The organism is Pseudosulfitobacter sp. SM2401, assembly GCF_042932805.1.
GTDB lineage: Bacteria > Pseudomonadota > Alphaproteobacteria > Rhodobacterales > Rhodobacteraceae > Ascidiaceihabitans.
Genome location: NZ_CP170633.1, coordinates 3,133,786 through 3,177,500 on the forward strand (window position 1 = coordinate 3,133,786; position 43,715 = coordinate 3,177,500).

Below are 43,715 nucleotides of genomic sequence, written 5' to 3' on the forward strand. Positions count from 1 at the left end.
GCTCCAACCTTCTTGTGTCAGGTGATACAGCGTCGAACACCCTGCAATCCCGCCACCAATCACCACTGCTTTTGTCCGCGTCTTCATTTCGATACCCTAAATTTCGTTGCTTGCCTTAAAGGCGCAAAGGTCGGTCACATCGTCAATTCGGAAACTATAGATTTCGCATTTGCAAATAGACGATTTGGCTTTGCTTGGATCAAACACGGGGGCTGGCGCGAAAATTCACGATGGGCCTATGGTCAAGCGAACGTCGAAAAGGGCCGCGAATGACCGATACTCCGAAACGTGCAGGACGGCGTGCGCGCCACGCATCACGTGCGGCCGGGCCTGATGTGAACCCCTGTCCGCCGGGGGCTGCGGGTGGTCAGTACAAGCCGCTGCGCGAGGGCGAAATTCAGGCGATCTACGACACCGCATTGCGGCTACTGGCCGAATTGGGCATGGGCGAAGTGCCCGAAAGGCTGACAAAGATTTTCCTGCAAAACGGCGCGGGTTTGCGTGACGACGGGCGTATCACATTTCCGAACGCATTGGTCGAAGACGCCATTGCGCGCGCCCCCAAGACCTTTGTTTTGCACGGGCGGGATGAGGATCGTTCGATCGAAGTGGGCGGCGACAAAGTCTATTTCGGAACCGGCGGTGCTGCGGTCCAGACGCTGGACATCGACAGCGGTTTGTACCGATCCTCTACCTTGCAAGACCTGCATGATTTCACCCGATTGCAGGACCGGTTGGACAACGTCAGCTGGTTCACACGCTGCTGCATCGCCACAGATTTGCCGGACGTTTTGGATCTGGATGTGAACACCTCCTACGCCTTGATGCGCAACACCACGAAACCCGTCGCGACGGCGTTTACCGTGCCTGAAAACGTGGCACCCATCGTAAAAATGTTCGACATCGCGGCAGGTGGTGACGGTGAATTTGCCAAGCGCCCCTTCGTTAAGGCGCACATCAGCCCGGTGATTTCACCCCTGCGCTACGGCGAAGACGCGGTGGACACCGTGTTCGAATGTCTGGCCCACAACATACCCGTGTCGTGCATCACGGCGGCGCAATCGGGGGCCACGGCCCCTGCGACTTTGGCCGGTTTCCTTGCCCAATCGCTGGCTGAAACGCTGGCCAGTCTGGTGATGGTGCACGTGATCAAACCGGGGCATCCGATGGTGTTTTCGAACTGGCCTTTGGTGATCGATTTGCGCACCGGCGCTTTTGCCGGTGGTGGCGGTGAAATTGCCGTTTTGAATGCAGCGTCGGCGCAGGTGTCAAACTGGCTTGGCCTGCCCTCGGGGGTGGCGGCGTCGATGACCGATGCCAAGGCGTTGGATGCCCAGTACGGCGCGGAAAAAGCAATGACATCACTGGCGGCAGCACTGGGCGGCGGCAATCTGATTTACGAAAGTTCAGGCATGACGGCGGCCCTGTTGGGCGCAAGTTTCGAAGGCTTTGTGTTGGACAATGAAATGCACGGCCACACCTACCGCATCCTGCGCGGCATCGAGGTAAACGAGGCCAACTTGGGCTTTGATGCGATCTGCGAAGCGGTGCTGGGCGACGGTCATTTCTTGGGCGGTGCGCACACGATGGCCGCAATGGAGCGCGACTATTTTTACCCGCCAATTGCCGACCGCGAAAACCCGAAAACCTGGGAAGACGCGGGCGGATTGGATGCGTGGGCGCGTGCAAAAATCACAGCCAAATCGATACTGGCAGAGCATCATCCGACCTATTTGACGGACGATCAAGATGCCGCGATCAGGCAACAATTTAGCATTCTCAGCTAATTGCCTACTGCTTGTCTTTGGCGGCGGCGTCCTCTGGCATGACATCTTGAACCGCTTGCGTTGCGGCGGCAGAGATCGCTGATTTGTCATCCTCCGTCAGGTTGGACGTGTCCATGGACGGCAGTGCAACGCGGACTTCGCGGCGGGCAAATTCCAGACCGTTGGTTGCGAATTCTGCGTTCACGCGGTTAAAAATTTCCTTGCGCAGCGTGAATTGCGTGCCCGGTTTGGCCATGAATTTTCCGCGAAACACCATGCCCACATCATCGATTTCCAGCATGCCTTGGGATTTGAACGGTTGCAGAAAATCATCCGCGAATTCAGGGACTGCCAGCATGTCCTGCCCGATCTTTTTAAAGATCTTTTTCACCTTGTTCGGGTCGGTTCCGAACGGCACGGTAAAGCGCAGTTTCATGATCACCCAGTCGCGCGAAAAGTTGGTGATTTTCGGGATTTCACCGTAGGGGATCGTGTGCACCGGCCCCTTGTGGTGGCGCAATTGCATCGAGCGGATCGAGATGTTTTCGACCGTGCCCATGGTCCCGTCTACTGTGACATATTCACCGGTGCGAAAGGCATCATCGATCAGGAAAAAGATGCCGGACACGACGTCTGTCACCAGCTTTTGCGCGCCAAAGCCGATGGCCAAACCGACGATACCGGCACCGGCCAACAGCGGGGTCGTATCAACGCCGACATTGCCCAGACCCAGCAGGATAAACACCACCACAATCGCCGCGCGGCTGACCCCCAGAATGAGCGGCAGGACTGTCGACAGGCGTGACCCACCTGCACCACCGCCGTCGCCACCGACCTCTTGGGCATCAGGGTCGTAACCTGCAGCGGTTTGTTCGGCCGCCAGTTTGCGGTTGATGTACAGCGACACCAATTCGTACAGCAGATAGCCGATCGACATGATCACGAGAAATTCGATCATCGATGCGGCAAGCCGTGGGCCAACGCCAGCGGATGCGATGTTAGACGGGCTCATGCCCCAAAAACCTGCGATGCCGATAATGACCATTCCGAAAACAACGACGCGGCCGATGCGGATGTAGGACCGTTTTGCCGACAGATAGGCGCGCTCTGCGACCGGGCCTTCGCCGGTCATCGGGGGTGACAAATGGCGCACCAAACCGCGGATCAATGTGTCTAGTGCCGGTGCGAACAACATCAGCGTCATGGTTTTGTAATGCGGGTACGTGCCCAGCAATTCAAAGTTGCCATAGCTGACGACGATGTTGACCACCCACCACACGGCGATGATCACGAAGATCGCAAAATAGGGGTAAACGCGCGCGATGCGGTCCTCCATCACGCTGACGTCAGGGTGGCTGCCGCGCATCATGCTGACCGCGCCCGCACGGTACGTCCACATCAGCCACACCAGATAGACATGCATCGCCACGTTCAGCCAAAACGCCAGTCGCGTTTCAATTGATGGCACCCCGTAGATGTTGTGGAACTGGATGAACGCGCCTGAAAACCCCAGCAACATCGCGATCCAGAACTGGTGTTTGCAAAACGCGCGGGCGGTTGGTGAATCGACGTTCAATAAGCGGAATTCCGGGTTCAGCGGCGCGAAAAAGAAGAATGCAATGGCCAGTGCAAGCCTTGGGAAGCCGATCAGATAGGGGCCGATCAACGCGACAAGTGCGAAAACATTGTCAGGCAGGATGATCCGCCCGACAGTCTGGGCGACGATCACAAAGACGATCACCGACGCCACTTGAGTGGTTAGCCGCTGCACCAACAACTGAATGACTTCGCGCAGTTGCAAATTTTCAGGGTCGGCTGGAGGCAGGACGCGCCAGTCTCTGGTAAAGCGGCGAAAGGCGATTTCGGCAAGCGCGCCGGCCCCAAAAACGATGACCATATAGCCCAGCGCCGTCAAAAGACCGATGCCGCCACCGATGCGTTCAAAGAACGTGGAAAACGCGGTGAATTGACTGTTGTAAAGCACTGGCAGGCGATCGACCGGCAGCATGACGGATTTCGCTGCACCCGTTGTCGCGTGATAAAGGAACTCGGAAAAACCGGCGCTTTCTTGGGAACTGGATGCGACGGCCTGAGCGTTCAGTTGGTCCAGCAAAAGCGTGCGCACCTCGCTGTCAGACAGGCGCGACATCAGCGCATTTGCAGTCTCGGTCGTTAGTGGATCCGGCAGCGTTGGCGTGGTGTCCACCGCCCCGCCAGTGCCAAGCATGATCTGGGCCTCGGCCGCAGCGCCCCACGTCAGAACAATCAAACAAAACGCCATAAGGGTACGTAAAAACATCGGGCTGGCTCCTAAAGCTCGTTGTTTTCACTTTGATTGGGAAACCTGCAAAACTTCAAGTGTGAATGTTTTTTTGCCGTAGCCGCGGGTGCAAAGTGGATGGCCAATCGCGGGTGTCTACGTGTCGACCCGATACCGCGTCAGAAAGCTAAGCCGACCCTCGGATAGTTGTGGCATCGGTTCGTTGGCCCCGTGCCAACTGTCATTGCCGATTTGAAACGCGTAGGCCAAGTTCGGTTTGTAGTTCATCTTTTTGACGGTCTCGAACTGGTCGCCGTGTTTTTCAAACAACTCGGTGCCAGTGTCGAAGTTGCTTTTGTCCAAGGGAAAGTACATCTGGAATGTCACAAGCCCGCCGTTTTCACCATCAAGGTGGGGGCGAATGCGTGTGCCCGCGCGGTCCAGTTGAATGCGGGTGTGGGCCTTGCATTTGTCAGGCGGTGTCATCCCCAATTTGCTGAACAGCAGCGCAATGATCTGCGGCGATTGCATGACGCGGTCCATAGTCAGCCACACAAAACCGACGCGACGGTGCGCTGTGTCAAACGCGTTTGGCGAAATGGTTGTCTGGTATCTTTGATACCTGCCGTTCTGAAAATATTCGGGGCTGGGTATCGGTTTCAAATGGGTGATGTGCGGGGATGACAGCAGCAGACAAATGTACGTTTGTGCATCAAATACCGGATCAATCACAAAATGTGCGTAGGGCGTATGTTCAACGTGCGCGCGGTTCAAGGCATCAAGCATGAACTTAAGGAGATGCGCGTAAAAATCATCCGCCGACAGCTGAAGCAAATCCAGCGCGCCGGCTTGGTCTTCGATTTCTTTGTTCCAGCGTCGGTGTATCCATTCATCGGATCGTCGATCAACAGCATCCAAGAGCCCAACCAGAACGCTTTGCGCACCGTCCGTATCCGCCGTTTTCAGCTTGGCCAAAGCGCTTTGCAATTCGGTCTTCAGCTCTAAACTTCTGTTTTCTTCGAGCACGCGAAGGGCACTGTCTACAGACGAGACCGGCTCGGGTTTGCGTGGCCCCAGCGCCGTAAAAAAATCAAAAAGCCTCTCGAAGGCGGCCCGTGGTGAATTGAATGCAATGCGGGCGTAGCGTTTGAGAAGCACAATTTTAACCTATACAAAAACCAATGGCTTTCAGTGTCGTACGCACAGCCCCTAGGTTAAAGGGTTGGCGATAATACAATTATAAAGTGTGCTAAGTTTGTGCCACCAAAGAGGTGCGATGACCGCCCCTGAATTTCAATTTCGAAGTTCAGGGGCGGTCAAGTCTGTCGTAATTTAGGCCGCAACGAACGCGATGTCTGCTTGCGTAATCGTTTCTGGCGCGGTGTTGTCGACGACAGCCAGATGCGTGCCCGTATCGGCAGCCCCCAGCCAAACGTCTGTTCCGCCATCGCTGTTGGCGACGATTGTCAGATCCTCGAACTCTGGCAAAGATGCAGATCCGCTTTGAATGACAAGCATGTCAGAAACTTCGAAATCGCGGATCACAACAGCGTCGGTGACCAGATCAGAGAACGTAAAGCTGTCGCTTCCGAGGCCCCCATACATGAAGTCGCCGCCGTCACCCAGCAACACGTCGTCGCCGATGCCGCCGTCCATGACGTCAACTTCGCCATCCTGACCGTCCAGAGTGTCGTTGCCCTGCTCGCCTTCCAACACGTCATTGCCAGACCCGCCGGAAATGTAGTCGTCATCGATGCCACCGAACAAATCATCGTCGCCGGCTTGGCCATAGATTTCGTCGTTGTCGTCGGCGCCAAAGACTGTGTCGTTGCCAGCACCGGCGTAGACAGTGTCGTCGCCATTGTCAGGCAACAGGTCTGCGCCACCGACGCCTGTTCCGTCATCTTCGATGTTCAGATTGTCCGGAAAGCTGGGATCAAGGCCTGCGTAAATCAGGTCATCGCCGTCTTTGCCGCGCAGCAGGTCATTGCCTTCGCCGCCGATGATCGTGTCATCGCCCGGGCCTGCATCAACAAAGTCGTCATCGAAACCGGCATCGATAAAATCTGCCTGTCCGCCTGCGCGAATAACGTCGTCGTCGTCGCCAGTGATAATTGTATCGGACCCAGCGCCGCCGACAACCGTGTCAGCATCGTTGCTCACGTCATCGTCGCCCTCAAACAAGAACGGATATCCTTGATCTGGCAAGCCACCGTTGTCGGATGAGGTGTCGATCATGTCATCACCGCGTCCACCAACCGCAAGGTCGGATCCGTCAGAGCCGATGATCGTGTCATCGCCGATGTTGCCGTGCAAAATGTCATCACCGATGTCGCCTTGGACAAGGTCGTTGCCCGGTCCGCCCATGACGCGATCGTTGCCAGCGTTTCCGCGGACGTCATCGTCGCCTTTGTTGCCTTGGACGACGTCATCATCGGTAAAGCCGCGCACCTCGTCGTTGCCATCGTTGCCGAACAACAAGTCGGCGCCTTCGTAGCCATCAACAGTATCGTCGCCCGTGCCGCCACGGATTGTGTCGTCGCCTGCGTCGCCATCTAGGATGTCATTGCCCGCGAACCCTTGCAAAAGATCGTCACCGTCATTTGCAGAAACGCGATCATCTTGATCCGTTCCTTGAATGTCGTCGTCCTCGGTCGAGCCGACGTAAAGTGTGCCAACCGCCAAAGCGCCCAGCATGGATAAAAGTACCAGCATTTTCGTTCCCCCTCAGGTAGTGGTGTTACCCTCAGCGCATTTCCCCAAACGCACTGAACACCGAAATCGTTTACGTAAATTTATTATTCAAAAGCGTAGAATGGCGGACAATGTGAACTGTTTGATGACGGCTGCGCAAAAATGTCAGCGTCTGGGTTCGTCAAATGGCCGCTATTTTGTATGTCTAAAATGCTCTTAAATTTTACCGTGTGCAGGCAGGGTGGCTGGAAATATTCGGCAAGTAAAGCGGTCAAATCGGTGTTTGGTAAACAACTGCACGGCACTTTTCCACCATGTCGAGAATTTCTACTTTAGCGTACATCCTGATTGGCCGAAGACATCCAAAACCCGCGCAGGAAACCTGTTTCCCAGTGGGGATTCGCCCACGAACATTGGCCGGTCTCGCAGCATTTTCGCGATCACCACAAACAGATGGTAATTTCAAGATGTCCGGTGCAGGCTTGCGGCGTCAAATGTGGGGTGCACGCTGTGGAACTGACTGTCTTTGTCGCCGTGATACTGGCCGCCATGCTTCATGCCACTTGGAATGCGATGGTAAAGGGCGACGGTGACAAGCACCTTGCCATGGCAGCCGTGGTGATCGGCCAAGGCGTTTTTGCAGCACCTGTTCTAGCGTTCGTGCCGGTGCCAGATGCGTCCAGCTATCCGATGCTCGTCGCTGGCATTGTACTGCATCTGGGCTATCAATTCTTTCTGCTCGCGGCCTACCGCGTCGGTGATCTTACCCAAGTTTATCCGCTGGCCCGTGGCAGCGCGCCGCTGATTGTTGCGGGCGTTTCCGTCCTGTTTCTTGGCGTCGTTTTGGAACCGGTCCAGATCGGAGCCATCGTGCTGATCGGGTTGGGGATCATTTCGTTGGCGCTGGTGCGTCGTGTCGATGGCGGTGCCAATCGCAACGCCGCTGGCTTTGCTCTGGCGACGGGGTGTTTCATCGCATCCTATTCGCTGGTGGACGGATTGGGTGCGCGACAGGCGGGGACGGCCCTTGGGTTTTACGGGTGGCTGGCGATTGGCAATGCCATTGTATTCATCGCTATCACTGCGCTGACCCGGCCAGAAACCCTGCGAAATGTGCGGCGCAAAGGCATGCGGGTGCTGTTGATTGGCGGGGGTGCATCCTACGCCGCATACGCCTTGGTTGTCTGGTCATTCACCCAAGCCCCCATCGCGCTGGTCACCGCGTTGCGCGAAACATCGATCGTCTTTGCCCTGCTGATTGGCGTGTTTGTCCTGCGCGAAAAGCTGGACCTGGCAAAGGTTTTATCCACGCTGCTAACCCTGATCGGCGCAGTGCTTTTGCGTTTTGGGCGGTCTTCGTGAGGGAATGCAAAACGACGAGGTCATGTGCGGCAAACATTGAAAATCGTCGCCTTGTCGGCGAGGCTGGCCAGAGTTTTGTCTTTTGGGCCCAGCTACATCTGGCCCCGCAATACCGCCCTAGAACCGGCACCAATTCATCAAAGCGCGTTCACCATCGGCTTCAAACGAAAGGGTTCGACTGGTTCCGTCGCGACTGACCCATCCCGAATTCAAGGCGTGGCTCAAAACGGCTGCGCCGACAGCACCCCCTAGATGATGTCGCCGTTCCGACCAGTCAATGCATGAGCGACAAAGAGGGCGTTTGTTCTTTTCCAGATTGTCCAAATCAATGCCGCGCGCCTTCAAAAACACCCGCCCACGCCCACTGAGCGTGATCACGTCGTTTTCCCACGCGAGCACACCATTCTTCAACCAGGTTTCAAACAACGTCACCGCAGACTTTCCGGCAAGATGATCGTAACAAGACCGCGCCGTCCGCATTGCTTCGTTCTTTGGGCCCGGCTTGGTGCGCATATGACCCGCACGCGACGCCACGATGACCAAAGCTTCGATTGCATGCGCGACATCCGCGTCCGCGATGCAGAAATACTTGTGGCGACCTTGTTTTGTTGCGGTGATCAAACCGCTTGCGGACAATTTGGCCAAGTGAACGCTCGCTGTTGCTGGAGTCACGCCTGCTTCGTTAGCTAATTCGGTTGCAGTCAAATGCATGCCCGACATCAAAGCCATCAGCATATTTGCACGCGCGGGGTCGCCCATCAGGGCCGCGGGTAACGATATATCAGGGCCTTCTTTCATAGTTAGATCAGAGACGAAGTATATCTCGCGGTCAACCTGTTAGTGTCCTGTAAGCACCTTCAGGAGATGACGCATGACCGACTTTACCCTCTACCTTCCCGGTATCCTTTTGGCCTACGCCGCGTTCTTGCTGGCCATCGCCAGTCCCGGCCCCAATATCCTGGCCGTCATCGGCACGTCGATGAGTGTCGGGCGCACGTCAGGGATCGCACTGGCCCTCGGCATTGCAACAGGGTCATTTACCTGGGCTGTCATGACGGTCATCGGGTTGTCGGCACTGTTGTCTCAGTACGCCGTCGCACTGGTTGTCATCAAGATATTCGGTGGGCTGTATCTGTTATGGCTGGCCTATAAATCCTTCAAATCCGCGGCCTCGAATCACGATATCGAAGCCAACGAATTGGCAGGAGGCACGAGAACGCCGTTGGGATACGCCAAGCGCGGATACATCATTCAGATGACCAACCCAAAGGCTGCCCTTGCATGGATCGCGATCATCTCGCTTGGGCTAACGGACGGTGCGCCGCATTGGGTTGGCATGGTGATCGTGCTTGGCACATTCATGCTCTCGATCATCATCCATGTGCTTTATGCCGTGGCCTTTTCCACACCGATAATGGTGCGCCTTTACGGCAAGGCACGCCGCGGAATCCAGGGCGTTCTGGGTGCCTTCTTTGCCTACGCAGGTCTGCGTTTGCTGATCAGTCGGAATTGATGGTTTCCCCTAATTTACCGAAAAAGGACGCAACATGCTGATGAATTATCTCTACGCTAACTTCCTCGAAGAAGAGGCATTTGTGGCGATCAAGGAGACAACCCGTGATGCACTGACGGCATTGACCCAAGCGCGTGTTTTCCCAGCCCCGTCGTATGTCTATGCCTGCAAAGGATCATCAGTGTCCTTTGTCAGCAGCGTTCATGACGATGCCACCTACCGCTTTCATTTAAAAGGCCATTCTGCGTGGTTCGAAAGCGTCGTACAGCTTGAACTCGCAACCGAAGATCACGCCCGACAGCATTTCGCCAGCCGTTACGATGACGCAAAACGGATGTTCTTTGCGAACGGCCTCGGGCAGGAATTGTCAAAGGTCGCTCCGGACATTCGACAGCAATTTGACACTGATCATGCAAAAGCAACATGGGACCATTTTTTGAACGGGGTTTATGGCGTCTGCACCCGTGATGGTCAGCCCGAGTCTGTTTTCAAAAAGCAGGCCCTCGTCATGTTCATTGATCATTCCGTGGCCAATGGGCCAATGCATTCGTCACAGGTGCAACTTCAACGCCTTGAGAGAGCAGTCGCAGCGTTGGACGAGGTCGAATCTGATTTTGCCCCCCATGAAGTATCTCAAACGTCACGGCAACGCTGCATCATTGATGTCAGAACCAACATTCTTGGCAAGATCGCTGCATAAAAGGGCGTGTGCGCCACGCCCCGAATACAAAGCTATCAAGTGTCGACCAAACAGGGGCCAAACACCAATCCGACCACGGCGCACGCAATGGACGCCATGCTTGGCGACAATTCTGGCGCGGTCTTGCCCCGCGAGAGTTCATCCCGCAAGGCATGGACCAACGCCAAGTGCCGTTCAACAGCTGCTGTGATCAGCGGATGCGCTTGAGAAAGCCGTCATGCGCCACTGTGATCAGCAGTTTTGCCGGGATGGATTTGTCGATCTCGAATTCATCGTGAGATTTCAGATAGTCCCAAACCGCCGTTTTCGGGTTGTTGCCAGGCCCCCACGATCTGTTGGGATATTCATCGGCAGGCATGTCTTCGATAAGCGTGTCAAAGACGACGCAGTAGCTGCCCACCGAGGTCAGTGGCGCGTATAATTCCAGCTCGCTGCGGACGTGGTCATGGGTGTGGTTTGAATCGAGACACACCAAAACGCGTTTGTATCCTTCGGCGGCTTTTTGAACCTGCGCAAAGATATCTTGATCGATGCTTGAACCCTCAATCATCTCGATGCGCGAAGCCATTGGATGCTGTTTGATCGCCTCAAGGTTATGGGCGCGAATGTCGATATCGATGCCCAGAACTTTCCGGTCGGACTTTGACGGATCCATCGTCGTTCCCGCTTCGATCGCGTCGCACATGTCGAGCAGGGCAAGCATTGAGGCGCTGAAAATCAACGACCCGCCATGGGCAATGCCGGTTTCGATGATCAAGTCGGGTTTCACACTCCAGATCAGTTCCTGCATCGCCACAATGTCTTGTGGGTACTGGATGATTGGGCGATCCTGCCAATGGAAATTATAGGAATATTGCGGCTGGGTCGTGGCCTGAAGAAACGTCAAAGCCATATCGTTCAGCGGCGTATTGCCCATCATCTCTGAAATGCGCGCGGCACTTTCTTTTTTAAATTCAGTCATTTCCCACCTCAACATATGTGAATGCATTGTTCGACATTTTGCGAATTTCATCGCTGTAATTTGGATTCATAATCATGATCTGCGCGGTCGCAGGCAAGTTCGCAAGCACCTCTTGTGGTGCAGATACACGCAACCCGGTTCCGGCCAGATAGCGGCCCTGTTTGCCGGGGTTGATGTCAATCACGGCCTCAACCGGCGCACCTGCCCGTCCTTGCAACAATGCGTAGATCACGCCTTTTGACGCGCCACCCCAAAGGATGCTGCCTGCGGTGCCACCCTGCAGGCTGGCTGTGAAATCGTCAGGGAAATCAATCGCATTTTCGGGGTCAAACCGGGGTGCTCGCAAGCTCGCTAGATCGCCGATCACATACAAATACTGACCGCCGAAACAGCGCCCGCTGGCGACGACATTGCCAAACATCTTGTCGAAATCGGACAGGCGGAAATAGTTGACGTGTTCATAGAAAATGTCGAACCAGCAGCGGCCCTCACAGATCCAGTCAAAGCAAGGCACTTCGATGTAGATCAATCCGCCGCCGCCATTTGCATCGCGCAACTGGCACAAAAACGCATAGGGGTCGGGGATGTGTTCCAGCACGTGGCGCAGCACCATGCCATCCGCCGCAAGACCCAATTCCGGCCCAAAGTAGTGCTTTTGAATCAGGGGGTTGGTGCCCTCATAGGTCGGATCAAAGCCCGTAATCGCAGCGCCGCGCGCATCGAGCATTTCCAGGAAAGTGCCCTTGCCACATCCGACCTCAACCAGGTTTTCGGTGCCCATGTGATCAAGGATCAGATCCGCGGCCCATTCCAGATGTTCGCGAAAGGGCGTACTGTTGGCCTGCTCGTTTTGATAGTTCGCATCGTAGTCCACCAGCGCGGGGTCAAAGGCGTCATTGCGCACAAGGCCCGACGTCTGATCCTCGACAATGCGGATATTGCCGCGCGGGCAATTTTGGGCCTCGTCCGCGCTGTCGTACATGCGGTTCTGGAACACCGGAAAATTGTCTTGCTCATACAGCAAGCGGGGTGCGGGGTACTGCGTCATGATGAAACCTCTGTTCTTTGCCCGATCACAACTGGCGGGTCTGTCAGATTGTCTGGTCGTGCGCCAAACTGCAACAAATCACGGCGGCCATATTGATCGGCGATCGTTTCTGCGAGTGCGCGAATTGTAACGCCTTGGCCGCTGCAAATGTTCGTCGCACCGACGCGCGCGCTCAGGGTGTCTTGGACCAGCAATTCGGCTGCAACATCAACATCGAGATAGTCGCGCATTGCGGTTCCGCTGGTCAATTTGGCCGGTTCTTCGTTTTGCATCTGCGCGTGCAAATACGGGACCAAACGGCGTGCATCCTCGCGTGCGCCGAACAGATAAAACAGACGCGCCCACAAAAATTCGACCTGTGTTGTGGCGAACCACGCTTTGAGCATTGTAAAGGTCGCGACTTTTGCGGCGGCGTAGGGTGTGTCCGGCGCAAGCGGTGTGTCGACGGACAGATGTCCGGCAGACAGATCGTATTCAAAGCAGGTTCCGACGCCGACAAACCGGCGCAGATCAGCTGCCGCAGCACCCTTGGCCATCGACAACGTTCCGGTCAGACACTCAAGGTTTCGCTCAGACGTCAGGTACTTTCCGGGCTCGGCGTACCACGCCAGATGGACCAGCGTATCAACCCCCGTCAGCGTCGATTTCCACCAATCGGCGGTTTGCGCAAACACGTCGTCGCAATGGACAATCTTGGCGTCCAATCCCTCTAGTTTTTCATCGCTACCGGGGCGAATAACGCACGTCACGGAGTGCCCAGCCGCAACCAGTTGTCGCGCAACAGGCAGGCCCACAAAACCTGTGGCACCGGTGATTAAAATCCGGCTCATTGGTTTACGGTAAGCTTGGGCACGGCGGTGACGAACCGCGTGCCCAGCGCGGCAAGATCGGCGCATTGGGTTTTCACTTCTGCCGCGATGTTCCACGGCAGGATGACCAGATAATCGGGGCGACGTGCGCGCAATTCTGCTGGGGCAAAGATCGGGATATGGCTTCCGGGCATCAGCTTGCCAATCTTGGCGGCCGCGGCATCACAAACGTACGGGATAAGATCAGGACGCACGCCTGCGTAGTTCATGATCGTGTTGCCCTTTGCCGCCGCGCCATAGGCCGCAACGGATTTGCCTTCGGCCTTGGCACTCAGCAGAAACTTTAGAAAGTCGTCTTTGACCGCATCGGCTTGGGACTGGAACGATTGGTAAAACCCGTCCTCGTCCATGCCGCGTGCTTGTTCTTGGGCCAACACGGTTGCGACAGCTGCGGATTGCACATGATCTGCCGCTTCTTGGCATCCGAAAATGCGCAGGCTGCCGCCGTGGGTTGGCAGCTGTTCGACATCGAAAATCCGCAAGCCGGCGGCTTTGAAAATCCGCTCGACTGTCAGCAGGGAAAGATAGGAAAAATGCTCGTGATAGACGGTGTCGAATTGGCGATGTTCGACCAGTTCCATCAGGTGCGGAAATTCGAGCGTGATGACACCACCGGGTTTAAGCGCGGTCTTGAGGCCCGCTGTGAAATCGTTGATGTCAGGCACGTGGGCGTAGACGTTGTTGCCGATGATCAAATCCGCCTCGGCAAGCGACGGCGCAAGATCCGTACCAAAGAATTCCTGAACCACCGGAATGCCCAATGCGCGCGCGGCGTCGGCTGTGCTTTTGGTTGGTTCGATGCCAACGCAAGGAATGCCCTTGGCCACAAAATTCTTGAGCAAATAGCCATCATTCGATGCGACTTCCATCACCTGGCTGTCCGGGCCTAGCGCGAACCGGTCTGTGACCATGTTCGCGTACCGCTCTGCATGATCCAGCCAACCCTTTGAGGTTGATGAAAAATAGGCATACGTGTCCGTGAACAATTCGTCGGAGGCGGCGTAATCTTCGGTTTGCACCAGACGGCACTGACCACACGCAAGCAGGCGCAATGGGTATGTTACTTCGGGCTTTTGCAGGTCTTCGGGGTTCAGATATGCGTTTGACGGCGGCGCAAAACCCAGATTGAGAAACCTGATGCTAAGCGGCGTGGCACAGTGGCGGCAAAGCTGCGTCATAGGGCCGAAATCTCCGAAAATGCAGGAAGGGTTTTGTCGCGCTCGGACAGTTGAGCAGGCGGCAGCGGCCAGTTAATTGCGAGATCAGGATCCATCACATTCACCCCTCCCTCATGTCCGGCTGTATACGGTTCCGAATGGAGATACTGCAGTTCAACCTCTGATTCAAGCGTTTGAAACCCGTGCGCAAACCCCTTGGGGATGTAGATCGAATTCCGGCGATCCGCATCCAGTTCGACGCTGACATGTTGGCCGTAACTGGGTGATCCTGCCCGAAGATCGACGATGACATCATAGGCCCGCCCGCGCAGGCAGCGCACCAATTTAACCTCTGCCGCGTCGCCCTTTTGAAAGTGCAGACCGCGCAAGCTGCCGGTGTGTCGCGTGACCGAAATGTTCATCTGCGTCCACGTGGTGTTCAGCCCATGTTTGGAAAATTCATCATCGCAGTAAAAGCGCGAAAAGAACCCGCGCGCGTCCTCACGAGGTTCCAACAACACTTCGAAAGCGCCCTCAAGGGGCAGTGGTTCAAAAATCATACGGCACCGAATTGATCGAGTTGCGCAGTCGTAATTTCAACTGCAGAACGTCCGTCATTGACCGCACGATACCAGCCGATTGTCTGCTCGATTGTTTGTTCAAATGCCCAACGGGGTTTGACGCCCAGAAGGGTCGCGCTTTTTGATGAATCGAGGCTAAGAAGGTTGGCTTCGTGTGGGGCCGCGTTAGACGACGCATCCTGCCAATGACCCGGCCAATGGCGCAACGCCTCGCTGAGCAGATCAGCCACCGGTCGGGCGGCTGTCTGGTCCGGTCCGAAATTAAACGCCGATTGATAGGCCGGTTCATCCGAGGACCAAATCCGTTCAGCCAGCACAAGGTATCCCGCCAGCGGTTCCAGAACATGCTGCCATGGACGCACGGCGGACGGGTTGCGCACCACGATGTCTTGTTCGCTTTGCAGCGCTCTGATGATGTCGGGCACGATGCGGTTGTCGGCCCAATCGCCACCCCCGATAACGTTGCCAGCACGCGCGGACGCCATCCGTAAATCCGTGCCTGCCAGAAAGGATTTTCGCCAGCTGGAAATCGCAATCTCCATCGCGGCTTTGCTGGCGCTGTAGGGGTCGTGACCGCCCAACGGATGGTCTTCGCCGTATGCGCGCCCGTCCTCAAGATTGTCATACACCTTGTCGGTTGTGACCATCACAACAGCGCAGCGCTTGGTTAATGCGCGCAACGCTTGCATGACATGCAGCGACCCCATGACGTTGGTCTGCCAGGTTTCCAGCGGTGTTTCATACGATTGCAGCACAAGCGGTTGCGCCGCCAGATGGAACACAACATCGGGCTGTACCGTGTTGATCCGCTGGGCGACCAGATCGGGGTCCCGAATGTCACCAACCATGTGATCAATCAGCCCGTCCAGCTGTAGCTGGTCAAACAGGGCGGGCGTCGTGTCAGGTGCCAACGCCAGACCCGAAACATCAGCGCCCATCCGGTGCAGCCAATAGGACAGCCAACTGCCCTTGAACCCGGTGTGTCCGGTGACAAGAACCCGCCTACCTGCCCAAAAGCTGCTCATTCCCACGTTTTCCAAGGCGCTTTGCCACTGGACCACAGGTCTTCTAACGTGTTGCGATCGCGCAATGTGTCCATCGCCTGCCAGTAGCCGCTGTGCTTCCAGACTGACAACTGCCTATCCGCAGCGAGCGTTTCCAGTGGGCCTTTTTCGAACACCGTGTAATCATCTGCGATCCGGTCCATGACCGCAGGTTCGCAAACGAAAAAGCCACCGTTGATCCAGCGTCCGTCGCCTTCGGGCTTTTCCTGAAACTTGGTGACGAGCCCGTCGTTGATCACAATGCCACCAAAACGCCCGGCAGGCTGGATGGCTGTTACCGTCGCTTCGACGTTTTGCGCACGGTGGTGCGCGATCAAAGCCGTGACATCGACGTCGCTGACCCCGTCGCCATACGTCAGGCAAAAAGGCCCGTCCAAGTGTTCGGCAATCCGTTTGATGCGCCCGCCTGTCTGGGTGGCCTCGCCCGTGTCGACCAAGGTGATTTTCCAGTTCTCGGCCCTTTGAGAATGGGTCTCGATGCTGTTGTTTGCCAGATTGATCGTAACGTCGGACATGTGCAGAAAGTAATTCGCAAAGTACTCCTTGATCATGTAGCCCTTGTAGCCGCAGCAGATCACAAATTCGTTGATCCCGTGTTCGCTGTAATGCTTCATGATGTGCCAAATGATCGGGCGTCCACCGATTTCGATCATGGGTTTAGGTTTCAGATGCGACTCTTCGCTGATGCGTGTTCCGAACCCGCCTGCAAGAATTACCAATTTCATTCGCCGCTTACCTGTATCAATTGTTTCAAATCGCCCGATCACGGGATCGTACCCGTTGACCGAAATATCACGTATTTAGGGGTGTTTGGGAAGGGAACCTAGACAAATAAAACTGGGCGCTCGAAAATTGAACTTGAGGCGGCGTTTTGTATCCGAGGCCATCGCGCAGGCTGGAACCGAAGCGATGGCAAATCGACCGCAAACGTCGTTTTGGCAATTGCTGTCGTGTCGCTGCAATCAGGCCATCTCAAACCATCACCGGCACCAAAGACGCGCGATTTCCACCGCAGTAATTCCGCACAATAGACGGAAACGAAAAAAGCCTCCCGAAGGTGGTTTGTAACGTGCTGACATTAAATCAGAAATATTGGTTGCGGGAGGGCGCTCAAATCTCAACTTGCTATTTCACGCGGCTGCATAGCACACCTACTGCGATGCACTTGATAGATGCTGGTTATCCGGTTTAACAAGAACATTGCTGTCTAGGCCTCCAGCAAATCTTGTATCCACGGATGCGCTTCGTCGAAGATCATTCTGCACTGTTGGAGGAGAGGCTGGCCAAGGTGCAAGCCCGCTATCGTTTGGCCGATTAGAAGGGCGGAAAGCGGTAGTTCGCTGCGACCGCAAAAACTTGCCGCCCCGACACAAGAGGCGACTTCTTGATCGCTCATTTGTGCTTAAGAGGTATGTGGAATACGGTTGGCGGAATTCCACATCATATGCGCCTGCACGCGGCCAAGAGCGTCTTGTTCATCTCTCGCGAAAAAGAGCTTTTCAGTTGTGTCATAACCAAGACGCAACGCAGTACTCATGCACTCAGTCATCTGCTGATCTAGGTCGTCTTGAGCCTCAAAAGGATCAACTTGCTTAACAACGTGAGCAATCAGACCAAGAACGAAAGAGTTTCAAACGGCAGCTTGATGATCCCATTCAGTCCAGAATTTGGGCTGATCAACGGCTACTTTAGATCATAGTTCACCTTTGTGCGAATTTGACTAATTGGTAAAATTACCATCAACCTCATAAAAGACCACTCCCCTGCTAACTCAAAGCCGCCGCTGGATTTGTCGAAACCTATGTCGGCTCTGCGGTCATTGAAGACTGTTCCAAGCTGTCAAATCCAACCCTTCATTCGCTGCCTGGCTGAGCAACAATCGAGACGCGGACATAGCGCCACTTCGCTGCGGTTGCGCCAATGTCCGGTTCAGGAATTCTCAACTTCTTTGATCTTGCCAATAACCCTGCGCATGTAGTCCAGAAACGCTTGAGTTTCATCTTCGGAAAGGTCGGCGAGCACTGCTTCGTTGATTTGCATTGCTGTCTGATACGCAGAGTCACGGATTGAACGCCCTTGGTCGGTAAGGTGGATCGTGCGGGCCCGCGCATCCGCTGGATGTTCTCTACGGGTGATTAGCCCATCCCGTTCCATCCTTGTCAGCGTGTTTGCAAGTGTAGCTTGCTCGATATCGAGCATGGCCAATAGCTCCTTTTGGGTCAGTCCGTCCTTTTCCCAAAGAGCCAATAGTGCCGGAAACTGCCCGGGGACTATGCCAAGAGGTGCAATGCGCTTGCGAAGCACCTCGACAAGCAGGCGGGCCATGTTGTTCACAAGATATCCCGCGGAGTTCATACGATCAAATTCCATGGCACCTAATAGCATTGCATAGCTAACTATGTAATAGTATATAGCTTGCTATACAATACGAATCAGAATGGATAGAGAGATGAGAATTTTGACAGCAACTTGCGCACTGCTTCTGGCTCTCCCGAGCGCTGGATTGGCTCAATCAGACGCGCCGACACCCGGCCGTGAACTGGCGGAACTGATTTACGGATCGATAGAGGACAACCCAACTGGTGCAGCCGATATGGGCGAGTTTGTCAATTTCGGTCAGGACATCTTCGTGTCCATGGACTCTGACGAAAGCGGATCAGTCGATCCCATCGAATTCACAGAATGGGACTTTGGCTTCAACTTCATCGCCGAGGATGAGGGCCAAGAACGGGCCTATCAAACAGCGCAAAAGGTACTTTTTGCGATTTGGGATCACGACGGTGACGGCGAGATCGCGCGGCGAGAGTATCACAAGTCGATGGTTTGGGATTTCCGCCGTGCCGACACCGACGACAATGCCTTCCTGACCCGCGACGAGTTTCTCAGCGGCTATGTGGTCAACCTCGCCTACCGCGCCGCGCTCACCGGTCTGTAAGCCTGATCTTTCGGAACTAGGAGGCACGTCTTATGAAAAGCACCCCAACTCAATATGGATCGGTTGCAGTCACTATTCATTGGCTGAGCGCCCTGTTCATTCTCGCGATGCTTGGCTCAGGCTTTAGGGCGTCATCCATGACGCAAAGCGCCGCCAAAGAAGCAATCCTGATGTTTCATGTGCCTTTGGGAGTTGCGATCCTGTTGCTGACGCTGCTGCGCCTGTTCTGGTGGTGGGGTGTTGACCAGAAGCCACGCCCTGTGGATGGCGACCCCGTTTGGCAAACGTTTACTGCAAAAGCGATCCATGTACTGTTCTACGTTGTCATTTTGGGAATGGCGGCAAGCGGCATCGGCATGCTGGCACTATCGGGTGCGGGCGGCGTGCTGTTCGGCGCAGGTACAGAGCCTTTGCCGGACTTCACTGAGTTCCTGCCGCGCATGCCACATGGACTGGGCGCGAGGCTCATGTTGGCGCTCTTCGCGCTCCACGCGGGGGCCGCACTCTACCACCATTTCATCAAACGGGACGGGCTGATCTGGCGCATGTGGTTAGGCTCAAAAGGCAAAGGAACCGGTTCATGATCAAAACAGCGTTCAACATACTCGCCATCTGTGGGGCGGCAGGATTTGCTGGCGTCATGCTCAGTATCGGCGTGACCTTGGGTGGATACTGGCGCAGCCTCCCGACCCAAGCATTCCTGGACTGGTTTGCGGCTAACAATCAGTTCGTCTCCCGATCCATCCCGCTGATCTTCATGTCAACCCTGTTCGGCCTCATTGGATCAGTCTGGTTGTCTTGGGGCGGCCCGGAGCTGAAGTTCTGGCTGCTCAGTGCCGCCTGCATCTTCGTGGTGGCGGTCCTGACATTTGCGTTCTTTGTGCCAACCAATGCCGCACTTGCGAGTGGTGCAATGGACGAAACGACAGGTGCATCGAAACTGAACCAGTGGCTCACGATCCACTATTTCCGCATCGGGTTTGGCATGGCGGCTGCGGTCTTCGGCTGCATCGCGATCAAAGCCTGAAACACCAGCCATCCACCACTCACAGAGTTGCCACGCAAAAGAGGACGAACCCATGAAAACCCGCATTCACGCCATTGCCGGAACTGTCGGTCTGCTTATGATCTTCACGTTCTGGACCTCGACCGTCATCTCGGAACTGTTCGGATCGTATGAAACCATCGCGGCGGTGAAGGGATGGATACTCAATGGGATGTTCATTTTGATCCCTGCGATGGCGATTGTTGGCGGCTCTGGCATGTCGCTTGGGGCCGGCCGATCAGAGAGGTTTGTGTCCACAAAGAAAAAGCGGATGCCGATCATCGCCGCCAACGGGATACTGATCCTGCTTCCGATGGCCTTCATTCTTGAAGCCAAGGCCTCAGCGGGGACGTTCGATACGTTGTTCTACGCGCTGCAGGGTGTTGAGCTGGTCGCAGGGGCAACCAATCTGACGCTGATGGGCTTGAACATGCGCGATGGTGTCAGGCTCACGGGTCGGAACAGCCGGGCGTCGTTAGTGCAGCTTCTCGGGCGCGAGATGGTCGCAGAAAACACGCTTGCGGTGCGCCTCGCGAAACCCGCTGGCTTCACCTTTGAACCGGGCCAAGCGATCCGACTGACCATTCCGGCTGATGCACCCCAAGGTGCAGGCGAGGGACGCGTTCTTTCCATCGCCAGTGCGCCACATGAAGCGGACCTGACCGTGATCACGCGCCTGCGAGACAGTGCTTTCAAGCAAGCCTTGCAGGCATTGCCGGAGGGAACTGACCTACAGGTCGCTGGGCCTTTGGGCAGCTTCACGAGAGCTGAGGGCCAAGATCGTCCTTCAGTGTTTCTGGCAGGGGGGATCGGCATCACCCCGTTTCTGTCGATGATCCGCGACGCCCATCGCTCTGGTGGTCAGAACAACATCTCTCTGTTCTATTCCAATCGCAGCCCAGCCGACGCAGCCATGCTGAAGGAGCTGCAAGAGATCAGCGCGGCCAATCCAGAAATCCAAATGGTTGCCACCATGTCAGATATCAAAGACAGCACCGGTTGGAACGGAGAAACGGGGCGCATCAATGCGGAAATGCTGTCCAGACATTTGTCCGATTTGGCCAAACCGATCTATTATTGCGTTGGCCCAAGCGGGTTCGTTTCAGCGATGATTGAAATGCTAACTTCGACAGGTGTCGACAAAGACAACATCCAGTTTGAGCAGTTTAGCGGCTACTAAGAACCGAAACCGCACCGTATAGATGCAATGAGATACAGCCATCTCAGCTTCCGAAATGCCGCGTCACGGCCGATTGATCTAACGCAATACTGGTGAGCAACAAGTCGCACATGGTCCCCACAAGCGGGAGATCGTGCCTTCGGCGCGAAAGATCAATTGACACATATTCATGTGGAGAATGGCCATGAAAAACAACCAGTTGCATCGTGGTCGACTTATTGACCATGTCCAGCTCGTGGTGAACGACGTCAAGGCCAGTCAGAATTTTTACACAGCCGTTCTAGCCGTTTTGGAAATCCCCGTTATCGGCACGGCGGAGGGTTTTTTCTGGGCTGACGAACTCGTCGTATCCTCGAAAGATAGCTCTGCGGCACTGCGTGTGCTGACGGGCCGTCACCATCTGGCTTTCCAGGCAAAGGACCGCGCGGCGGTGGATGCTTTCTACCGTTCGGCGCTGATCCATGGCGGGCGCGATAACGGGGTGCCCGGCGAGCGTCCATATCACCCAGGCTACTACGCGGCTTTCGTGCTCGACCCTGACGGAAACAACATCGAGGCCGTATATCACGGTAAGGCACGACGCAGTGCGCCATCGGTGGTGATCGATTTCCGGAGTTAAGCCCATCGTGGCTGGCCAAGCTTGAAAAACTAGCAAACCGAAGCTATCTCAGGATACACAACAATGGAGATTTCATGTCCCGGTAAAGTGGGGAGGCAACAGTCCTCCCGATGCAAGTTCAACAATTGAGACGCGCTGCCAAATCCATTTGGCCGGCCTGTTGAATTGCAACATCAGAAAACACTGACACTTCAAGCCTGAGCGCTGCTCGAGGCTAAGACATGAAAGTTGACCCCAATGACAAGGGACTATTCCAAATTTCTTCCGCCCAATATGAAGGGCGGAGCAGCGACACGACAATTATCTCCACTCGAAACACTCGGTTGGCAGCCGTATTTTGCACAACAGATCAGCGTGGATGAACTGACTGAGACGCCACCTGTCCGCGTTGTAGAAGTGCATCGCAATGGGCTGCATGTCATCGGAGATGGCATCGATGAGACAATTCCTCCGCAGCAGGATGCGACAGTTGGCGATTGGCTATTGCTTGATCGCAATCATTCCAAATCAAGCCGCGTTTTAGACCGAAAGAGTCTTGTGAAACGCCGCGCTCCTGGAACGGACCGTCAGGTGCAACTGATCGCGGCCAATATTGACATAGCGTTTATCGTGTCGTCCTGTAACCAAGACTTCAAAGTAGCACGTTTGGAACGTTACATCGCTTTGGCGTTTGAAGCGGACATCACGCCGGTTATCGTTTTGACGAAGAGTGATCTGGCCTCTTCCACTCAAAACTATGTTGATGATGCTCAAGCGATTTCCGAACTGGTCTCTGTCGTGACCCTTGATGCACGTGGTGATGAACCAAAGATGAAGTTGGCGAACTGGTGCAAGCCCAGCAAAACCGTAGCGTTCCTTGGGTCCTCTGGCGTGGGCAAATCGACCTTGGTCAACGCGCTATCGGGTACACAGACGATTGAAACGCAAGCTATCCGTGAAGATGACGCCAAGGGTCGTCACACGACGACAAGTCGGCAATTACACTTTGTGGCAGGTGGCTGCATCGTGTTGGACACACCAGGGATGCGCGAGTTGCAACTGACAGATGCAGCATCTGGCATTGATGATGTTTTCGCGGACCTTCATAGCCTCTCAACCCAATGCCGGTTCAGCGATTGCCAGCATTTGACGGAACCGGGATGTGCCGTTTTAAAGGCGATTGAGAACGGTGAGATCGACGAAGCCCGGTTAGGCCGATGGCGCAAGTTGATGGCTGAAGAGGCTTTCAACTCGTCAAGCTTGGCTGAGCGCAGATCAAAAGACAAAGCGTTCGGCAAAATGGTCCGCCGGGTCACAAAGCAAAAGGCGAAAAGGGGATAAGGTAAAATTTGGGGCGGCCAAGCATTCAACCTCGGGCGTCTCAATAATCCCATTCAACAAGCACAAATGCGTGCCAGCAGTTGACCCATATCAAGGGTCAGGTCGCCGGAGTATGAAATGCTTCCCGCGACAAATGGAAGAGGTATGGAAAGGGGTCAACAATGACCGTTGAAAAGATAGGTCGAGTCATCTGGCACGACCTTCTCACAAGCGACAGACAACAGGCGATGTCGTTTTACAAACGTGTGGCTGGCTGGACCTACCAAACAGAGCACGCGACTGATTTTGCCTGGGGCGGGGGTGAGAAAGACTTCATTCTTGCGCTTGAAGGAGATGAAGCAGGCGCGGGTTTTGCGGAAACACCACCGGAAATGACGAATGGGTGGGTTGCCTATGTGGAAGTTCTAGATGTGGACGGAACGGTGGCACTTACCGAAAAGCTGGGTGGGACCATTGTACGGCAACCATTCGAAGTCCCCGGCGTGGGACGCAATGCGCTCCTGCGCGATCCTCTCGGGGCACGCATCGGTGTCTCCATATCTCGTCACAGTTATCCCGTGCCGCAGCGGCAGTTTGGATTGGAGGTTTACCTGACAAATGCGGCTGCATTCCCACAGGAGTTCTATTCTGAGTTATTCGACTGGACGGTCAGTTCCCAGCCTGCGGCAGAACTGGCTGGTCTGAAGGTCACCGGACCTTCGGGCGAGGATGTTGCGTTGGTAGTCTCTGGAAAGGCGCCATTGGAAGCACAAGCGGTTTGGGTGCCTTCCATAAAGGTAGCTGACCCAATCAAGTCGCTCAACGATGCAGCGGCATTGGGCGGAGAGGGTTCAACGTGTCGACTGCGCAGCCAGCGCAACAGCTCGGCTCCTTTATGTTCAATCCTGACAGCGCACTCTCATGCTTGTTGAAAGCCTAGGATGGAGGGCACGTAGATGAAATCATTGGTTTTGTTTTATTCGCGAACTGGCACCACCACCAAAGTCGCGAACGCGCTTGGAACGGCACTCTCCGCTGATATCAAAGAAATTAAATGTCCACGTTACCAAGGCGGTTGGTTTGCCTATCTGCGGGCTGGTTATGACAGTGTCAAAGGCCGATTGCCGCCGATCGACGTTCCGGACCTGTCGTTCGATGAATACGATCTGGTCATCATCGGCGCGCCCATCTGGACGAGCTACCCTGCCTTGCCTCTGCGATCTTTCTTAGCGCGAAAGCCAAAGTTACCGAGCCGGGTTGCAGTGTTCTTTACCCTTGGCGGACACTCTCCTGCTGAAAAGGCAGTGAAGATGGTGGAAGGTCTTCTCCCTGTCCCATTGGAGGCCTCGCTGGAGTTGCCTCATGATCAGGTCATCGAAGGCCGGGACTCGGACACTATCGAAACATTTGTAGCGAAATTGAACGCCATTGACGGGTGATAAAACTGACCGCCACTTTGAGCGGTGGGCGCATCTGATTGATGTTGCCCGCAGGGCTTTAGCGGCGTTAGGCGAGTCCGGCCGATAGGGCCTCGCGCAATGCCACGTCCCTTGGATCGGGCTCAACGCCCGGTCCAATCCGGTTTGTCACATATCCGTAGCCTAACCCGATCGACGGATCGGCATAGCCAAGCGAACCGCCCGCACCTGGCGCACCAAAGGCGTCTGCGTGACCGAATGCAAAACCATCAAATGGCTTCATGAAACCCAGTGCGTATTGCGCGTCGTCCCGAAGCACTTCATCAAAGAAACCGCGTGATGGCGGCATGGCTGGCGCTCTGAGTGCTGCCAGCGTTTCCGGCTGGAGACCGAGTTCCGATCCACCTGTCGCGAAGACACCATATGCCTTTGCAATAGCCCGTGCGGTGCCGACACCGCCGCCAGAGGGGACCTCAAGATCACGCGCATATATGCGGTCCTTGTCCGTGACAACGCCTGCGCCCGGGTTTACGATACAGGCCCTGAAGGCATCGGACCATGGGTTCATCAACGCCCGTATCATCGGAAACGGATATCCGAAAACCGACTTGATCAGGCCGGCTTGGGTGAGCGGCGCAAGCCGTTCGTTCGGGATCACATCTGGAAGACCGATGTAGAAATCGAGATCAAGCGGTGTCGCGATTTCGTCCTGAAAGAACTGCCCAAGCGTGCGGTGCGCCGGATCAATCCGACGCAGCAATTCACCTTCATAAAAACCAAGCGAAAGAAAGTGGTAAGCGTTGCGGGTGCCGGGCGGCCATGCGGGGGCCTCACGCGCCAAGATCGCCGCCAGCCGGTCTGGGTCGGCAATGATGGCGCGGTCAATGTTTTCATGGAACGCATGCAGGCCAGCTTGATGCGCCAGCAAGTGTCGCACGGTGATTGCCTCTTTGCCGTTCTGCGCAAACTCTGGCCAGTTATCGGCAACACGCGCCTCATAGTCGAGCCAGCCGCGCGAATGTGCCAGCGCGAGCGTCATTGCTGACATCCCTTTGGTCAGCGAGAAGACCAGTACCATTGTGTCTTCTTCCCAAGGCGCACCGGTCGCCGGATCGCGAACACCGCCCCAAAGATCAACCACCTTTTCGCCGCGCAAGTACACGCAGCAAGCGCCGCCCAGTTCATTGTGCTTGGTGAAGTTTTCTTCAAATGCTGTTCTTACGCCAGCGAATCTTGGACTCACATGTCCATTCACCGTTGCGGCTGATGGGTTGCTCATTTCCAGCTTCCTCTGAAAAACACGCCTTTGAATACCAAGCGCAAGGGGCAGAACATTGACCCAACGCAATCATTCAGGTCTCGGCGGTTTCGCAATTCGAGAGGTTTCGTTCTCCGAACAATGAGAAAGCGCAACAGACCTACGAGCGGTCAATTGTGAGTTTCACCCGAAGGTTGGCTTCGCCTGGGTCTTGCTCGTTGGTCTATGAGGCCTCGCTGCGTTTTTGGCGTGAATTGAGGTGCCCCTAGTTTCCTAGACGCCTGCCTTGTTCATTTTTCTTTGTTCTGTTTCATAGTCAACTGGCGACAGCATGCCGTTGTTGGTGTGCTTGCGGGTCGGGTTGTAGAACATCTCGATGTAGTCGAACACGTCCTGTCTTGCTGCGTCGCGTGTGACATATGTCCGCCGCCTGACGCGTTCCCGTTTCAAAAGCTGGAAGAAGCTTTCAGCCACCGCATTGTCATGGCAGTTCCCACGTCTGCTCATGCTGGCATCCAGATTGTGTTTGTCCAGGAACGATTGCCACTCTTTGCCCGTGAACTGCGATCCTTGATCAGAATGGATCATCACCTTGGTCTTTGGTTTGCGCCGCCAAACAGCAGCTAACAGTGCTTGCAAAGCAAGATCAGTTGTCATGCGCGACTGCATTGACCAGCCAACGACACGCCGCGAGAACAGATCAATGACCACAGCGAGATACGACCAGCCCTCATGCGTTCTGATGTAGGTAATGTCTGTCACCCATACCGTATCGGGCGCATCAACTTCGAAATGACGGTCCAAGGTGTTGTCGGCAACAACAGCAGGCTTGCCGCCATAGCGCCCTGGACGGCGTCTGTAGTCAATCTGTGCCGAGATGCCTGCTAAGCTGGTCAAACGTGCAACACGGTTCTCTGAGCAGGTCTCGCCTTGATCCAAAAGATCATCGTGCAGTTTGCGGTAGCCGTAGACCTTGCCGCTGTCCGTCCATGCCTGTTGCAGCAGATCAGTTTGCCGAGCGTCTTCAAGCGCACGCTGGCTCAACGGTTCTTTAACCCATGCGTAAAAGCCACTGAAATGCACCATCAGCACACGACACATTGACCGCACCGAAAACTCCGCCCGATGAGCCTCAATAAATGCGTACTTCACTGAGACTCTCGCGCGAAGTTCCCTCTCGTGCATTGCTGCGCAATACCCTGCCGGGCAGCGCGACGGTCGCCTTTTTTAAGATGGTGCGTTCCTCGGTCACCCGGGCCAGTTCGCGCTTCAACCGTCTTATCTCAGCAGCCTGTTCCGCAACCTCAGATCGGGCGCGTGGTGACTTCACAAACTGAGCCTTCCATGTGTACAGGGATTTGGTGCTGATACCCAACCGCTCGACCACTTCGCTGACCGCATATCCACGCTCAACAACCTGCGCCACGGCGTCCTGTTTGAACTCGTCCGTAAACCGTATTCCCTTGTTCATAACCGTCTCTCCTTGGTTCCAAAATTACCAAGCAAAGCGTCTACAATACTAGGGGCACCTCAGTGCACGATGGTGACGGGTATGTAAGAACAAGGTCTCGCGTCACTGCAGAGCCATCACACTTCTTAATCTTGTCTGGTTGTCTATCACGTCCCTTGGTCATCGAGAGCGGACGTTTGGCTTGCTTTGACCAACGTCCATCTCGTTCCGCAATGTGTGAATTCTCTTGTCGCTGAATTTTTGCGTTTGCAGCGACTGTCTACAATGGGGGCCGCGTATACAGCATCGAACGACAAGGCTAAAGGTCGGCTTTGCAACGAGACGCATACTACGTGTAAGAGCTACCGTTTCACCGGCAAGCCGTACGTGACGCTTTCCAGATAGTCGTCAATTAGTTTCTCTTCATTCAGAGTCTGCAGGTCGTCGAACAGGATGTTCCAGCATAGTTCCAACCATTCTGTTTATGCCACCGGAATGGTCGGCATTCTTTGGACAAACTGGAGGTACTGGAAGGAGCGGTTCTGCATACGAGGTGAAAGTCGTGTTACAGTTTTATGAACTATTTATGACAGTGGTGGATTGGTGGGTGGTGGGAGTGCTTCTCTGATCAGCAAGAGGATAAGTAGCGTAGTCTTTGGACCCGCTTCCGCGTTCATCTGGCGTTCATTTAGAATTAGATCGCGCTTCATGTGTCTGTGCGAACTTCATCCGCTTGAGGCCACGGGCGCAAATCAGTGGTGCGGCATAAGTTTGGGAATCGGATTAGGTGCTGAACAGTTTATTGGCAGCAAGATGCACAGGGAGAAATTTCATGCCGCGGCTGGGGGTATGGGTTGTCGGTGCCTGTGCGGTTCTCGTGATCTACGCTTTTTTGACACCCGCCTTCGCGCAATCTGCCAGCTTTCGCAATGTAGACACCAATTCGGACCGGGTGCTGAGCCGTGATGAACTTGTCAGTGCCTTTGGTTCCCGTGGTGCCGCGCGGCTGCTGTCACAGTCCGATCACAACGGAGACGGCAAGTTGACAATCTCCGAGTTGCGACAGGGGAGCAGAAGTGGAGGAGGCACGGGCGACGCCAGCACGAACGATAATGAAGATGGCGATGATGGGGACCGTGATGACAGCGGCAGTGAAGGGGATGGCGACGGAGACGGGGATGGTGGCGATGACTGATATGCGTCCATCGCCCACCAATCGCGCCGTTCATCTCCCGTTCACCCGATTTCAGAGCAATGGTTCATCAGACTGCCGGAAAGCTGTCAGCGAGAGGCGTCAGAAAGGATGCACAACACATGCTTTACAACGGAGACGACCAATGACCCAAATGAAACCACTTTCCGCCGCCCTCTGCACAAACGCAAAATGGGCCTTTACAACCCGCCGCGTCACCCGCACCGATGTACGCGGCCTGTCCACGAACTTTGCCGCCGCCAAGGCCGGTGACCTGATCCTTTGCGAAATCGCCGAGATCGGGCAGCACAAGAAGATCCAGCTCGCTGAGCGCCGCGTGTCAGTTAGCTATCCGGGCGACCTTGTGGTTCTGTGTCTGGGCGACCGTTATGCGCCGGATCAATTCCTGGCGTCTGCCGTCATCGACGACGATCTCATTGACCTTGTCGCCGGTGGCGGTGTTGCAGGCCGTGTCGATGTCGCGCATATCCGGATGGATGAACCGACCCGCCTGAGACCGCTGGGCCTTTTGACCGGCGCGCAGGGTCAGGTGATGAACATCGCCTCATATGCATTGCCCGCCACGGCCTCGAACAATGACGTGACCGTCATTGGTGTCTTTGGCGCCTCGATGAACTCAGGCAAGACCACGGCTGCATCCAGCCTTGCGCATGGCCTCATGAAATCGGGCTACAGCGTGGCGGGTGTCAAAGCGACCGGAACGGGTGCTTTTGGCGACTTCAACAGCTTTGAGGACGGCGGCGCACCGGCACTTGATTTCACGGATGTGGGCATGCCCACAACCTACCGGATGCCGATGGATCGGATCGAAGAGGGGTTCGAGACGCTGGTCGCCACCGCTGCGGCACGCGGCGCAGAGGTTGTGGTGGTCGAGATCGCGGATGGGGTATTCCAGCAGGAAACCCGCGCCATTTTGCAATCGGGCAAGATCCGGGACCGACTGGACGGGATCCTCTTTGCGGCACCCGATGCGCTGAGCGCGCTGGGGGGCGAAACGGTCCTGAACAAGATGGACCTTGGGGCCTTCGCCATCAGCGGCATGGTCAGCTGTTCCCCGCTTGCCGCCTCTGAAGCGGCAGAGGTCACCGGCCTGCCGATCCTGACCCGCGAAGACCTCTGGTCCCCTGACACCATTGCGTCGCACGTCGCCCCCCTGATGCGCCGTGCTCCGCAGACTGTGGCCGCATGACGCCTCTCCCGCCAATGGCCACAAGGGACCGCGTCTTTGATGCGGCCCTCATCGTATCATGCGGGATCGTGCAGGCCGCAGCGCTTGCGGTTGCGGCCTTTGCCACTCGCGATGCCTTTGCCGCGCTGCACGGCGGTGTCCCGCTTGCCGCTGCAACGGTTCTGGAACTGGCGCTGGCCGGTGCGCTGACGGCGCTGTGCCTGTTCATCTCCGGCTGCCGCGCCGAACGGCTTGGCCAAAGCTATGCCATCGATTTGCGCCGCACGCTTTACGCCAAGATCGCGCGGCTGCCCAAAGCGCGGCACGAGGAACGCCGTGTCGGTGCACTTTCGCTGCGCTTTGTGGGTGATCTGTCTGCAGCGCGTCTGTGGTTCGGGCGGGGGTTGCCCGAAGTGCTGTCGGCCTGCGTCGTGCTGCCCGGTGCCGTCGCTATCCTTTATGCGCTGAGCCCGGTTCTTGCCACACGCGGTCTGGCCCCGCTTGCACTCGCGCTGGTAGTGATGGCTGTTGCGGCATGGCATCTTGAACGGCGTCACCGCCGGTTGCGCAAGCGCCGTGCCGGTATCGCCATTTCCATGATCGAACGCATCGCCATTGCGCCGGAACTGGACGTCATGGGCCGCACCAGCGCCGAATTGCGACGTCTGGACGTGCAGGGTGCACGGCTGCGCGATGACGCTGTTGCCCGACGTGGGCGCACGGTCGGTTTGCAATCGCTTTTGCAAGCCGGAACAGCGGCCTCCGGTCTGGCGATGCTGTGGTCGGCCAGCGTGACGGGGATTGCACCCGCGACTGTTGCCGCCAGCCTTTCGGTTCTGGCACTGGTTGCCCTGCCACTGCAACAACTGGGTGCGGCCTGGGACCAATATTGCGCCTGGCGCGTCGCGCGGGAAAAAGCGCAAAACCTGCTGCGCGAACCTGCGGTGCGCCGGTCGTTGAAGACCTCAAAGGCCGCGGTTTCCGTAACGACCGTTGGACGCCTGGGCAACACGCCGGTCGCCTTCGAGGTTGCGGGCGCAAAGACGGCTCACCTCAATGGCCCCGCCTGCCGTCACATTGCACGTGCCATTGCGGGGCTGGATACGTACGATACCCTCGATGTGCGCTTTGACGGCAAAGCGCAACGTCCTTGTGTCGCGTACATCGGTGACGAACACGTCGGATTGCAGGGCAGCCTGCGCCGCTCAGCCACATTGATGAACCGCAAACGCCCCACGGACGCACGTATCACCGCGGTCCTTACAGGCTTCGGCCTTGAGGATCTGCTGGCTTCGGGCGGGCTGGATCAGCGCCTGTCGGAAAACGGCAAAGGCCTGAGTGCGGCACAAACGCTCCGGCTTGATCTGGCGCGTGCGGTTCTGGGCAAAGCGGACGTGATTGTCATCGCATCGCTGCGCTGGTCCGCTGAGCCGGAAGCGCATGCGTTGCAAGAGGCTTTGCAGGAATATAGTTCTGCAACGCTGGTGTTGGCAGAACCACTCGAAACGTGCTCTACAACGTCGATCCCAAAGGTAATCTGATATGCGTTCCACGACCCTTTTTGGTATTTATGCCGTTGTTGTCATTGGCCTGATTGGTGGGCTGGCCGGGCTGACCCTGTACAACCTTGAAAAATCGCGGTGGTGGGACGCGCGCACGCAACTGGCGCAGGAATCCTATGGGCTGCACCTGAAGCTGGAAACGAAACTTTATCGTCTGTTCAAACAACATAGCGGATCGCTGCTGCTTGGGGGCAGTGAGAGTGGCGCGGCGGAACGTGATCTGCGCGCCAGAATTGATCAGACCCTGCTGGACATTCGCCGAACAATTGAACGCGAGATCGAGATGGTTGGCGAAGAGGAACTGGAAGAGCTGGAACTGCTCGCCGAGATAGAGGCCGACATTCGCTCCCTGAATGCCAGCGTCGCGGCGCTGAAGACCACCGATGATCCGCTTGAAACCTTCGTTCAGGCAGAGCGCCTTGCCGCGCTGCTGGACGGTGGCATCGACGTTGAACTGGACCGCAAGATTGCCGCCGCACTTGAAGAGGAAATTGAAGAAACCGAGGAAGTGCTGGCTGATGCTGTAGCGTTTCGGGCGCGAAATGAAAAGCTGGTCTATGTATTGGTGGCACTGGCGGTAGGAACATTGATCGTTGCTTTGTTGTCGTTCAACGGACAAATCCGGCAACCTATCGTCCGCCTGCGCAATGAAATCGAGCGGTTGCGCAGGGCGGATTACTCCAAACCTGTGGCCCTCGGTGGCAGCCTTGAGTTCCGCGAACTCGGGACGGTCCTGCAGGACATGGGTGAAGGACTTGCCGTGCGAGAGGCGACACGGGCGGAACAGAAGAAACAGCTGGAGGAAACGGTCGATGCCCGCACGGCAGAACTGCAGCAGCTGATCAAGAAACTTGAAACAGGTGAGGAAAACCGCAAACAATTGATGGCCGATATCAGTCATGAACTGCGTACGCCACTGGCGATCATTCTGGGTGAGGCCGACGTGACCCTGCGCACCCAGCGTACATTGGGTGTGGAAGTGTCTGACGCGCTGGCACGCATTCGCGAATCTGCCAAACACACAAACCAGATTGTCGACGATATGCTGACCGTTGCCCGCCTCGAGGCTGGACAACTCAGACTTGATCGCAAGGAAGTCGAGTTGCTCAAGATAGTGCGCGACGCGGTATCAATGTTCCCCGAGACAGTCCTGGTGGATAGTTCTGATGCCAAGATTGTCGGGAGCGTTGATGAAGTCAGGCTGCGGCAATCTGTGCTGGCGCTGTTGCACAACGCCAAGCGGTATGGAGGCCCATCCATATGCGTGTCACTGCGCCAGAGTGCGACCGAGAATATCATCGCGGTGGAAGACGATGGGCCAGGCCTGACCCCGGAAGAGAAATCCAAGGCTTTTGACCGGTTCTTTCGTGGATCAAACGCGTCCGGACAGGGGATCGAGGGCAGCGGCCTTGGTCTGCCGGTGGTAAAATCCATTGTGCTTGCCCACGGCGGCACAGTTGAATTGGAAGATCCGGACGAAGGTGGCCTGCGCGTTGTCATGAAGATCCCGAAAGAGCCGCGTCAACGTCCAGTGCCGACCGAAGCTGGGCCCGGATGAACATAGATTCGCTTGGAAGCGGAATTGGTTATGGTCGCATGGGCGACCGCGCGAAGTTATGAAGGAACAGTCGATGAACATTCTATTGATTGAAGACGAGGCGCGCGTTGCCGACTTTGTCCGCCGTGGTCTTGCGGCGGAAGGCTGGTCGGTCGATCATGCCGCCAACGGAGAAGACGGGCTAGAGCTTGCCGCGCAAAACAGCTACGATGTCGTGCTGCTGGACCTGATGTTGCCGGGCATCCAGGGGCAGGATGTCTGCCGCAAACTCCGTGCGCGCAAATCCAAGATACCGATTATGATGCTCACTGCGCTCGACGGGCCCGAGGAAAAGGTCGAGGGCCTGAAAATCGGCGCCGATGACTACTTGCCCAAACCGTTTGATTTTGACGAGCTTGTCGCGCGCGTGGAGGCGTTGCACCGCCGCGCCACCGGCTATGCCACGGACGTGAGCGACACGATCATCGCCAACGGCGCAATTACGTTCGACCGTGCCTCCCTTGAAGTCAATGTGAAAGACAAACCGATTGATCTCTCGAAGAAAGAGCGCGATCTTTTGCAACTTTTCCTAACAAGCAATGGGCGCGTTTTGTCCAGAGAGCGCATCCTGAATACGGTCTGGGGTCTGAATGCGGACCCTTTGACCAATGTTGTCGATGTATATGTCGGTCGGCTGCGCCGAAAGCTCGGTCAGGAGGGACAACGCATCGTGACGTTGCGCAATGTGGGATACCGAATGACGTAGAGATTTGCGCAGTGCTATTCTGGCGTGGCTGGGTCCCCCTACTCGGCGCTGGCTTCGACAAGGCGGCCTACAACCTGCTTGGAAAACTCGTGCAAGCCTGTGTCTCCGAGGCGCGCTTTAAGCGGAGCAGCCATGCTCAAAGTGACAAGTCTGTGCATGAAACACCAAACGGAAACGCTAATGAGTTCTTCAGTGTGGGGTATGTTCTGGATAGCGATTGTCGTGACTTCGTTGAAGAGAATATCTGCGACTGGTCGGGCATAAGGGCGTCATTCCGCAGTTTTTGGTTGAGTGCTCAAACCTCAAAGCAGACATTCACGGCCTTATGTATCAAACGCACCAACAACATACCTTATAAAAACAGGGCTGTGAATCCATAATACCCGCATGGAACACACGATATTCGGACTTATCAAGAAGCGCGGTGAATTGGCAGGTCAGCACAAGGTCGCTGTGAAGGCGGCTGACGCGCTTAAGGCCGATGTAGACGCCATAGACCGCGCACTGGTGCTGTGCGGCTATCAGGACGACCCCAAGGACATACCAGCGCGTACAAAGTACAAGCAGATGTTTGGACGCAATGAGTTAAAGCTCGCAATCCTAGACACGCTACGGCAAGGACCTGCGGATGATGAGACAATCGCAAAGCTGATTATTGAGCGTAAGGGCTGGGATGCTGACGACGACCTATGGGCTGACGTGCTAAAGCGAACGCGTGACGCCATTCAGAGGGCGCAGAAGGCGGGGTATGTTGTGCAGGACTTTGGGCCGGATGGGTGCTTGTGGAGGCTGGCCCCGTAGGGCCAGCTTATAGGTTAGGCTACTTGGGCGTTTTCATCCCAAAGACCTTCAGTATCCACGTCGCATCCATCGACGCGATCACGACGAAGGGATATTAGCAGCGGAGCATCGTCTACAAGGCGACAGGGCTTAATGTCATCAAATATGCCCATCAGATGCTTTGAAAACTCCGCAAGAGTGGCGTCCTTGGCCTTTGTCGCTGTGCACGACAGAGCAACAGTTAAGGTGCGAAGTTGCTGCTCACTTTGAGGCTGCAGAACCTTCGCCCCACTTTCAAGCCGCGACAAGTGTTCCGGTGTGACACCCATTTTCTTAGCAAGCGCTGTGGCCTTAAGGTCTAAGGCAGACCGTAAGAACTTCAGATCATCACAGTCTAACTTCTGTGGGTGTAAAGCCCGAAGAAATGCGACCGCTCTAACAAGACCCGCTGGATCAGGGATTATTGTCTCAATGACTTCTCCGTTTACATCGATAACCTGTTGGACTGAGTCATAGAGCGCAACTTCAAATGGTGCGCAAAGGATGCCTGTCGCATCAAACACATCCACAACGCGCGTTGTGGAAGCCCCGCACTTAACTGCGGATATATCAAGCATTGTTCTCTCCCAAGATTGCCACGTTAAGTACGCGGATTTTGTAACAGTCACACCACACCTGAGTGCGAATGACCAAATTAGCATCATGGCAAGTCGTTCCTTCAACTTCCCAAAATGCACCGTCACTATCCCTTTTATCGGAATTCGTGACAGAACCTGTTTTCAGTACGTACAGCACATCAGCCAATCCAACCAAATAACCCTGATCCTGAATTAGATCGATATCACTCCAAGTACCTCCAGAATAAGTGATTTCGCTTACGTATGTATTTGCGAATTCACGGAGGAATTCAGTTTCAAAAGCTTCGGTGGCAGCCATGCGCTTGTCCTGTATTATTATATGCTCAATTGTGAAAGTAGACTTAACATGATCTTAGATCAAGCTTATTATTGATCTAAGATCAAGACACACGCTGCCAATACCCTTTCCACTGCCGCGATACTGGCGCACCCATCGCGTTTGAAACGATAATCTCTGCCTGCGTACCGTTGTCAGTGCGGCGATTGTCTTCCAACCATGCAGAGTGGTTTGCGTACTGGTGAAGGTATTGTGGGCTGACATGGTGGTGCTGGCCTTCAACCATGTTGCGCAGGCGAGAAAAGAAGCTTTCCACCATGTTTGTGTGCTTGCCGTGGTCGCTGTAGATTTCTGAGTGATTCACGCGGTCAACGTGGTAGCCCATGTGCAGTTCATCCCAATGACTTGCTTCGTCCGCTGACATTGTGGACAGACGGCTTACGTTCTCATTAGCTAATGCAACGCCCTCTGCCTCGGAAAAGCCGACGAATGGCAGTGTACGGCCCTCACGCTCACGCATGGCGATAACGACGCGGCGTTTGCCTGTCTGGTGCTGCTTAAGGCGACGGTCAACGCGCTTGGCTTTCTCATTATGTGGGCGAATGTGACCACCAAAATATGCGCCGTCAATTTCGATGTGGCCTTCCAGAACTTCGCCAGTGTGGATTTCGGCAGCCATAGCCTCACGCAGCTTGTGAGCCAGCACGAAGGCTGTTTTATACTGGCAATCCAGATCACGCGACAACTGGACCATAGACACGCCCTTGGACGCATTAACGATAATGCAAATAGCGGCCAGCAGGTCCACGAAATCCATCTTGCGCGATGCAAAGATTGTGCCAGATGTAACGCTAAACTGGTGTGCACATGCCTTGCACTTAAACTTGCGGCGCGTGGTGATGTTATAAACTTCGTCATGTGAGCAACGTGGGCAGATCGCCTCGCCGTCAGTCTCAGGCCAGCGCATTTCACAGAACTTCTCATACGCAGCCTGTTCGCCAGCTTTGTAGATGCTGCGAAGGCTGAGTGTGCGTGATGCCGCTGAGAGAAGAAAGTGTTGTGCCATTGTTTTATCGTCATTACCTATGATGTCTATACCCTATTAATAGGGGTTACACATCATCACGTCAAGGGGTATAACCCTATTAATGAGGTATTTACCACGGAGATAGCGATGCCCAAGCACCACACAGACGCGGAATGGTCCGATAAATCAAAGAACTTGCTTCGTTCTGAGTTAAAACGAAAAGGCGTAACCTACGCTCAACTATCTGATTTACTTTCAAAAATAGATGTTGATGAAAATGAAAAAAACATTGCCAATAAGATCAGCAGAGGCGTTTTCACCATGGCATTCTTTTTACAATGTATGACTGCAATTGAGGTGACTGAGATTAGGTTGTGAACCTCGAATCCCTCTTAAAAGGCCCGCTTGCATGGGCCTCGCTTCTATCGGTACTTGCCGTAATTTGCGGCATTTTCATTTGGGACCTATCCGCCGATCAAGCTGAACAAAGAATAAGAGGCGAACAAAGCACCCAATACCACATAGAGTATGCCGAGGACCGTATTGATGAGAAATGTCTTAGTCTTGAGCCTATACCCATGCGGGACTGTATTCATGAGGAGATAGAGGCCGCCCGCGACCATGATCGCGCCAACCAAGACCTTAATGCTCAACAGCAAATGGCCTTTTTCACGAAGATCATGGGTGCCACGGCTGTTGTTGGCTTGGCCCTTGGTGCTGTCTCCATCTTCGTAATTTTCGCGACCCTTAGTGAGATGGGACGGACCAACCAAATTATGCGCGAAGAGCAAAGGCCTTGGCTGGTACTTGACGGCGATATGCGCCACAAAATCTTGAGGCGAATGTATCGAAGTTCCCCTAAAAAAACTATGGCTGTGAATGCGACAAACAAAGGAAGGCTTCCAGCCAAAGATGCCATTTGCACTTTCGCCTTTTATAGTCGTGATACAATTTCGGGGGATGATGTTAGTGCGGTCATCGAGGGCGTGCTCCTTGAAGACTTCGACCGCTTCTTTTTTAATAAAAGCACCATATTCCAAGGCGAGAACGCGAAGGTCAGTATCGAGCCAATGCCAAGTGGCCATAGGGTCTTCGGCAAGGGCGACGAATGGTGTCTTTTGATAGCCTGCTTCTACTTCTGGGAGGACGCTATCAAATTGAGCTGGAAATCCATCGAAATTGATCGGCCACCAGAAAGCGTAATAGAGGCAAGTAAGTATTAAAACCTTAATCACTCACACACCCCGCTTGGTGCGTTTGATACATAAGGCCGCGCATTGCAGTCATCGAGCGTTGCAAAATGCTGCGCACCTGCTCGAATGTCCGCTTCGGGGGAGTTGCGCCGCAGCGTCGAGAGCTTGCGTGAACGGCAGCTTTGGGCCGTCCGTGTCCGGCAAATCGATGCTGATCTGGCTGATGCTGCGCCGCATCCGAGGTCAGTTGTGAGCCCAATCTGCCGGATGCTGCGTAGCGCTCGAATGTCTGCTTCTGACGCGAGCGATGCAAGTTGCGAACGGTGGTCTTATCCTTTCTTTACAAATTGTAAGTAGAACCTGTCTCGCAAGCACTCGGAGGTTCCATACAACACGGTTTCAGCGATTTTCTCCGGCATGGCGGTGACAGCCAGTACATAATAGAGCAGCGACATGGTCGTCTGGTTGGCTACCGCTTGGGATTGTCGCTCAAATCCACTTTCCCAAACTATTCCGCTTTACGAGCCGATTTCAGCGAACGCCTCGACAAGGTGACTTCCGAAAACACTCGGATGCTCCTGAACACGCTGACACCGCCTGACACAGTGCCAACTGTTTCGGTATCCGATTTGCGAGATGTTTCAGACGCCAAAGAGGAAGCCCTCAATGCTTGGGATGCGCGACTTAGGAGCATAAGGGAGCAAGGCAAACGAGAACGAGAGATCGGCCTCGGTGCAGAAGAATTTGGGCTGGTTCCCGGCCCGATTGTACGCGATCCCACAGGCGCGGCAGAGTTCATTGATGCGAACGGCGAAGCATGGGATGTAAAAGGTTTCAGAAGCGATTTCCCGGCTTCAAGTGGTGGTTTTGAGATCGGAAAAGCTATGGATAATGTGGAGAAGGAACTCAACGCAGGCCACAATGTAATCATTGATACAGGCAGACTGAGCGTCGATGACCTAAGTGCTCTGAGAGCAGAAATCGAGCGGAGAGGCTTTTCGGATAGGGTGGTATACCGGCCATGAGAAATATCAATTTGCAAAAACGGCTGGAAGATTTCAGCACCGGACAAGGCAGGAACCGAGAACTAGGAACTTACTTGGAAGAGCTAGGCCTCGACTTCAGAGGAACTGAGCTCGACGGATTGATCCTAAATGGAGCTGTCATACCCGGTTCCAATTTTTCCGGCATGACTTTGCAGGACGTTGATTTTTATGGTGCGAACCTAGGCGGCGCAAATTTCTCTGGGGCAGTCCTAAAGAATGTGGACTTCACGAAAGCAAACCTCGACAATGCCAATTTCACGAACACTACAGTTGTTGGAGGGAGCTGGTTCAGGGCAACTTGTATAGATGCACAGGTTACAGGGCTTACCTTCTCCAGGACTAATCTGGAACGAACATTCCCCCAGCTTTCATAGTGTGCTCGTCGGACGGCTTCTCCCAAAACTCATACGCTTATGTAACTGGAAATAAGGACCATTTGTGACGCTCACAGTTTCATCAAAGCGGACCTCGGCGCAGCCGCAGCGAAAGTTAACTAAGTCCGCACTTTATCAGTTCGCCGATGGCTCGAATTTGCAGATGCAGCGAATGACCGCAAAGCGGGCTGCGCCCGCAGCATCTGGACCTGTCGATGAATGGCATCTGTGGGTGGCTCCTGCATTGCAAGCGTTTTCTGTCGATATTTGCGGTCATTTTTGTCAGTACTGTCGTCTGTCCGGCCTGTTTATGTTTTGGCATTGCCTCCACTGGCCCTCCCTCTCATCGCTGCAAGCAGCGACTGCCGGGCAGTGGATGAATTCCGCGAGCGAGGTTCCGATCGGCTTATCGACCTCAGCCCGAAAGGAAGATCCGATTCTACTGCACCCTGCCCTCGCACAGGTTTACGGTACCAAGATCGCGGCATTGGCTGACAGCCTTAATGACGAGGCGTCCAAACACGAAGCAATCGAGCTGTTGCGCGGGCTGGTTTCGGAGGTGCGTCTGCATCCTGACGAGAACGCGCCTGGTGGTCATCATATTGAATTATTTGGGGAATTGGCTGCAATTTTGGAATTGTCCAGACCTAGAACGAACGAAGCCCGCCGTTTTACGGGCGGGCTGTCGGTTTCATTGGTTGCGGGAGTAGGATTTGAACCTACGACCTTCAGGTTATGAGCCTGACGAGCTACCGGGCTGCTCCATCCCGCGCCAATAAGTGTCGTCTATTCCGAGTCTCTGGCGACTGCAAGAGCATAGCTGGAAAAACGTGAGATTTCTTGGCTGGTGCGAGCTAAATCGCTTTCAACGCCTCGATTGCTTCGGCAATCGGGTAGTGGTGATTGCCAATGAACAAGCCGTGCTGATCTATGAAATCTGCGTTCGTCAGGTCGCCGTGGATTGAATGATCAATGTGCGTCATCACTTCGTTTTTGGCGAAATTACCTGCGACAATCGGGCGACATTCGAACCCCGTTGCGATCAGTTTTTGAACCAGTTCAGCACGCGAAATGTCACTTGGGTCTCGCAACACAAGACTAAAGCCGAACCAGCTGCTGTGCCCGATTTCTTCTTGAATACGGAACAACGGATGCTGTCCCAAATGTTGCTGCACCAACGCTCCGTTTGTACGTCGACCTTCGATCAGCGCGGGCAGTTTTTGGAGCTGTTCCTGGCCCAAAGCACCGGACATTTCCAGGGGTCGTAAATTGTAGCCAGGCAGCACAAAACGAAAGCTCTCTTCGAACGGGTCGTCGCTTTTTTCGCCGGTGACTTTGTTGAACTTTGGCAAGTTTCGTGTCCAGCCATGCGCGCGCAAAGACAGCATCACATGATACAATTCTTCGTCGTCGGTGACCACGATCCCGCCTTCCATCGTCGAAATGTGGTGCGAAAAGAAGGCGGAAAACGTTCCCATTACGCCAAACGTGCCGGCCTGTTTGCCATTGAACGTCGCGCCCATGCTTTCGCAATTGTCCTCGATCACTGTGATGTCGCGCCCTGCGATGATGTGATCGATACGTGTGAAATCATTCGGGTTGCCAAGCAAGTTCACAACCATAATTGCGCGGGTTTTATCCGTCACAGCGTCAGCCAACTGGTCTAGATCGTAATTCAAAGTGCTCTGGTCGATGTCGACAAACTTGAGGTGCAGACCGTATTGCGCGAGCGGAAAGTACGTCGTGCTCCACGAAACTGCCGGCACGATGATTTCGTCACCACGCTTTAGCTTTGGCGTTTTGGTGTAGAAAAGGGCGGCGGTCATCAACAGATTGGCTGACGATCCGGAATTGACCATCACGGCGTACTTACTGCCGAACTGGTTGGCAAACTGCTCTTCGAACATGCGGACTTCGGGGCCCATCGAAAACATATTGGAGTCGATGACCCGCTGGAGCGCATCGTATTCTTTTTGGTCCCACGAAGACGTAGCGAGAGGGAATTTCACGTTCATTTTGCCACTTCCTTTAAGTAGAATTCGTAGGTCTTTGCGAGCCCGTCACGCAACGACGTTTTTGGTGACCAGCCCCAAGCCTGTTGGCGCGCGGTTGATGTCAGCTTTTGCTTCATGCCGACTGGCTTTGACAGGTCGTGGACGAAATTGCCGCTCCAACCGATCACATCTGCCACCGTTTCATAATATTCGTTGATTGTGTGGTCTTGGCCAAGGCCAATGTTCATCAGTTCGGGCATCAAAGTCGGGTCTGCGATCGCGACGTGCACAGCGTCGGCAAGATCAGCGGCGAACATGAATTCGCGTCGGGCTGTACCATCGCCCCAAATTTCGACTTCGGTCGCGTTGGTCGTCTTTGCGATGTGCATTTTGTGAATGATCGCGGGAACGAGATGCGAATGCGCTGGATCGAATTTATCGTGCAAACCAAATAAGTTACAGGGGATCAGTGTTTTGTATTGAGCCGATTGATCTTGCGAACTGATGTATTGGCAAAGGCGCGTCGCTAGAATTTTTGCGAGCGCGTAACCTTCGTTCGTTGGCTCGAGCGGGGCGGTTAAGATCATGTCTTCGGACAGCGGATTGGGCGCTGTGGCTGGGTACATGCACGTCGACGCGAGGTTGATGAGCGTTTTTGCTCCGGATTTTTGCGCCTCAATGATAACGTTGCGACCGATGGTCGTGTTGATGTCCAGAAAACCAACAGGATCCGCCATATTGGCTTGAATTCCACCGACTTTGCCCGCCGCATGAATGACGACATCAGGCTTTTCGGAATCGTAGTAGGCAGCCACAGCATGTTGGTCAGTGAGATCAAGTTCACCCGACGATGGCGCAACGATTTCCCAGTTTTGTGCTGCGGTATGCGCCAATATATTGCGACCAACCATGCCCCGACCACCTGTGATGAACAGTTTCTTGGACATAATTTTGCTTAGCTCCGTGACGGGTTTGATTTTATGATTTGTATCATCAAAAGTTGGGGGAAGACGAGCGGTATCGCTGAACGCAAAATCCGCCCGAGCATTACTGCTGGGCGGTTATTGGTATTGGGTATCGTTTGAGAGATACGATTTAGCTAAGTCTTTACTAGGTCTGGCGATGACCTACTCTCCCACGCCTTAAGACGCAGTACCATCGGCGCTACAGTGCTTAACTGCCGGGTTCGGGATGGGACCGGGTGTTTCACTTGCGCTATGATCACCAAACCAAGAAAAGGCTTAGCTAAAATATCGTGTTGTCCAAGATGGCACAATAACTGTGCTGTGTATGCTTTTGATTTATTGTTCATCGCTTGTTTTATGCGCTACGGCTTTGCTACTTGAGCGCTGCTGTAGAGCTAAATCTTGCTTTTACTGGATCAAATCAAGCCTATCGAGCCATTAGTACCAGTCAACTGAATGCATTACTGCACTTACATCTCTGGCCTATCGACGAGGTGGTCTACCTCGGCTCTCAGGGATACCTTGTTTTGAGGGGGGCTTCCCGCTTAGATGCCTTCAGCGGTTATCCTGTCCGATCATAGCTACCCTGCACTGCTGCTGGCGCAACAACAGGTCCACCAGTGGATCGTTCACCCCGGTCCTCTCGTACTAGGGGCAACTCCTCTCAAGTATCCTACACCCACGGAAGATAGGGACCGAACTGTCTCACGACGTTCTAAACCCAGCTCACGTACCTCTTTAAACGGCGAACAGCCGTACCCTTGGGACCTGCTCCAGCCCCAGGATGAGATGAGCCGACATCGAGGTGCCAAACACTGCCGTCGATATGGACTCTTGGGCAGTATCAGCCTGTTATCCCCGGCGTACCTTTTATCCGTTGAGCGATGGCCCTCCCACTTGGGACCACCGGATCACTATGGCCGACTTTCGTCTCTGCTCGACTTGTCAGTCTCGCAGTCAGGCTGGCTTCTGCCATTGCACTCAACGAGCGATTTCCGACCGCTCTGAGCCAACCTTCGCGCGCCTCCGTTACGCTTTAGGAGGCGACCGCCCCAGTCAAACTACCCGCCACACAGGGTCCCGGATCCGGATAACGGACCGCGGTTAGACAACAAGCGAGCGAAGGGTGGTATCTCAAGGGAGGCTCCACTGGAACTAGCGTTCCAGCTTCAAAGCCCACCACCTATCCTGCACATCGCTAGCCTATTGCCAGTGTGAAGCTGTAGTAAAGGTGCACGGGGTCTTTCCGTCTAACCGCGGGAAACCTGCATCTTGACAGGTAATTCAATTTCGCTGAGTCTATGTTGGAGACAGCGGGGAAGTCGTTACGCCATTCGTGCAGGTCGGAACTTACCCGACAAGGAATTTCGCTACCTTAGGACCGTTATAGTTACGGCCGCCGTTTACCTGGGCTTCAATTCAGAGCTCTCACCCCTCCTTTTAACCTTCAGGCACCGGGCAGGCGTCAGACCCTATACGTCGTCTTACGACTTCGCAGAGCCCTGTGTTTTTAATAAACAGTCGCCACCCCCTGGTTTGTGCCCCCAGCTCCTAGTTGCCTAAGAACCGGGCCTCCTTCTCGCGAACTTACGGAGGTATTTTGCCGAGTTCCTTCAACATAGTTCTCTCAAGCGCCTTGGTATTCTCTACCAGTCCACCTGTGTCGGTTTAGGGTACGATCTAGCGATGGAGCTATTTCCAGGAACCTCTAAGCAGCCCATTCAATCCGATAAGGATGAACTACCCTCGAGATCCGTCACTTCCATCTGGCCCAGGAATATTAACCTGGTTCCCATCGACTACGCCTTTCGGCCTCGCCTTAGGGGTCGGCTTACCCTGCTCAGATTAGCTTTAAGCAGGAACCCTTGGACTTTCGGCGAGAGTGTCTCTCACACTCTTTGTCGCTACTCATGTCATCATTCTCACTAGTGATCTCTCCACCGGATCGCTCACGCGCCGGCTTCACAGAAAGCTCCATGTGTTCAATCACCCCCGA

41 protein-coding genes, 1 tRNA gene, 2 rRNA genes and 1 pseudogene (2 of these 45 only partly in view) are annotated in these 43,715 nt (G+C 54.9%); 21 read left to right on the plus strand and 24 right to left on the minus strand.

From position 1 onward, the window contains the following. Positions 1 to 87, minus strand: partial view of an FAD-dependent oxidoreductase gene (locus ACFIO0_RS15370; RefSeq protein WP_390911281.1) — the 5' portion only. The gene continues 2,334 nt to the left of window position 1, outside the view; 87 of the gene's 2,421 nt are visible here — the first part of the coding sequence; the start codon lies at positions 85 to 87; the stop codon falls past the left edge of the window. A gap of 182 nt (positions 88 to 269) precedes the next feature. Between ACFIO0_RS15370 and ACFIO0_RS15375 the strand changes: the two genes are divergently transcribed. After that, a complete protein-coding gene (locus ACFIO0_RS15375; protein WP_390911282.1) occupies positions 270 to 1,787 on the plus strand; it encodes a trimethylamine methyltransferase family protein in 1,518 nt (505 codons plus the stop codon). Positions 1,788 to 1,791: 4 nt separating this feature from the next. On the opposite strand, the gene ACFIO0_RS15380 is transcribed toward ACFIO0_RS15375, so the two are convergent. The 3 genes from ACFIO0_RS15380 to ACFIO0_RS15390 form a co-directional block, all read right to left on the minus strand. Continuing rightward, positions 1,792 to 4,065 carry a mechanosensitive ion channel domain-containing protein gene (locus ACFIO0_RS15380; RefSeq protein ID WP_390911283.1) on the minus strand — a complete coding sequence of 758 codons (2,274 nt, stop codon included), beginning with the start codon at positions 4,063 to 4,065 and terminating at the stop codon, positions 1,792 to 1,794. Between the two features lie 117 nt (positions 4,066 to 4,182). Further along, positions 4,183 to 5,001, minus strand: coding sequence for a hypothetical protein (locus ACFIO0_RS15385; protein ID WP_390911284.1), 819 nt, complete (start codon positions 4,999 to 5,001; stop codon positions 4,183 to 4,185). 357 nt (positions 5,002 to 5,358) lie between these two features. Beyond that, positions 5,359 to 6,741, minus strand: coding sequence for a calcium-binding protein (locus ACFIO0_RS15390; protein WP_390911285.1), 1,383 nt, complete (start codon positions 6,739 to 6,741; stop codon positions 5,359 to 5,361). A 489-nt stretch (positions 6,742 to 7,230) separates the two neighbouring features. On the opposite strand from ACFIO0_RS15390, the gene ACFIO0_RS15395 reads away from it, so the two are divergent. Next, on the plus strand, positions 7,231 to 8,082 hold the full coding sequence (locus tag ACFIO0_RS15395) for an EamA family transporter (protein ID WP_390911286.1): 852 nt from the start codon (positions 7,231 to 7,233) through the stop codon (positions 8,080 to 8,082). Positions 8,083 to 8,199: 117 nt separating this feature from the next. Here the strand turns inward: ACFIO0_RS15395 and ACFIO0_RS15400 are convergent, their stop codons facing one another. Further along, entirely contained in the window at positions 8,200 to 8,880 is a 681-nt protein-coding gene (locus ACFIO0_RS15400) for an ArsR family transcriptional regulator (RefSeq protein ID WP_390911287.1), read from the minus strand. Between the two features lie 73 nt (positions 8,881 to 8,953). On the opposite strand from ACFIO0_RS15400, the gene ACFIO0_RS15405 reads away from it, so the two are divergent. Both ACFIO0_RS15405 and ACFIO0_RS15410 read left to right on the plus strand, forming a co-directional pair. Continuing rightward, the gene (locus ACFIO0_RS15405; protein WP_390911288.1) at positions 8,954 to 9,595 is read left to right on the plus strand and encodes a LysE family transporter; all 642 of its coding nucleotides are present in this window, start codon (positions 8,954 to 8,956) and stop codon (positions 9,593 to 9,595) included. A 34-nt stretch (positions 9,596 to 9,629) separates the two neighbouring features. After that, entirely contained in the window at positions 9,630 to 10,295 is a 666-nt protein-coding gene (locus ACFIO0_RS15410; RefSeq protein WP_390911289.1) for a DUF6058 family natural product biosynthesis protein, read from the plus strand. Positions 10,296 to 10,485: 190 nt separating this feature from the next. Here ACFIO0_RS15410 and ACFIO0_RS15415 read toward each other — a convergent pair whose 3' ends face one another. From ACFIO0_RS15415 to ACFIO0_RS15450, 8 genes are all read right to left on the minus strand, one after another. Further along, on the minus strand, positions 10,486 to 11,256 hold the full coding sequence (locus ACFIO0_RS15415) for a CmcI family methyltransferase (RefSeq protein ID WP_390911290.1): 771 nt from the start codon (positions 11,254 to 11,256) through the stop codon (positions 10,486 to 10,488). Then, positions 11,249 to 12,304: a methyltransferase domain-containing protein gene (locus ACFIO0_RS15420; RefSeq protein WP_390911291.1), complete on the minus strand. Its 1,056-nt coding sequence runs from the start codon at positions 12,302 to 12,304 to the stop codon at positions 11,249 to 11,251. Before ACFIO0_RS15420 ends, ACFIO0_RS15415 begins: the two co-directional genes overlap by 8 nt. Continuing rightward, positions 12,301 to 13,134 carry an NAD-dependent epimerase/dehydratase family protein gene (locus ACFIO0_RS15425; RefSeq protein WP_390911292.1) on the minus strand — a complete coding sequence of 278 codons (834 nt, stop codon included), beginning with the start codon at positions 13,132 to 13,134 and terminating at the stop codon, positions 12,301 to 12,303. Before ACFIO0_RS15425 ends, ACFIO0_RS15420 begins: the two co-directional genes overlap by 4 nt. Then, positions 13,131 to 14,351: a methyltransferase domain-containing protein gene (locus ACFIO0_RS15430; protein WP_390911293.1), complete on the minus strand. Its 1,221-nt coding sequence runs from the start codon at positions 14,349 to 14,351 to the stop codon at positions 13,131 to 13,133. Before ACFIO0_RS15430 ends, ACFIO0_RS15425 begins: the two co-directional genes overlap by 4 nt. After that, complete coding sequence (gene rfbC, locus ACFIO0_RS15435) at positions 14,348 to 14,890, minus strand: dTDP-4-dehydrorhamnose 3,5-epimerase (protein ID WP_390911294.1); 543 nt, start codon at positions 14,888 to 14,890, stop codon at positions 14,348 to 14,350. The genes ACFIO0_RS15430 and rfbC overlap by 4 nt, the downstream gene beginning before the upstream one ends. Continuing rightward, on the minus strand, positions 14,887 to 15,936 hold the full coding sequence (gene rfbG, locus ACFIO0_RS15440; RefSeq protein WP_390911295.1) for a CDP-glucose 4,6-dehydratase: 1,050 nt from the start codon (positions 15,934 to 15,936) through the stop codon (positions 14,887 to 14,889). The genes rfbC and rfbG overlap by 4 nt, the downstream gene beginning before the upstream one ends. Continuing rightward, positions 15,933 to 16,700: a glucose-1-phosphate cytidylyltransferase gene (gene rfbF / locus ACFIO0_RS15445; protein WP_390911296.1), complete on the minus strand. Its 768-nt coding sequence runs from the start codon at positions 16,698 to 16,700 to the stop codon at positions 15,933 to 15,935. The genes rfbG and rfbF overlap by 4 nt, the downstream gene beginning before the upstream one ends. Before the next feature lie 1,204 nt (positions 16,701 to 17,904). Then, positions 17,905 to 18,345 (minus strand): MarR family transcriptional regulator, encoded by a 441-nt coding sequence (locus tag ACFIO0_RS15450; protein ID WP_390911297.1) that lies wholly within the window; start codon positions 18,343 to 18,345, stop codon positions 17,905 to 17,907. Between the two features lie 79 nt (positions 18,346 to 18,424). On the opposite strand from ACFIO0_RS15450, the gene ACFIO0_RS15455 reads away from it, so the two are divergent. The 8 genes from ACFIO0_RS15455 to ACFIO0_RS15490 all read left to right on the plus strand — a co-directional run bounded on the left by ACFIO0_RS15455 (position 18,425) and on the right by ACFIO0_RS15490 (position 24,492). Beyond that, positions 18,425 to 18,910: a signal transduction protein gene (locus ACFIO0_RS15455; RefSeq protein ID WP_390911298.1), complete on the plus strand. Its 486-nt coding sequence runs from the start codon at positions 18,425 to 18,427 to the stop codon at positions 18,908 to 18,910. A 32-nt stretch (positions 18,911 to 18,942) separates the two neighbouring features. Further along, positions 18,943 to 19,494: a cytochrome b/b6 domain-containing protein gene (locus ACFIO0_RS15460; RefSeq protein WP_390911299.1), complete on the plus strand. Its 552-nt coding sequence runs from the start codon at positions 18,943 to 18,945 to the stop codon at positions 19,492 to 19,494. Beyond that, the gene (locus ACFIO0_RS15465) at positions 19,491 to 19,937 is read left to right on the plus strand and encodes an anthrone oxygenase family protein (protein WP_390911300.1); all 447 of its coding nucleotides are present in this window, start codon (positions 19,491 to 19,493) and stop codon (positions 19,935 to 19,937) included. Before ACFIO0_RS15460 ends, ACFIO0_RS15465 begins: the two co-directional genes overlap by 4 nt. Positions 19,938 to 19,989: 52 nt before the next feature. Next, complete coding sequence (locus tag ACFIO0_RS15470) at positions 19,990 to 21,135, plus strand: FAD-dependent oxidoreductase (protein ID WP_390911301.1); 1,146 nt, start codon at positions 19,990 to 19,992, stop codon at positions 21,133 to 21,135. 184 nt (positions 21,136 to 21,319) lie between these two features. Next, positions 21,320 to 21,754 carry a VOC family protein gene (locus tag ACFIO0_RS15475; protein WP_390911302.1) on the plus strand — a complete coding sequence of 145 codons (435 nt, stop codon included), beginning with the start codon at positions 21,320 to 21,322 and terminating at the stop codon, positions 21,752 to 21,754. Positions 21,755 to 21,991: 237 nt separating this feature from the next. Beyond that, complete coding sequence (rsgA, locus tag ACFIO0_RS15480; RefSeq protein WP_390911303.1) at positions 21,992 to 23,074, plus strand: ribosome small subunit-dependent GTPase A; 1,083 nt, start codon at positions 21,992 to 21,994, stop codon at positions 23,072 to 23,074. 161 nt (positions 23,075 to 23,235) lie between these two features. Further along, the gene (locus ACFIO0_RS15485) at positions 23,236 to 23,985 is read left to right on the plus strand and encodes a VOC family protein (protein ID WP_390911304.1); all 750 of its coding nucleotides are present in this window, start codon (positions 23,236 to 23,238) and stop codon (positions 23,983 to 23,985) included. A gap of 24 nt (positions 23,986 to 24,009) precedes the next feature. Beyond that, positions 24,010 to 24,492: a flavodoxin gene (locus ACFIO0_RS15490; RefSeq protein WP_390911305.1), complete on the plus strand. Its 483-nt coding sequence runs from the start codon at positions 24,010 to 24,012 to the stop codon at positions 24,490 to 24,492. A 67-nt stretch (positions 24,493 to 24,559) separates the two neighbouring features. Here the strand turns inward: ACFIO0_RS15490 and ACFIO0_RS15495 are convergent, their stop codons facing one another. Continuing rightward, the gene (locus ACFIO0_RS15495) at positions 24,560 to 25,750 is read right to left on the minus strand and encodes a serine hydrolase (protein WP_390911306.1); all 1,191 of its coding nucleotides are present in this window, start codon (positions 25,748 to 25,750) and stop codon (positions 24,560 to 24,562) included. Positions 25,751 to 26,002: 252 nt separating this feature from the next. Next, positions 26,003 to 27,200, minus strand: a pseudogene (locus tag ACFIO0_RS15500) (IS3 family transposase). Between the two features lie 811 nt (positions 27,201 to 28,011). On the opposite strand from ACFIO0_RS15500, the gene ACFIO0_RS15505 reads away from it, so the two are divergent. The 6 genes from ACFIO0_RS15505 to ACFIO0_RS15530 all read left to right on the plus strand — a co-directional run bounded on the left by ACFIO0_RS15505 (position 28,012) and on the right by ACFIO0_RS15530 (position 34,226). After that, complete coding sequence (locus ACFIO0_RS15505) at positions 28,012 to 28,374, plus strand: hypothetical protein (RefSeq protein WP_390911307.1); 363 nt, start codon at positions 28,012 to 28,014, stop codon at positions 28,372 to 28,374. Positions 28,375 to 28,516: 142 nt separating this feature from the next. Continuing rightward, the gene (locus ACFIO0_RS15510; RefSeq protein WP_390911308.1) at positions 28,517 to 29,581 is read left to right on the plus strand and encodes a hypothetical protein; all 1,065 of its coding nucleotides are present in this window, start codon (positions 28,517 to 28,519) and stop codon (positions 29,579 to 29,581) included. A gap of 14 nt (positions 29,582 to 29,595) precedes the next feature. Continuing rightward, entirely contained in the window at positions 29,596 to 31,101 is a 1,506-nt protein-coding gene (locus ACFIO0_RS15515) for an ABC transporter transmembrane domain-containing protein (RefSeq protein ID WP_390911309.1), read from the plus strand. Position 31,102: 1 nt separating this feature from the next. After that, positions 31,103 to 32,680, plus strand: coding sequence for an ATP-binding protein (locus tag ACFIO0_RS15520; protein WP_390911310.1), 1,578 nt, complete (start codon positions 31,103 to 31,105; stop codon positions 32,678 to 32,680). Between the two features lie 73 nt (positions 32,681 to 32,753). Further along, positions 32,754 to 33,425, plus strand: coding sequence for a response regulator (locus tag ACFIO0_RS15525; protein WP_390911311.1), 672 nt, complete (start codon positions 32,754 to 32,756; stop codon positions 33,423 to 33,425). 387 nt (positions 33,426 to 33,812) lie between these two features. Continuing rightward, positions 33,813 to 34,226, plus strand: coding sequence for a hypothetical protein (locus tag ACFIO0_RS15530; protein ID WP_390911312.1), 414 nt, complete (start codon positions 33,813 to 33,815; stop codon positions 34,224 to 34,226). A 14-nt stretch (positions 34,227 to 34,240) separates the two neighbouring features. Here the strand turns inward: ACFIO0_RS15530 and ACFIO0_RS15535 are convergent, their stop codons facing one another. The 3 genes from ACFIO0_RS15535 to ACFIO0_RS15545 all read right to left on the minus strand — a co-directional run bounded on the left by ACFIO0_RS15535 (position 34,241) and on the right by ACFIO0_RS15545 (position 36,186). Continuing rightward, a complete protein-coding gene (locus ACFIO0_RS15535; RefSeq protein ID WP_390911313.1) occupies positions 34,241 to 34,822 on the minus strand; it encodes a helix-turn-helix domain-containing protein in 582 nt (193 codons plus the stop codon). Beyond that, on the minus strand, positions 34,815 to 35,141 hold the full coding sequence (locus ACFIO0_RS15540; RefSeq protein ID WP_390911314.1) for a hypothetical protein: 327 nt from the start codon (positions 35,139 to 35,141) through the stop codon (positions 34,815 to 34,817). The genes ACFIO0_RS15535 and ACFIO0_RS15540 overlap by 8 nt, the downstream gene beginning before the upstream one ends. An 82-nt stretch (positions 35,142 to 35,223) precedes the next feature. Continuing rightward, positions 35,224 to 36,186: an IS1595 family transposase gene (locus ACFIO0_RS15545; RefSeq protein WP_390911315.1), complete on the minus strand. Its 963-nt coding sequence runs from the start codon at positions 36,184 to 36,186 to the stop codon at positions 35,224 to 35,226. 108 nt (positions 36,187 to 36,294) lie between these two features. Here ACFIO0_RS15545 and ACFIO0_RS15550 point away from each other — a divergent pair, with 108 nt between their 5' ends. Next, the gene (locus ACFIO0_RS15550; protein WP_390911316.1) at positions 36,295 to 36,525 is read left to right on the plus strand and encodes a DUF6471 domain-containing protein; all 231 of its coding nucleotides are present in this window, start codon (positions 36,295 to 36,297) and stop codon (positions 36,523 to 36,525) included. Positions 36,526 to 36,611: 86 nt separating this feature from the next. Here ACFIO0_RS15550 and ACFIO0_RS15555 read toward each other — a convergent pair whose 3' ends face one another. Beyond that, on the minus strand, positions 36,612 to 37,382 hold the full coding sequence (locus ACFIO0_RS15555) for a hypothetical protein (RefSeq protein ID WP_390911317.1): 771 nt from the start codon (positions 37,380 to 37,382) through the stop codon (positions 36,612 to 36,614). A gap of 440 nt (positions 37,383 to 37,822) precedes the next feature. On the opposite strand from ACFIO0_RS15555, the gene ACFIO0_RS15560 reads away from it, so the two are divergent. Next, positions 37,823 to 38,365: a hypothetical protein gene (locus ACFIO0_RS15560; RefSeq protein ID WP_390911318.1), complete on the plus strand. Its 543-nt coding sequence runs from the start codon at positions 37,823 to 37,825 to the stop codon at positions 38,363 to 38,365. Further along, positions 38,362 to 38,760 (plus strand): pentapeptide repeat-containing protein, encoded by a 399-nt coding sequence (locus ACFIO0_RS15565; RefSeq protein WP_390911319.1) that lies wholly within the window; start codon positions 38,362 to 38,364, stop codon positions 38,758 to 38,760. The genes ACFIO0_RS15560 and ACFIO0_RS15565 overlap by 4 nt, the downstream gene beginning before the upstream one ends. 695 nt (positions 38,761 to 39,455) lie before the next feature. Here the strand turns inward: ACFIO0_RS15565 and ACFIO0_RS15570 are convergent. The 5 genes from ACFIO0_RS15570 to ACFIO0_RS15590 form a co-directional block, all read right to left on the minus strand. Beyond that, positions 39,456 to 39,532 (minus strand) — tRNA-Met (locus ACFIO0_RS15570). An 82-nt stretch (positions 39,533 to 39,614) separates the two neighbouring features. Next, the gene (locus ACFIO0_RS15575) at positions 39,615 to 40,775 is read right to left on the minus strand and encodes a DegT/DnrJ/EryC1/StrS family aminotransferase (RefSeq protein ID WP_390911320.1); all 1,161 of its coding nucleotides are present in this window, start codon (positions 40,773 to 40,775) and stop codon (positions 39,615 to 39,617) included. Next, positions 40,772 to 41,701, minus strand: coding sequence for an NAD-dependent epimerase/dehydratase family protein (locus ACFIO0_RS15580; RefSeq protein WP_390911321.1), 930 nt, complete (start codon positions 41,699 to 41,701; stop codon positions 40,772 to 40,774). The genes ACFIO0_RS15575 and ACFIO0_RS15580 overlap by 4 nt, the downstream gene beginning before the upstream one ends. 167 nt (positions 41,702 to 41,868) lie before the next feature. Then, positions 41,869 to 41,983 (minus strand): 5S ribosomal RNA (gene rrf / locus ACFIO0_RS15585). Positions 41,984 to 42,136: 153 nt separating this feature from the next. Continuing rightward, positions 42,137 to 43,715 (minus strand): 23S ribosomal RNA (locus tag ACFIO0_RS15590) (it continues 1,255 nt past the right edge of the window).

Excerpts from the sequence above, each read along its gene's own strand:
- ACFIO0_RS15580 (WP_390911321.1), bottom strand. The coding sequence starts at position 41,701 with ATGTCCAAGAAACTGTTCATCACAGGTGGTCGGGGCATGGTTGGTCGC.
- ACFIO0_RS15375 (WP_390911282.1), top strand. The coding sequence starts at position 270 with ATGACCGATACTCCGAAACGTGCAGGACGGCGTGCGCGCCACGCATCA.
- ACFIO0_RS15390 (WP_390911285.1), bottom strand. The coding sequence starts at position 6,741 with ATGCTGGTACTTTTATCCATGCTGGGCGCTTTGGCGGTTGGCACACTT.
- ACFIO0_RS15515 (WP_390911309.1), top strand. The coding sequence starts at position 29,596 with ATGGCCACAAGGGACCGCGTCTTTGATGCGGCCCTCATCGTATCATGC.
- rsgA (WP_390911303.1), top strand. The coding sequence starts at position 21,992 with ATGACAAGGGACTATTCCAAATTTCTTCCGCCCAATATGAAGGGCGGA.
- ACFIO0_RS15495 (WP_390911306.1), bottom strand. The coding sequence starts at position 25,750 with ATGAGCAACCCATCAGCCGCAACGGTGAATGGACATGTGAGTCCAAGA.
- ACFIO0_RS15505 (WP_390911307.1), top strand. The coding sequence starts at position 28,012 with ATGCCGCGGCTGGGGGTATGGGTTGTCGGTGCCTGTGCGGTTCTCGTG.
- rfbC (WP_390911294.1), bottom strand. The coding sequence starts at position 14,890 with ATGATTTTTGAACCACTGCCCCTTGAGGGCGCTTTCGAAGTGTTGTTG.
- ACFIO0_RS15460 (WP_390911299.1), top strand. The coding sequence starts at position 18,943 with ATGAAAAGCACCCCAACTCAATATGGATCGGTTGCAGTCACTATTCAT.
- ACFIO0_RS15405 (WP_390911288.1), top strand. The coding sequence starts at position 8,954 with ATGACCGACTTTACCCTCTACCTTCCCGGTATCCTTTTGGCCTACGCC.
- ACFIO0_RS15465 (WP_390911300.1), top strand. The coding sequence starts at position 19,491 with ATGATCAAAACAGCGTTCAACATACTCGCCATCTGTGGGGCGGCAGGA.
- ACFIO0_RS15450 (WP_390911297.1), bottom strand. The coding sequence starts at position 18,345 with ATGGAATTTGATCGTATGAACTCCGCGGGATATCTTGTGAACAACATG.
- ACFIO0_RS15380 (WP_390911283.1), bottom strand. The coding sequence starts at position 4,065 with ATGTTTTTACGTACCCTTATGGCGTTTTGTTTGATTGTTCTGACGTGG.
- ACFIO0_RS15470 (WP_390911301.1), top strand. The coding sequence starts at position 19,990 with ATGAAAACCCGCATTCACGCCATTGCCGGAACTGTCGGTCTGCTTATG.
- ACFIO0_RS15520 (WP_390911310.1), top strand. The coding sequence starts at position 31,103 with ATGCGTTCCACGACCCTTTTTGGTATTTATGCCGTTGTTGTCATTGGC.
- ACFIO0_RS15425 (WP_390911292.1), bottom strand. The coding sequence starts at position 13,134 with ATGAGCCGGATTTTAATCACCGGTGCCACAGGTTTTGTGGGCCTGCCT.
- ACFIO0_RS15545 (WP_390911315.1), bottom strand. The coding sequence starts at position 36,186 with ATGGCACAACACTTTCTTCTCTCAGCGGCATCACGCACACTCAGCCTT.
- rfbF (WP_390911296.1), bottom strand. The coding sequence starts at position 16,700 with ATGAAATTGGTAATTCTTGCAGGCGGGTTCGGAACACGCATCAGCGAA.
- ACFIO0_RS15575 (WP_390911320.1), bottom strand. The coding sequence starts at position 40,775 with ATGAACGTGAAATTCCCTCTCGCTACGTCTTCGTGGGACCAAAAAGAA.
- ACFIO0_RS15455 (WP_390911298.1), top strand. The coding sequence starts at position 18,425 with ATGAGAATTTTGACAGCAACTTGCGCACTGCTTCTGGCTCTCCCGAGC.
- ACFIO0_RS15510 (WP_390911308.1), top strand. The coding sequence starts at position 28,517 with ATGACCCAAATGAAACCACTTTCCGCCGCCCTCTGCACAAACGCAAAA.
- ACFIO0_RS15420 (WP_390911291.1), bottom strand. The coding sequence starts at position 12,304 with ATGACGCAGTACCCCGCACCCCGCTTGCTGTATGAGCAAGACAATTTT.
- ACFIO0_RS15430 (WP_390911293.1), bottom strand. The coding sequence starts at position 14,351 with ATGACGCAGCTTTGCCGCCACTGTGCCACGCCGCTTAGCATCAGGTTT.
- ACFIO0_RS15550 (WP_390911316.1), top strand. The coding sequence starts at position 36,295 with ATGCCCAAGCACCACACAGACGCGGAATGGTCCGATAAATCAAAGAAC.
- ACFIO0_RS15410 (WP_390911289.1), top strand. The coding sequence starts at position 9,630 with ATGCTGATGAATTATCTCTACGCTAACTTCCTCGAAGAAGAGGCATTT.
- ACFIO0_RS15540 (WP_390911314.1), bottom strand. The coding sequence starts at position 35,141 with ATGGCTGCCACCGAAGCTTTTGAAACTGAATTCCTCCGTGAATTCGCA.
- ACFIO0_RS15475 (WP_390911302.1), top strand. The coding sequence starts at position 21,320 with ATGAAAAACAACCAGTTGCATCGTGGTCGACTTATTGACCATGTCCAG.
- ACFIO0_RS15490 (WP_390911305.1), top strand. The coding sequence starts at position 24,010 with ATGAAATCATTGGTTTTGTTTTATTCGCGAACTGGCACCACCACCAAA.
- ACFIO0_RS15525 (WP_390911311.1), top strand. The coding sequence starts at position 32,754 with ATGAACATTCTATTGATTGAAGACGAGGCGCGCGTTGCCGACTTTGTC.
- ACFIO0_RS15530 (WP_390911312.1), top strand. The coding sequence starts at position 33,813 with ATGGAACACACGATATTCGGACTTATCAAGAAGCGCGGTGAATTGGCA.
- rfbG (WP_390911295.1), bottom strand. The coding sequence starts at position 15,936 with ATGAGCAGCTTTTGGGCAGGTAGGCGGGTTCTTGTCACCGGACACACC.
- ACFIO0_RS15415 (WP_390911290.1), bottom strand. The coding sequence starts at position 11,256 with ATGACTGAATTTAAAAAAGAAAGTGCCGCGCGCATTTCAGAGATGATG.
- ACFIO0_RS15485 (WP_390911304.1), top strand. The coding sequence starts at position 23,236 with ATGACCGTTGAAAAGATAGGTCGAGTCATCTGGCACGACCTTCTCACA.
- ACFIO0_RS15535 (WP_390911313.1), bottom strand. The coding sequence starts at position 34,822 with ATGCTTGATATATCCGCAGTTAAGTGCGGGGCTTCCACAACGCGCGTT.
- ACFIO0_RS15565 (WP_390911319.1), top strand. The coding sequence starts at position 38,362 with ATGAGAAATATCAATTTGCAAAAACGGCTGGAAGATTTCAGCACCGGA.
- ACFIO0_RS15400 (WP_390911287.1), bottom strand. The coding sequence starts at position 8,880 with ATGAAAGAAGGCCCTGATATATCGTTACCCGCGGCCCTGATGGGCGAC.